Source organism: Allobosea eneae (assembly GCF_042657265.1).
Taxonomy (GTDB): domain Bacteria; phylum Pseudomonadota; class Alphaproteobacteria; order Rhizobiales; family Beijerinckiaceae; genus Allobosea; species Allobosea eneae.
Genome location: NZ_JBHSLW010000039.1, coordinates 55,007 through 106,385, shown reverse-complemented (window position 1 = coordinate 106,385; position 51,379 = coordinate 55,007). Strand labels below are relative to the sequence as shown.

General features: G+C 66.7%; 62 protein-coding genes and 1 tRNA gene (2 of these 63 cut by a window edge). 29 read left to right on the top strand and 34 right to left on the bottom strand.

Going from position 1 to position 51,379, the window contains the following annotated elements; genetic code table 11:
• The 3 genes from ACFPOB_RS23410 to ACFPOB_RS23400 all read left to right on the top strand — a co-directional run.
• Positions 1 to 333: the 3' portion of a PilZ domain-containing protein gene (locus ACFPOB_RS23410; RefSeq protein WP_092158584.1), read on the top strand. The gene continues 282 nt to the left of window position 1, outside the view; the window shows 333 of its 615 coding nt (coding positions 283-615); its start codon lies beyond the left edge, outside the window; its stop codon occupies positions 331 to 333.
• A gap of 543 nt (positions 334 to 876) precedes the next feature.
• On the top strand, positions 877 to 1,509 hold the full coding sequence (locus tag ACFPOB_RS23405; protein ID WP_092158586.1) for a transglutaminase-like cysteine peptidase: 633 nt from the start codon (positions 877 to 879) through the stop codon (positions 1,507 to 1,509).
• Positions 1,510 to 2,083: 574 nt separating this feature from the next.
• A complete protein-coding gene (locus tag ACFPOB_RS23400) occupies positions 2,084 to 2,482 on the top strand; it encodes a DUF1236 domain-containing protein (RefSeq protein WP_377800777.1) in 399 nt (132 codons plus the stop codon).
• Positions 2,483 to 2,774: 292 nt separating this feature from the next.
• Here the strand turns inward: ACFPOB_RS23400 and ACFPOB_RS23395 are convergent, their stop codons facing one another.
• Together ACFPOB_RS23395 and ACFPOB_RS23390 are read right to left on the bottom strand one after the other, a co-directional pair.
• The gene (locus ACFPOB_RS23395; protein ID WP_377800776.1) at positions 2,775 to 3,305 is read right to left on the bottom strand and encodes a gamma carbonic anhydrase family protein; all 531 of its coding nucleotides are present in this window, start codon (positions 3,303 to 3,305) and stop codon (positions 2,775 to 2,777) included.
• Between the two features lie 55 nt (positions 3,306 to 3,360).
• Entirely contained in the window at positions 3,361 to 3,690 is a 330-nt protein-coding gene (locus ACFPOB_RS23390) for a DUF6949 family protein (RefSeq protein WP_377800808.1), read from the bottom strand.
• A gap of 172 nt (positions 3,691 to 3,862) precedes the next feature.
• On the opposite strand from ACFPOB_RS23390, the gene ACFPOB_RS23385 reads away from it, so the two are divergent.
• On the top strand, positions 3,863 to 4,588 hold the full coding sequence (locus ACFPOB_RS23385; protein ID WP_377800775.1) for a hypothetical protein: 726 nt from the start codon (positions 3,863 to 3,865) through the stop codon (positions 4,586 to 4,588).
• Between the two features lie 12 nt (positions 4,589 to 4,600).
• Here ACFPOB_RS23385 and ACFPOB_RS23380 read toward each other — a convergent pair whose 3' ends face one another.
• A complete protein-coding gene (locus ACFPOB_RS23380) occupies positions 4,601 to 4,813 on the bottom strand; it encodes a DUF3126 family protein (protein WP_377800774.1) in 213 nt (70 codons plus the stop codon).
• Between the two features lie 169 nt (positions 4,814 to 4,982).
• On the opposite strand from ACFPOB_RS23380, the gene ACFPOB_RS23375 reads away from it, so the two are divergent.
• Complete coding sequence (locus ACFPOB_RS23375) at positions 4,983 to 6,362, top strand: serine hydrolase domain-containing protein (protein WP_377800773.1); 1,380 nt, start codon at positions 4,983 to 4,985, stop codon at positions 6,360 to 6,362.
• A gap of 97 nt (positions 6,363 to 6,459) precedes the next feature.
• On the opposite strand, the gene ACFPOB_RS23370 is transcribed toward ACFPOB_RS23375, so the two are convergent.
• On the bottom strand, positions 6,460 to 7,785 hold the full coding sequence (locus tag ACFPOB_RS23370) for a serine hydroxymethyltransferase (protein WP_377800772.1): 1,326 nt from the start codon (positions 7,783 to 7,785) through the stop codon (positions 6,460 to 6,462).
• A gap of 119 nt (positions 7,786 to 7,904) precedes the next feature.
• Between ACFPOB_RS23370 and ACFPOB_RS23365 the strand changes: the two genes are divergently transcribed.
• Positions 7,905 to 8,786: a LysR substrate-binding domain-containing protein gene (locus ACFPOB_RS23365; RefSeq protein ID WP_377800771.1), complete on the top strand. Its 882-nt coding sequence runs from the start codon at positions 7,905 to 7,907 to the stop codon at positions 8,784 to 8,786.
• A gap of 64 nt (positions 8,787 to 8,850) precedes the next feature.
• Here the strand turns inward: ACFPOB_RS23365 and rpsI are convergent, their stop codons facing one another.
• Together rpsI and rplM are read right to left on the bottom strand one after the other, a co-directional pair.
• On the bottom strand, positions 8,851 to 9,330 hold the full coding sequence (gene rpsI / locus ACFPOB_RS23360) for a 30S ribosomal protein S9 (RefSeq protein WP_377800770.1): 480 nt from the start codon (positions 9,328 to 9,330) through the stop codon (positions 8,851 to 8,853).
• Positions 9,331 to 9,332: 2 nt separating this feature from the next.
• Positions 9,333 to 9,794, bottom strand: a complete 462-nt coding sequence (gene rplM / locus ACFPOB_RS23355; RefSeq protein WP_377800769.1) for a 50S ribosomal protein L13 — start codon at positions 9,792 to 9,794, stop codon at positions 9,333 to 9,335.
• 238 nt (positions 9,795 to 10,032) lie between these two features.
• Between rplM and ACFPOB_RS23350 the strand changes: the two genes are divergently transcribed.
• On the top strand, positions 10,033 to 10,818 hold the full coding sequence (locus ACFPOB_RS23350; RefSeq protein WP_377800768.1) for a substrate-binding domain-containing protein: 786 nt from the start codon (positions 10,033 to 10,035) through the stop codon (positions 10,816 to 10,818).
• A gap of 6 nt (positions 10,819 to 10,824) precedes the next feature.
• On the opposite strand, the gene ACFPOB_RS23345 is transcribed toward ACFPOB_RS23350, so the two are convergent.
• Positions 10,825 to 11,241, bottom strand: coding sequence for a PaaI family thioesterase (locus ACFPOB_RS23345; protein WP_377800767.1), 417 nt, complete (start codon positions 11,239 to 11,241; stop codon positions 10,825 to 10,827).
• Between the two features lie 106 nt (positions 11,242 to 11,347).
• Between ACFPOB_RS23345 and ACFPOB_RS23340 the strand changes: the two genes are divergently transcribed.
• Entirely contained in the window at positions 11,348 to 12,154 is an 807-nt protein-coding gene (locus ACFPOB_RS23340; protein ID WP_377800766.1) for an enoyl-CoA hydratase, read from the top strand.
• A 68-nt stretch (positions 12,155 to 12,222) separates the two neighbouring features.
• Here the strand turns inward: ACFPOB_RS23340 and ACFPOB_RS23335 are convergent, their stop codons facing one another.
• On the bottom strand, positions 12,223 to 12,663 hold the full coding sequence (locus tag ACFPOB_RS23335; RefSeq protein ID WP_377800765.1) for a hypothetical protein: 441 nt from the start codon (positions 12,661 to 12,663) through the stop codon (positions 12,223 to 12,225).
• Between the two features lie 155 nt (positions 12,664 to 12,818).
• Here ACFPOB_RS23335 and ACFPOB_RS23330 point away from each other — a divergent pair, with 155 nt between their 5' ends.
• From ACFPOB_RS23330 to ACFPOB_RS23320, 3 genes are all read left to right on the top strand, one after another.
• Complete coding sequence (locus tag ACFPOB_RS23330) at positions 12,819 to 13,349, top strand: CoA-binding protein (protein WP_377800764.1); 531 nt, start codon at positions 12,819 to 12,821, stop codon at positions 13,347 to 13,349.
• Positions 13,350 to 13,534: 185 nt separating this feature from the next.
• Positions 13,535 to 14,509, top strand: coding sequence for a Bug family tripartite tricarboxylate transporter substrate binding protein (locus tag ACFPOB_RS23325; protein ID WP_377800763.1), 975 nt, complete (start codon positions 13,535 to 13,537; stop codon positions 14,507 to 14,509).
• Positions 14,510 to 14,586: 77 nt separating this feature from the next.
• Positions 14,587 to 15,864, top strand: coding sequence for an O-acetylhomoserine aminocarboxypropyltransferase (locus tag ACFPOB_RS23320; RefSeq protein ID WP_377800762.1), 1,278 nt, complete (start codon positions 14,587 to 14,589; stop codon positions 15,862 to 15,864).
• Between the two features lie 12 nt (positions 15,865 to 15,876).
• On the opposite strand, the gene ACFPOB_RS23315 is transcribed toward ACFPOB_RS23320, so the two are convergent.
• Both ACFPOB_RS23315 and ACFPOB_RS23310 read right to left on the bottom strand, forming a co-directional pair.
• Positions 15,877 to 16,419: a chlorite dismutase family protein gene (locus ACFPOB_RS23315; protein WP_377800761.1), complete on the bottom strand. Its 543-nt coding sequence runs from the start codon at positions 16,417 to 16,419 to the stop codon at positions 15,877 to 15,879.
• 43 nt (positions 16,420 to 16,462) lie between these two features.
• Complete coding sequence (locus tag ACFPOB_RS23310; protein ID WP_377800760.1) at positions 16,463 to 17,527, bottom strand: COX15/CtaA family protein; 1,065 nt, start codon at positions 17,525 to 17,527, stop codon at positions 16,463 to 16,465.
• Between the two features lie 128 nt (positions 17,528 to 17,655).
• Here ACFPOB_RS23310 and ACFPOB_RS23305 point away from each other — a divergent pair, with 128 nt between their 5' ends.
• A complete protein-coding gene (locus tag ACFPOB_RS23305; protein ID WP_377800759.1) occupies positions 17,656 to 17,865 on the top strand; it encodes a DUF2842 domain-containing protein in 210 nt (69 codons plus the stop codon).
• 40 nt (positions 17,866 to 17,905) lie between these two features.
• On the opposite strand, the gene ACFPOB_RS23300 is transcribed toward ACFPOB_RS23305, so the two are convergent.
• Positions 17,906 to 18,970, bottom strand: coding sequence for a polysaccharide deacetylase family protein (locus ACFPOB_RS23300; protein ID WP_377800758.1), 1,065 nt, complete (start codon positions 18,968 to 18,970; stop codon positions 17,906 to 17,908).
• 107 nt (positions 18,971 to 19,077) lie between these two features.
• Between ACFPOB_RS23300 and ACFPOB_RS23295 the strand changes: the two genes are divergently transcribed.
• Complete coding sequence (locus tag ACFPOB_RS23295) at positions 19,078 to 20,313, top strand: GNAT family N-acetyltransferase (RefSeq protein ID WP_377800757.1); 1,236 nt, start codon at positions 19,078 to 19,080, stop codon at positions 20,311 to 20,313.
• 71 nt (positions 20,314 to 20,384) lie between these two features.
• Entirely contained in the window at positions 20,385 to 20,756 is a 372-nt protein-coding gene (locus ACFPOB_RS23290) for a GFA family protein (protein ID WP_377800756.1), read from the top strand.
• Positions 20,757 to 20,821: 65 nt separating this feature from the next.
• Here the strand turns inward: ACFPOB_RS23290 and ACFPOB_RS23285 are convergent, their stop codons facing one another.
• Positions 20,822 to 23,032, bottom strand: coding sequence for a GumC family protein (locus ACFPOB_RS23285; RefSeq protein ID WP_377800755.1), 2,211 nt, complete (start codon positions 23,030 to 23,032; stop codon positions 20,822 to 20,824).
• A gap of 187 nt (positions 23,033 to 23,219) precedes the next feature.
• Between ACFPOB_RS23285 and ACFPOB_RS23280 the strand changes: the two genes are divergently transcribed.
• From ACFPOB_RS23280 to ACFPOB_RS23265, 4 genes are all read left to right on the top strand, one after another.
• Positions 23,220 to 23,777 carry a polysaccharide biosynthesis/export family protein gene (locus ACFPOB_RS23280; RefSeq protein ID WP_377800807.1) on the top strand — a complete coding sequence of 186 codons (558 nt, stop codon included), beginning with the start codon at positions 23,220 to 23,222 and terminating at the stop codon, positions 23,775 to 23,777.
• Between the two features lie 26 nt (positions 23,778 to 23,803).
• Positions 23,804 to 24,967 (top strand): glycosyltransferase, encoded by a 1,164-nt coding sequence (locus tag ACFPOB_RS23275; protein ID WP_377800754.1) that lies wholly within the window; start codon positions 23,804 to 23,806, stop codon positions 24,965 to 24,967.
• Between the two features lie 122 nt (positions 24,968 to 25,089).
• Positions 25,090 to 26,460 carry a sulfite oxidase gene (locus ACFPOB_RS23270; protein WP_377800753.1) on the top strand — a complete coding sequence of 457 codons (1,371 nt, stop codon included), beginning with the start codon at positions 25,090 to 25,092 and terminating at the stop codon, positions 26,458 to 26,460.
• A gap of 5 nt (positions 26,461 to 26,465) precedes the next feature.
• On the top strand, positions 26,466 to 26,825 hold the full coding sequence (locus ACFPOB_RS23265) for a hypothetical protein (protein WP_377800752.1): 360 nt from the start codon (positions 26,466 to 26,468) through the stop codon (positions 26,823 to 26,825).
• Positions 26,826 to 26,840: 15 nt separating this feature from the next.
• Here ACFPOB_RS23265 and mdtI read toward each other — a convergent pair whose 3' ends face one another.
• Both mdtI and ACFPOB_RS23255 read right to left on the bottom strand, forming a co-directional pair.
• Positions 26,841 to 27,179 (bottom strand): multidrug/spermidine efflux SMR transporter subunit MdtI, encoded by a 339-nt coding sequence (mdtI, locus tag ACFPOB_RS23260; RefSeq protein WP_377800751.1) that lies wholly within the window; start codon positions 27,177 to 27,179, stop codon positions 26,841 to 26,843.
• Entirely contained in the window at positions 27,176 to 27,532 is a 357-nt protein-coding gene (locus ACFPOB_RS23255) for a DMT family transporter (protein WP_377800750.1), read from the bottom strand. Before ACFPOB_RS23255 ends, mdtI begins: the two co-directional genes overlap by 4 nt.
• A 520-nt stretch (positions 27,533 to 28,052) precedes the next feature.
• On the opposite strand from ACFPOB_RS23255, the gene ACFPOB_RS23250 reads away from it, so the two are divergent.
• The 3 genes from ACFPOB_RS23250 to ACFPOB_RS23240 are packed head-to-tail and all read left to right on the top strand — an operon-like array spanning position 28,053 to position 31,980.
• Positions 28,053 to 29,594, top strand: coding sequence for an undecaprenyl-phosphate glucose phosphotransferase (locus ACFPOB_RS23250; RefSeq protein WP_377800806.1), 1,542 nt, complete (start codon positions 28,053 to 28,055; stop codon positions 29,592 to 29,594).
• Positions 29,591 to 30,829 (top strand): O-antigen ligase family protein, encoded by a 1,239-nt coding sequence (locus tag ACFPOB_RS23245; RefSeq protein ID WP_377800749.1) that lies wholly within the window; start codon positions 29,591 to 29,593, stop codon positions 30,827 to 30,829. The genes ACFPOB_RS23250 and ACFPOB_RS23245 overlap by 4 nt, the downstream gene beginning before the upstream one ends.
• Positions 30,826 to 31,980, top strand: coding sequence for an acyltransferase family protein (locus ACFPOB_RS23240; protein ID WP_377800748.1), 1,155 nt, complete (start codon positions 30,826 to 30,828; stop codon positions 31,978 to 31,980). Before ACFPOB_RS23245 ends, ACFPOB_RS23240 begins: the two co-directional genes overlap by 4 nt.
• On the opposite strand, the gene ACFPOB_RS23235 is transcribed toward ACFPOB_RS23240, so the two are convergent.
• A complete protein-coding gene (locus ACFPOB_RS23235) occupies positions 31,953 to 32,759 on the bottom strand; it encodes a class I SAM-dependent methyltransferase (RefSeq protein WP_377800747.1) in 807 nt (268 codons plus the stop codon). The genes ACFPOB_RS23240 and ACFPOB_RS23235 overlap by 28 nt on opposite strands.
• A gap of 148 nt (positions 32,760 to 32,907) precedes the next feature.
• A complete protein-coding gene (locus ACFPOB_RS23230) occupies positions 32,908 to 33,078 on the bottom strand; it encodes a hypothetical protein (protein ID WP_175506841.1) in 171 nt (56 codons plus the stop codon).
• A gap of 152 nt (positions 33,079 to 33,230) precedes the next feature.
• On the opposite strand from ACFPOB_RS23230, the gene ACFPOB_RS23225 reads away from it, so the two are divergent.
• Positions 33,231 to 33,734 carry a YciE/YciF ferroxidase family protein gene (locus tag ACFPOB_RS23225; RefSeq protein ID WP_377800746.1) on the top strand — a complete coding sequence of 168 codons (504 nt, stop codon included), beginning with the start codon at positions 33,231 to 33,233 and terminating at the stop codon, positions 33,732 to 33,734.
• Positions 33,735 to 33,742: 8 nt separating this feature from the next.
• On the opposite strand, the gene ACFPOB_RS23220 is transcribed toward ACFPOB_RS23225, so the two are convergent.
• Positions 33,743 to 34,696, bottom strand: coding sequence for a LysR family transcriptional regulator (locus ACFPOB_RS23220; protein WP_377800745.1), 954 nt, complete (start codon positions 34,694 to 34,696; stop codon positions 33,743 to 33,745).
• Positions 34,697 to 34,791: 95 nt separating this feature from the next.
• Complete coding sequence (locus ACFPOB_RS23215) at positions 34,792 to 35,217, bottom strand: DoxX family protein (RefSeq protein WP_377800744.1); 426 nt, start codon at positions 35,215 to 35,217, stop codon at positions 34,792 to 34,794.
• A 186-nt stretch (positions 35,218 to 35,403) separates the two neighbouring features.
• Here ACFPOB_RS23215 and ACFPOB_RS23210 point away from each other — a divergent pair, with 186 nt between their 5' ends.
• The gene (locus ACFPOB_RS23210) at positions 35,404 to 36,336 is read left to right on the top strand and encodes a ring-cleaving dioxygenase (RefSeq protein WP_377800743.1); all 933 of its coding nucleotides are present in this window, start codon (positions 35,404 to 35,406) and stop codon (positions 36,334 to 36,336) included.
• Positions 36,337 to 36,405: 69 nt separating this feature from the next.
• Complete coding sequence (locus ACFPOB_RS23205) at positions 36,406 to 37,035, top strand: alpha/beta hydrolase (RefSeq protein WP_377800742.1); 630 nt, start codon at positions 36,406 to 36,408, stop codon at positions 37,033 to 37,035.
• Between the two features lie 7 nt (positions 37,036 to 37,042).
• Here ACFPOB_RS23205 and ACFPOB_RS23200 read toward each other — a convergent pair whose 3' ends face one another.
• Both ACFPOB_RS23200 and ACFPOB_RS23195 read right to left on the bottom strand, forming a co-directional pair.
• Positions 37,043 to 37,192, bottom strand: coding sequence for a hypothetical protein (locus ACFPOB_RS23200; protein WP_158673524.1), 150 nt, complete (start codon positions 37,190 to 37,192; stop codon positions 37,043 to 37,045).
• Positions 37,193 to 37,331: 139 nt separating this feature from the next.
• Positions 37,332 to 37,634 carry an SH3 domain-containing protein gene (locus ACFPOB_RS23195; protein ID WP_377800741.1) on the bottom strand — a complete coding sequence of 101 codons (303 nt, stop codon included), beginning with the start codon at positions 37,632 to 37,634 and terminating at the stop codon, positions 37,332 to 37,334.
• Between the two features lie 126 nt (positions 37,635 to 37,760).
• On the opposite strand from ACFPOB_RS23195, the gene ACFPOB_RS23190 reads away from it, so the two are divergent.
• Together ACFPOB_RS23190 and ACFPOB_RS23185 are read left to right on the top strand one after the other, a co-directional pair.
• Positions 37,761 to 38,039, top strand: a complete 279-nt coding sequence (locus ACFPOB_RS23190; RefSeq protein WP_377800740.1) for a hypothetical protein — start codon at positions 37,761 to 37,763, stop codon at positions 38,037 to 38,039.
• 353 nt (positions 38,040 to 38,392) lie between these two features.
• Positions 38,393 to 38,470: transfer RNA gene (locus tag ACFPOB_RS23185), tRNA-Pro, on the top strand.
• Positions 38,471 to 38,747: 277 nt separating this feature from the next.
• On the opposite strand, the gene sugE is transcribed toward ACFPOB_RS23185, so the two are convergent.
• The 7 genes from sugE to ACFPOB_RS23150 all read right to left on the bottom strand — a co-directional run bounded on the left by sugE (position 38,748) and on the right by ACFPOB_RS23150 (position 43,564).
• Entirely contained in the window at positions 38,748 to 39,062 is a 315-nt protein-coding gene (sugE, locus tag ACFPOB_RS23180; RefSeq protein WP_377800739.1) for a quaternary ammonium compound efflux SMR transporter SugE, read from the bottom strand.
• Between the two features lie 134 nt (positions 39,063 to 39,196).
• On the bottom strand, positions 39,197 to 39,757 hold the full coding sequence (locus ACFPOB_RS23175; protein ID WP_377800738.1) for a MerR family transcriptional regulator: 561 nt from the start codon (positions 39,755 to 39,757) through the stop codon (positions 39,197 to 39,199).
• Between the two features lie 35 nt (positions 39,758 to 39,792).
• Complete coding sequence (locus ACFPOB_RS23170; protein ID WP_137883763.1) at positions 39,793 to 40,107, bottom strand: integration host factor subunit alpha; 315 nt, start codon at positions 40,105 to 40,107, stop codon at positions 39,793 to 39,795.
• A 201-nt stretch (positions 40,108 to 40,308) separates the two neighbouring features.
• Complete coding sequence (locus tag ACFPOB_RS23165; protein WP_377800737.1) at positions 40,309 to 41,286, bottom strand: beta-ketoacyl-ACP synthase III; 978 nt, start codon at positions 41,284 to 41,286, stop codon at positions 40,309 to 40,311.
• Positions 41,287 to 41,299: 13 nt separating this feature from the next.
• On the bottom strand, positions 41,300 to 42,367 hold the full coding sequence (gene plsX / locus ACFPOB_RS23160; RefSeq protein ID WP_377800736.1) for a phosphate acyltransferase PlsX: 1,068 nt from the start codon (positions 42,365 to 42,367) through the stop codon (positions 41,300 to 41,302).
• A gap of 115 nt (positions 42,368 to 42,482) precedes the next feature.
• Positions 42,483 to 43,031 carry a YceD family protein gene (locus ACFPOB_RS23155; RefSeq protein ID WP_377800735.1) on the bottom strand — a complete coding sequence of 183 codons (549 nt, stop codon included), beginning with the start codon at positions 43,029 to 43,031 and terminating at the stop codon, positions 42,483 to 42,485.
• Entirely contained in the window at positions 43,028 to 43,564 is a 537-nt protein-coding gene (locus ACFPOB_RS23150) for a ubiquinol-cytochrome C chaperone family protein (RefSeq protein WP_377800734.1), read from the bottom strand. The genes ACFPOB_RS23155 and ACFPOB_RS23150 overlap by 4 nt, the downstream gene beginning before the upstream one ends.
• Before the next feature lie 117 nt (positions 43,565 to 43,681).
• Between ACFPOB_RS23150 and ACFPOB_RS23145 the strand changes: the two genes are divergently transcribed.
• Positions 43,682 to 44,176 carry an outer membrane protein assembly factor BamE gene (locus ACFPOB_RS23145; protein ID WP_377800733.1) on the top strand — a complete coding sequence of 165 codons (495 nt, stop codon included), beginning with the start codon at positions 43,682 to 43,684 and terminating at the stop codon, positions 44,174 to 44,176.
• An 81-nt stretch (positions 44,177 to 44,257) separates the two neighbouring features.
• Here ACFPOB_RS23145 and ACFPOB_RS23140 read toward each other — a convergent pair whose 3' ends face one another.
• The 3 genes from ACFPOB_RS23140 to ACFPOB_RS23130 all read right to left on the bottom strand — a co-directional run bounded on the left by ACFPOB_RS23140 (position 44,258) and on the right by ACFPOB_RS23130 (position 47,817).
• The gene (locus tag ACFPOB_RS23140) at positions 44,258 to 45,178 is read right to left on the bottom strand and encodes a DMT family transporter (protein ID WP_377800732.1); all 921 of its coding nucleotides are present in this window, start codon (positions 45,176 to 45,178) and stop codon (positions 44,258 to 44,260) included.
• Positions 45,179 to 45,280: 102 nt separating this feature from the next.
• Positions 45,281 to 45,520 carry a hypothetical protein gene (locus tag ACFPOB_RS23135; protein ID WP_377800731.1) on the bottom strand — a complete coding sequence of 80 codons (240 nt, stop codon included), beginning with the start codon at positions 45,518 to 45,520 and terminating at the stop codon, positions 45,281 to 45,283.
• A gap of 140 nt (positions 45,521 to 45,660) precedes the next feature.
• On the bottom strand, positions 45,661 to 47,817 hold the full coding sequence (locus ACFPOB_RS23130; protein ID WP_377800730.1) for a sodium-translocating pyrophosphatase: 2,157 nt from the start codon (positions 47,815 to 47,817) through the stop codon (positions 45,661 to 45,663).
• A 272-nt stretch (positions 47,818 to 48,089) separates the two neighbouring features.
• Between ACFPOB_RS23130 and ACFPOB_RS23125 the strand changes: the two genes are divergently transcribed.
• Both ACFPOB_RS23125 and ACFPOB_RS23120 read left to right on the top strand, forming a co-directional pair.
• Positions 48,090 to 48,347, top strand: a complete 258-nt coding sequence (locus ACFPOB_RS23125) for a CopG family ribbon-helix-helix protein (protein ID WP_092158675.1) — start codon at positions 48,090 to 48,092, stop codon at positions 48,345 to 48,347.
• Positions 48,344 to 48,640 carry a type II toxin-antitoxin system RelE/ParE family toxin gene (locus ACFPOB_RS23120; RefSeq protein ID WP_377800729.1) on the top strand — a complete coding sequence of 99 codons (297 nt, stop codon included), beginning with the start codon at positions 48,344 to 48,346 and terminating at the stop codon, positions 48,638 to 48,640. Before ACFPOB_RS23125 ends, ACFPOB_RS23120 begins: the two co-directional genes overlap by 4 nt.
• 3 nt (positions 48,641 to 48,643) lie before the next feature.
• Here ACFPOB_RS23120 and ACFPOB_RS23115 read toward each other — a convergent pair whose 3' ends face one another.
• The 4 genes in view from ACFPOB_RS23115 to ribH are tightly spaced (at most 36 nt apart) and all read right to left on the bottom strand, a layout consistent with a single transcriptional unit that may run on beyond the window.
• Complete coding sequence (locus ACFPOB_RS23115) at positions 48,644 to 49,855, bottom strand: MFS transporter (RefSeq protein ID WP_465248452.1); 1,212 nt, start codon at positions 49,853 to 49,855, stop codon at positions 48,644 to 48,646.
• 36 nt (positions 49,856 to 49,891) lie between these two features.
• Positions 49,892 to 50,887, bottom strand: a complete 996-nt coding sequence (gene thiL / locus ACFPOB_RS23110) for a thiamine-phosphate kinase (RefSeq protein ID WP_377800728.1) — start codon at positions 50,885 to 50,887, stop codon at positions 49,892 to 49,894.
• An 8-nt stretch (positions 50,888 to 50,895) separates the two neighbouring features.
• Positions 50,896 to 51,363, bottom strand: coding sequence for a transcription antitermination factor NusB (gene nusB / locus ACFPOB_RS23105; RefSeq protein WP_377800727.1), 468 nt, complete (start codon positions 51,361 to 51,363; stop codon positions 50,896 to 50,898).
• Positions 51,360 to 51,379, bottom strand: the final stretch of a protein-coding gene (gene ribH / locus ACFPOB_RS23100; RefSeq protein WP_377800726.1) for a 6,7-dimethyl-8-ribityllumazine synthase. The gene runs 478 nt beyond the window's last position; only the last 20 of its 498 coding nucleotides appear in the window; its start codon lies off the right edge, out of view — the gene reads right to left on this strand; its stop codon occupies positions 51,360 to 51,362. Before ribH ends, nusB begins: the two co-directional genes overlap by 4 nt.

The window sequence follows — 51,379 nt, the reverse complement described above, 5'->3', positions numbered from 1 at the left end:
AGCCGCAAGCGCGAGAAATTCACCGCGCAGCTGACCTGGCTCGCCAATCGCGACGAGCTCGGCCTGCCCGAGGATCGGCGCCATGAGCGCATCGTGCCGCGCAATCCGCGTTGCATCATCACCCTCGAGGACGGCAGCGAGCATGCAATCCGGCTGATCGACATCTCGTTGTCGGGCGCGGCCTTCGCCAGCGACCACCAGTTCGAGATGGGCACGTCGGTCCGGCTCGGCGGTACTGCGGCGATGATCGTACGCCGCTTCGACGGCGGCTACGCCGCCCAGTTCCGCATGCCGCTCTCGGCCGACGCGCTCGACGAGAATCTCGAGCTCTGAGGGCGGGCAAGCGCTTCTTCCGTCCGGCTGAGCCTTCAAGGCAGTTCCGAGGCGCCGCGCCCGCCCCCGCAAGGCCGGGCAGCGGCTCGCCATACGTTTTCCGGCCCCAGAAATCTTCGGCCAGAACAGGTATCCTGACAGCCCCCTCCTCGCCTGTGGAAGAACGGTGCGGATGAAGGCCGGCGCCGCGCCATAGGAGGCGCAGCGCCAACGACCTCTCTCTAACGATCAAAGGCGGTCTTTGCCCGCCGTCGTCTCCAACCGTGAAAGGAATGCCCCTGTCTCGCCCGCTCGGCGCGGCAACCCTTAACACGGGATTGCCAACCTCGACCTCATGGTTAAGAGACTGGATGGTTAAGGAGATCCATAGTTAAGAATCTCTCACGCGAGGGCTGAGAATTCTTACCCTCGCTTTTATACCTGATTCTCTACAAGTACTTTGATCATCTATAGGCTCGATTTCAGTAAAATTGTCCGCTTTCATTTCAAGCGATCTCTACAGCCCAAGAGCATGGTCGTTCCCGGGACAGGAAAGGGGACGACATGCTTTCGAGCTTCCGGGGATTTCGCGGTCTTGCCGCTGCTACCATTATCGTTCTGACCGGTGTGACCGGCGCGGAGGCGCAGCAGACCGGCGCTCTGCCGGTCGCCAGCGCCCCGATCGTCGCCGGCGGCGACGCCCGAGCGCCTTACGCCTGGACGGATTTCTGCAAGCGCAGCCCGAGCGAATGCGCCGTCGACACCCGCGAGGCCGAGCAGATCGAGTTGACGCCGAAGCTATGGAAGCTGATCGTCGCGGCCAATCTCAAGGCCAATCGCGAGATCGAGGCGATCACCGACCAGGACCACTGGGGCGTGGTCGACCGCTGGGACATCCCGACCGACGGCAAGGGCGATTGTGAGGACTATGTGCTGCTGAAGCGCCTGCGCCTGGCTGAAGCCGGCGTGCCACGCCGGGCCATGCGCGTCACCGTCGTGATCGATGAGGAGAATGCCGGCCACGCCGTGCTGATGATCCGCACCGACCGCGGCGATTTCATCCTCGACAACAAGCGCAACGCGATCCTGCCGTGGAGCCAGACCGGCTACACCTATGTGAAGCGTGAATCCCAGACCCGCACCGGCTGGGCCTCGCTCGGCGGCCTCTCGACCTCGACAGTGGCCTCGCTGCGCTAACGAGAATTGGGGTGCCGGGCCAGACGGAGCTCGGCGCGCCAGAATGAATGGCAAGGCCTGACAAGCTAGCCATAGGGACGACGCGTCCGGTCACGTCCCCACCCACCCGTCCCCGACCGGGCACGTCCAGGGCCGGCTCCTTCCCCGGGAGCCGGCCCGCTTCTTTAAGTATCTGATTTTCCACATAATCATTTTTCACTCCCTACGCGCTTTTTGCCGCTACTGTCACCACTGCCCTCCGCTCGTCGGGCCGATCGAAGTTTCCACCGGCGGCAGTAGTTGCGGCCGCTCCGCCTGACGCAACGCTGCTGCGGGAGCCATCAAATGGCAGCCGCTGAACTAACCAGCGCATCCGGTATTCGGAACGCATCTCAGATCGAGCTATCCGAAAACCGCCGCATGATTTCTTTCAGGGGGTTTCCTGCGCGTCCAGTCGTTGAAGCAGCTGCCCCATCCTCACTCGCAGTGCATCGCTCGAAAGGTTGGTGGCTGACCGCCGCCAGGCTTGAGCGCGCCGGAACTTCATCGCCGCGTCTTGGTAGCTGTCACAAGCACGCAACTCAGGAGTTTGGTCATGAAGACTATCGCATTTGCGCTGGCGTTAGCGGTTCTGCCTGCGACGGCGTTCGCACAGAACTCGGGAGCAATCGTACGCGATCCGACCGGCGGCTCTACGCGCGATCCGGCGCTCGGCGTCGGCACAGTCGAGCCTTCGATGAAGCGGGACCCGGCTGGCGGCACGATGATCGACGACTCTCCGCGCTTTCGCGCTTACGTCGTTGAGCAGCGCGTCCCGTCCTACACCTATGCCGAGCCGATGGCGGTCGGCACCGTGTTGCCGGCCGAGGGCGGTATCGTCTATCGCCAGGTGCCCAGTGAATACGGCGCGCAGGGTTACAGTTACACGGTCGTGAATGGCCGCACCGTTCTGGTCGAGCCGAGTACCCGGCGCATCGTACAAGTGATCGACTGATCCTGTTCTCGTCGAGGGTCGCATGCTGGCGGGTGTGCGACCCTAACGCTTTGATGCTCCCACTCTAGCTGCCGTCGATAGCGGCCATCGCTACCACGTGGCTCGCCAGCGCTAGGAATGCGCGAGACACTCTGTCCAAGCTCGAATTAGACATTCTATCCACAGCCTGTCATCGCTCTGAGCTCAGGCTTGCCGGCTGCCTTGGTGGCCGCAGCGGTGAGCAGGTTGCCTGCTTCTTCGGGAGCCAGCCCGCTTCTGTTCAGGACTGGTGACTGCACAGCAGGTTAAGCGGTCAGTCGATCCGCTTCATGCCCTTGGCGAACTGCTTCCAGCGCGCGGAATAGCCAGCGGCCGTGCGGGCGATGCCGGCGACGGCGGCCTCGTCGAGGGTGCGGATCGCTCGTGCCGGCGAGCCAACGATCAATGAATTGTCCGGGAATTCCTTGCCCTCGGTCACCAGCGCATTGGCGCCGACCAGGCAGTTGCGGCCAATTTTAACGTGGTTGAGCACGGTCGCGCCCATGCCGATCAGGCTGTTCTCGCCGATGATGCAGCCATGCAGGATGGCGCGGTGGCCGATGGTGCAGCCGGCGCCGACCCTGAGCGGCGCGCCGGGATCGGTATGGAATACGCAGCCTTCCTGGATATTGGTGGCTTCGCCGATCTCGATCCACTCATTGTCGCCGCGCAGCACCGAGCCGAACCAGATCCCGACATCCTTCGCCAGCCGGACGCGGCCGATGAGATGGGCGTCGGGCGCGAGCCACCACTGCCCGTCCGGTGGGGTCTCGGGAGCGGTTCCGTCGAGCGAATAGAGCGGCATGGCGTATCCTCCAGGGCTTTTCAGCCCGAGGATTGCAGGCCGAGCACCCTGGCCGTCAAGCCGCGCCGATCATCATCAGCAGGTCGAGCACGACCCGGCCGCTGATCAGGCTCCAGAGCGAGGCGATCATGCTCGCTGCCATGACGAAAAAGAAGGGCCGACCTTCGAGCTGCCGGCCGCGCACGGTGTTGCGCAGGATCAGGAACGGTGCGCTGAACACCACCACAGGCACGCTCGCCACGGCCCCGACGCCGCCGCTCTGCAGCAATTCGAAGCCAGCGCGCTTGCGCGTGAACAGTTCGAAGGCGCTCGCCAGCAGGCCGGCGAAGGCAAAGCCGAGGATCAGCGATTTCAGCGCCTCGACGGCGGAGGGTTCGAGCGTCACGGGCACGGCTTCCAGCGGCTGCTGGTGGACCATGGCGTACACTCGCTCAACCGGGAAGCAAAGCTTTAACCAATGGTTAACCACGCCGGCCCTGACATGGTTTACGGGGCGTTAAGGCCGGTTTGATTGAGTGTCCTGACTGGGTCGCCCGCCGGCCCCGGGGACGAATCCGATGAGCCTCTACGCCGCGCCCGATCAGACCCAGCCGCTCACCGGCGCCACCGATGTCGCGGCGCTGATCCGCAACCATCTGAAGCGCCGCCCAGCGCCGGCCCTGCCGCGCGGAGACCGCGCGCTGCTGAAGCTTGCGGCCGCGATCGTCGCGCTCGGCCTTGGCGGCACCAGCCTTGCCCTCTTCGCCACCCACCCCGATCCCGATGCCGGGACCGAGCTGCAGGTCTCGCGTGTCGGCGATGTGGTGCTGGCGATCCCGCGGAATCTGACCGGCGCCGACAGCGACGAAGGGCGCCTCGTCGGCATGGCGCGTCTACGGCTCGACTGGCCGAATCTCGGGCCGGTGACGCCCGACACCAAGCATCGCCTGCTGGTGACCTTGAGTCCGCCGGACAAGGTCAACGAGCCGGCGACGCAGCTCTCGACCTATGCCCGCTTCCTGACGCCGACGGTCTGGTCCAATCCGGGCGGGCTGGTGGTGCGCGGCTTCCGCAAGGGCTCGCCCTATGAGGGCGACGAGCTCTATGTCTCGGCGCCGGACGGGCGTGGCTTTGCGGCGCGCTGCCCGCTGGAGACCGCCCAGAGCGGCCTCGACGAGCCTTGCCGCGTGACCTTCCGCCATCGCGGCGTCGATGTGAACATCCGCTTCCCGCGCGCCATCGTCGCCGACTGGCAGATCATGCTCGGCGGCGTGCGCCGCACGCTCGACGGGCTGATGCGCTGAGCGCCTGAACCCTCAATCCTCGAGATCGACGTCGAGGATCGCCATGGTGAAGTTGAACGAGCGGTCACCGTCCTCGTCGTCGACATGGATGATGCCGATGAACTCGTCGGCGAGATAGACCTCGGCCGAGTCGGTCTTCTTCAGCCGCGCACGCACGCTGATGCTGTGGTTCGCGAAGGTGCGACGGAGATAGGCTTCGAGCTTGGCGAGTTCGGTCTTGTCCACGATGACGATCCTTATGTGTGGCGCGGACGGATGCCACGCGTAGCCCGCGAGGGCAAGGACGAAGGCGATCCGGCCAACAACGCATGGCTCATGCGCATTGCAGCACTGACGTTGCGCCATCGGCCGTGCAAAGCTCCCGCTCCCGCCGCACTCGACGATGGATTCCCCGATGAAGCCCTGGTTGCCCGCCGCGCTCGACTATGTCGCCAGCTGGCTCGAATTCCAGCGCCGGTTCCATGACCAGCCCGGTTGCGCGGTCGCGATCGCCAGCGAGGGCGAGATCGTGCTGGAAGCTGCGTTCGGCAGCGCCGATCTTGCAACCGGCGAGGCGCTGACGCCGCGCCACGGCTTCCGCATCGCCTCGCATTCGAAGAGCTTCACCGCTGCGGGTACCTTGCGCCTCGTCGAGCAGGGGCGCCTGCGGCTCGACGACAGGGCCGGCGCCTATGTCGAGGGCCTGCACCCAGACGTTGCGGCGGTGACGCTGACCCAGTTGCTTTCCAACAGCGCCGGTCTCCTGCGGGACGGCGTAGACTCTGGCCAGTTCTTCGATCGCAAGCCCTATCTGCGCAAGGACGAGCTGCTCGCCGATCTCGCGCGGCCGCCGGTTTTCCCGGGCTCGCAGCGCCTGAAATATTCCAATCACGGCTTCGGCCTGCTCGGCCTCGTCATCGAGGCGGTCACGGCTGAGCCCTATGCCGACTGGATCGCCCGCGAGATCGTCGCGCCGGCCGGGCTGACGGAGACCAGGCCCGACATCACCCTCTGGACCGGGCCGATGGCGAAAGGCCATAGCGGCACGCAGCCGCTCGGCCGGCGCGTGGTGATCCCGGCCGACAATCCGGGCAACGCCATGGTGTCGGCCGCCGGCTTCGTCGCGACCGCGGCCGATATCGCCCGCTTCATCGCCCAGCTCTCGCCGACGGCCGAACGCAGCGTGCTGTCGGCGCTGAGCCGCCGCGAGATGACGCGCCGGCTCTGGCCCGATGCCGAAAGCAGCCTCGGCCGGCATTACGGACTCGGCACCATCTCGGGCGGCGGCGATGGCTGGGACTGGGTGGGCCATTCCGGTGGTTTCCAGGGCTTCATCACCCGCACCGCCACCCTCCCGACGCAGGGCCTAACCGTCTCCGTGCTGACCAACGCCATTGACGGCCTCGCCCATCCCTGGCTCGACGGCGTGATCCAGATCTTCAGGACCTTCGCCGAGCACGGCGCGCCGACACCGGCGACCGAGCGTTGGCGCAAGCGCCTCTGGACGATCTGGGGCGCCGGCGACCTCGTCCCGGTCGACGGCAAGGTGCTGATCGCCAATCCTGCGCTGTTCAATCCCTTTTTCGACGCCGGCGAGATCGTCCCGGACAGCGAGGACCAGGGCCGCATCGTCAAGGCCTCGGCCTTCGCCAGCCCGGGCGAGCCGGTGCGCCTGATCCGCAACGCCACGGGCGAGATCGAGCAGGCCTGGCTCGGCGCTGCGCAGGTGATCGGCGAAGAGGCGCTGAAGGCCGAGATGGTGGAACGGTATGATCAGCGCCATGCTCGGGCTTGACCCGAGCATCTCAGGCCGGCGGGCTCTAATGCCGCCTTCTCGTCCCGAGATTCGCCGGTCTTGGCTGCGCTTCGCCCGAGAATGACGCGCTACGCCCTCACCTCACATAATGCAGCCTTCCAAACCTCCTGCGGAAAACTGTGACATCGCGGGCGATCGCCTCGTCCGGGCGGGCGCGCGACAATCCGTCGGCGATGTAGCCGGCGAGCTCGGGCATGTGCTCGGGCTTCATGCCGAAGCGGACGATCTCGGGCGTGCCGAGTCTGAGGCCGTTGACGTCGCCTTCGACCTCCGCGATCGGCAGGCCGATGCCGCAGCTCAGGATGTTGACGGCTCGCAGCCGCTTCGCCGCCGCCTGCCCGCCGCCATAGGGTGCGGCCTCAATTGCGAACTGGTGCGAGGTCGTCATGCCGCGATCGCGGGCGAACACCGGCACCTGCCGCTCGACAAGAGCCTCTGCCAGCGCCTTGGCCGTCGCCGCCATCATCGCGGCGTAGTCGCGGCCGAACTCCTGCCAGTCCATCATGGTGATCGCCAGCGCCGCCGATTTCGCCGCGTCGAAATTGGCGGTCAGGCCTGGATAGGCGATGGCGTCGAGCCTCTCGGCAAGGCCGGCATCATTGGTGACGATCAGGCCGGAGGGCGGGCCGCCTAGGCTCTTATAGGTGCTCATCGTCATCGCATGAGCGCCATCTTCCAGCGGCTGCTGCCAGCCATGGCCCGCGATCATGCCGGAGAGATGGGCCGCGTCGAACAGCACGATCGCGCCGACCTCGTCGGCGATGGCGCGGATCTCGCGGATCGGGTGCGGAAACAAATTGAGGCTGCCGCCGATGCTGATCACCTTGGGACGCACCCGCAACGCATCCGCACGCAGCTTCTCGACATCGACCGTGTAACCGTCGGCATCGATCGGCGCCGGATGGGTGACGACGCCGTAGAGCCCGGCGGCACCGGCGCCGTGATGGGTGACATGGCCGCCGATCGCGGGCGGCGGCGCGATCACGACATCGCCGGGCCTGGCCGCCGCCATGAAGACGTAGAGATTGGCGATCGCACCCGAGGGCACGCGAATCTCGGCATAGGATGCGCCGAAGACCTGCGCCACCAGTTCGGCCGCCATCACCTCGATCTGCTCGATCGCCTCGAGGCCCATCTCGTATTTGTCGCCGGGATATCCGAGCGAGGGCCGCGTCCCAAGCCCCTGCCCCAGCACCGCCTCGGCGCGCGGGTTCATCACATTGGTCGCAGGGTTGAGATTGACGCAGTCGCGCTCGTGGATGGTGCGGTTCTCGGTGACGAGATCGGCAAGCCTCGCCTCGCGCGTGGCGCGGTCCTGGCCAGCGACCTCGCCGGCGATCCGCAGCACATAGTCCTCGCTTGCCTCCGGCACCCAACCGCGCCGCGCCAGTTTCACCGTCATCGCCATCCCCGCAGAGTGTTGTTTTGTGCGCCCATTGCAGCGATTTGCCGGGGCTTATGCAAACCAGTTATCGTCGCCGGCAGGGCTAGAAAATCTAGGCCTGCAACGTCGTTTCGCCCATGCCCGTCAGACCACCGCGTCCACACCTGCCGCCGCTCAATGCGCTGCGTGCCTTCGAGGCAGCTGCGCGGCTCGGCAGCTTCTCGAAGGCGGCCGAGGAGATCGGCGTTACGCAAGGCGCGATCGCCCAGCAAATTCGGCATCTCGAAGCCTTCCTCGGGCTGACCTTGTTCCGGCGGCTGCCGCAGGGCGTCGCGCTGACGGAGGCCGCGCAGGAAGCCCGGCCGCGGCTCAGCGCCGCCTTCGATGCGCTCGCGGTGACGGTGCAAGACCTCAAGGCGAGCCATGCCGGCCGGGCGCTCACCATCGCCGCCCTGCCCTGCATCGCCCAGCTCTGGCTGTCGCCGCGCCTGCCGGCGCTGCAACAGGCCTTTCCGGGCCTGGCCATCTCGATCAGCGCGATGGAAGACCCGCCGACGGGCCGGCACGAGAGCTTCGACCTGGCGCTGTTCTATCTCGCCGCGCCGCCGGCTGACGCACTCGCGCTAGGCGAAGACAGCCTGTTCCCGGTCTGCACCCCGGCGCTCGCCGGCAAGCTGCGGACGCCGGCCGATCTCGCCGCCCAGACCTTGCTGCACGACGCGGTCTGGCGCAGCGACTGGGCGCGCTGGTTGCGCCTTGCCGGCGCAAGCGGGATCGATGCCGGCCGCGGCCCGTCCTATTCGCTCTATGCGCTGGCGCTCGATGCCGCGCTTGGCGGCGCCGGCATCCTGATCGGCCGCCGGAGCCTGGTTGCGCCTTACCTTGCGAAGGGGCGGCTCGTCCGGCCGTTCACCGAAGAACTCCCGACCGGCGACCGGCTATCGCTGCTGTTTCCGCAAGCCGGCAAGCCGCATCCGCGGCGGGCCGAGCTCATTGCCTGGCTGGAAGCCGGCAACTGAACGAAAAAGGGCGGCTCGTGAGAGCCGCCCTCCGGATCGACACCGGCCAAAGCCGATAAAGAAATCAGCGCTTCGAGAACTGGAAGCTGCGGCGGGCCTTGGCCTTGCCGAACTTCTTGCGCTCGACCACGCGCGAATCGCGGGTCAAGAAGCCTTCCTTCTTGAGCGGACCGCGGAGCTCGGGCTCGTAGAAGGTCAGAGCCTTGGAGATGCCGTGACGGACTGCGCCGGCCTGGCCGGAGAGGCCGCCGCCCTTGACCGAGACGATGACGTCGTACTGGGTCATGCGGTCGACCAGCATCAGCGGCTGCTGCAGGATCAGGCGCAGCACCGGACGGGCGAAGTAGACTTCCTGGTCACGGGTGTTGACCGTGATCTTGCCGGAACCCGGCTTGATCCAGACGCGGGCGATGGCGTTCTTGCGCTTGCCAGTGGCATAGGCGCGGCCCTGCGCGTCGACCTTCTTGACGTGGACGGGAGCCTCGGGCTGGACGCCCTTGGCGACCTGACCGAGCTGCTCGAGAGACTGGAGAACCTCAGCCATGGTCAGACCCTCGCGTTCTTGCGGTTGAGCGCCGAGACGTCGAGCGCCTCAGGCGACTGGGCGGCGTGCGGGTGCTCAGAGCCCTTGTAGACGCGCAGATTGCCGAGGATCTGGCGGAAGAGAGGGCCGCGCGGCAGCATGCGCTCGACAGCCTTCTCGACGACGCGCTCGGGGAAGCGGCCTTCGAGCAGGAACTTGGCGGAACGCTCCTTGATGCCACCCGGGAAGCCGGTGTGGTGGTAGTAGACCTTCTGGTCGCGCTTGCGACCGGTCAGCACCACCTTCTCGGCGTTGATGACGATGATGTTGTCGCCGCAGTCGACATGCGGGGTGTAAGCGGCCTTGTGCTTGCCGCGCAGACGCATCGCCACCAGGGAGGCGAGACGACCGACGACGAGCCCGGAGGCGTCGATCACAACCCACTTCTTCTCGACATCGGCGGGCTTGAGCGAGATGGTCTTCATCGCGGCACCCTTCGGCTGCTTGAAAAAAGGACAAGCCGCCGGGAGGCCGGCGGCGGTGTGGTCGGTGGATAGGTGGCTACCCTCCAGATGTCAAGCGAAGATAATGCGCCGCCTTGACGAAAAACGTATTGTTTTCAGAGTAATGCATAAAACGGTATCAGGATACCGCCAAAGAGCGAAAGCTTGCGCGCCCCGCTCCGGCGCGCCAGCATGACTCAACACAATTCGGAGGAACGCCATGCCAGCCCCCGCAACCCGTCATCTCGCCGGCGCCATGCTGCTCGCACTTCCGCTGGTCTTCGCGCAGGCGGCCCTCGCCGAGGTGCATGTGCTCAGCTCCGGCGGCTTTACTGCCGCCTACAGGGACCTTGTCGCCGGGTGCGAGGTGAAGCTCGGCGAGAAAGTCGTGAGCGCCTATGGCGCCTCGATGGGAGCCGCCCCGGACGCGATCCCGAACCGGTTGGCGCGCGGCGAGCCGGCCGATGTGGTGATCCTGGCGGCCGATGCCTTCGACAGGCTGGTCAAGGACGGCAAGGGCGCGGCTGGGACCCGCGTCGACCTCGCGCGCTCGGCGATCGGGCTTTCGGTCAAGGCCGGGGCGCCCAAGCCTGACATCTCGACCGTCGAGGCGCTGAAGAAGACGCTGATGGAGGCCAAGTCGATCGCCTATTCGGCGAGCGCCAGCGGCACCTATCTCTCCGAGGAGCTCTTTCCGAAGCTCGACCCCAGCGGCCAGGTCATGGCCAAGGCGAAGAAGATCTTCTCCGAACGCGTCGGCACGATCGTCGCCCGGGGCGAGGCCGAGCTCGGCTTCCAGCAGGTCAGCGAATTGCTGCCGATCGAGGGCCTCGATTTCGTCGGCACGCTGCCGGAAGAGGTCCAGCGCGTGACGGTCTTCTCGGCCGGCCTCGCGGCCGGCGCCAAGCAGCCGGAGGCGGCGAAGAAGCTGATCGCCTGCCTCGGCTCGGCGGAAGCGGCACCGGCGATACGGAAGACTGGCTTGGAGCCGATTTCGGGGAAATAGCCGGGGCTACCGCTCCGCCGGTATCGAATAGGTCCCCGTCGCATGGCAGACCATCTCGGCCTCGCCCTGCGAATAGAGGCAGACCTCGCCGACGGCGAGGCGCTTGCCGAGCTTGAGCAGCTTCGCTTCCCCGATCAGCGCCGCCTGCCCGGGCTTGCGCAGGAAATTGTAGTTGAGGCTCGTCGTCACCGCGAGCGCGACCGGGCCGATCTGAGCGAGGATCGCGACATAGAGCGCGAGATCGGCCAGCGCCATCATGGTCGGGCCGGAGATAGTGCCGCCCGGGCGCAGATGCTTCTCATGATAGTCGCAGCGCATGCGCGCAGTGAGCGGCCCGACCTCCTCGACGAAATAGGTGCGGCCGCCATAGTGGAGCTGCGGGAAGGCCTGATCGAGAAAGGCCTCGATCTCGGCGGCGCTCATGCGGGTCGTCATCGTGCGGAAAACCGAGGGCTGATCGGACGTCAGTCCCCTTGCAGCACGGGCCCAGCCTCCCGACAATAGGACAAACAGCGAAAGGCCTGTCGCCATGAACGCCCATGCCAAGGCGCAGATCCTGCTGCGCGAGGATGCCGACGGCATCGCGACGCTGACCCTCAACCGGCCCGAGGCACGCAATCCGCTGAGCGAGGCGATGCTGGCGGCGCTGGCGGAGACACTCGCCGCGATCGCGAACGACGACAGCATCCGCGCGGTGGTGCTGGCGGCTGCCGGCCCGGTGTTTTCCGCGGGCCACGACCTCAAGGAGATGAGCGCGCGCCGGGCCGATCCCGATCGTGGCCGTGCCTACTTCGCCGACATCCTCGGACGTTGCTCGGGCGTGATGCAGCAGATCACTGCCCTGCCCCAGCCGGTGATCGCCGCGGTCGAAGGCACGGCGACAGCTGCCGGCTGCCAGCTCGTCGCGAGCTGCGACCTCGCCGTCGCCGGCGAAGGCGCGCGCTTCTGCACGCCCGGCGTCCATATCGGCCTGTTCTGCTCGACGCCGATGGTGGCGCTCTCGCGCAACCTTTCGGCCAAGCATGCGATGGAGATGCTGCTGCTCGGCGAGATGGTCCCGGCGCCAGAGGCGGCCCAGATGGGCCTCGTCAACCGCGTCGTGCCGGCAGGGGAAGCGCTGGCAGAAGCGAAGCGGCTTGCGGCGGTGATCGCCTCGAAATCGGCGGCGACGGTGAAGGTCGGAAAGCGCACCTTCTACGAGCAGCGCGAGATGGGGCTGAAGGCGGCCTATGACCACGCCTCGGCGGTGATGGTCGAGAACATGCTGGCGCGTGACGCCGAGGAAGGCATCAGCGCCTTCATGGAGAAGCGGACGCCGGACTGGCGCCACAGCTGAGCGGGCGGGCTCGCCGCAAGACGAGTCCGCCATCGGGAATGCACGCCTATGCGCCTATGGCCGCATGCTCAGATGCCGAAGAGCGGGATCGGTTCGTTCTGCGTCCGGGCCGGTTCGACTTCAGCGGGCGCCGTGCGCTGCGCATGCTCATCCGCCGGCAATTGTAGCACGGTCGCCATCTGGCCCTCAGAAAGGTTGGTCAGCAGCACGACCTGGCCGTTGGGCAGTTCGATCGCGTCATGATGGGCATAGGGCTTGTCGAGATCGACCTGGCGGAAGCGCGCAACAGTCGCCCTGAGACGGCGACGCGGCAGGAAGCCGATCGCCCTGTCGCATTCGATCTCGGCGGAAAACGCCAGCTCCGTGCCGGGCATCACGCAAACCGCGACGTTCGGCTGAGCCGCGGAACTGAAGCCCCTTGTGCTCGATCCGGGAAAGCTGGTGGTCTTGAGGATGTCGCCGACTTTGGCAGGAGTCGACATAACATGGTGCAGACTGTAGTCGCACATGGCAGGCCCTCCTTGGTGCTGAAGAGCGGGATTTGCCCCGCATTCTTCAAGATGGGGAACCAGCTTGCCGACGCTATGTTCCGGACCTGCGCGCGGCTTCGCGATTGATTCAGGGAAGGCTGGTAATTGGTTCAATTCGCTGGGATTTTGACTCCGTGAATCATGACGCTTACGACGATGCGCTCATTCGCCGCATCCTGCGCGAGGTGAAGACCGTCGCGCTGGTCGGCGCCTCCGCCAACGAGGCGCGGCCGAGCTGGATCGTCACAAAATACCTGCTCGATCGCGGCTATGAGGTGATCCCGGTCAATCCGGGCCTCGCCGGCCAGACGCTGCTGGGCAAGACGGTCTACGGCTCGCTGAAGGAGATCCCGCAGCCGATCGACATGGTCGAGATCTTCCGCAACTCGGAAGCGGCGGGGCCGATCACCGACGAGGCGCTCGGCCTCTCGCCGCTGCCGAAGGTGGTCTGGATGCAGCTTTCGGTGCGCAATGACGAGGCTGCGGTGAAGGCCGAAGCCAAGGGTGTCACCGTGATCATGAACCGCTGCCCGAAGATCGAATATGGCCGACTTTCCGGCGAGATCGGCTGGCAGGGCATCAATTCGCGCATCCTCTCGGCGAAGAAGCCGGTGCTCGCCGGCAAGGGCTTCCAGAAGCTGACGATCGACCGGCCGGGGACGTAAACCGAGCCGCTTGATCACGAGTGTCCCGACCTCCACTCTTCAGGTCGTCCCGGGCGACCGGAGGGAGACCCGGGACCCATGCCTGAGCCTTTCCAATGGAGGTTCAGGCATGGGTCCCGGATCTCCGCTTCGCTTCGTCCGGGACGACTGGCATGGTGTTGCGTGGTCTTAACTGGAGAAGGTCGATGCCCAGCCTCGATCGCCGCAGCTTCCTGCTCGCCGGGCTCGCCAGCGCGTTCGGCGCAGGCAGCGCCCGCGCCGCCTTTCCCGAACGGCCGATCCAGCTCTTCGTGCCCTTTGCCCCGGCCGGCGGCACCGATATCGCGGCACGCCGGCTCGGCGAGACCCTGGCGCGGCAGCTCGGCCAGTCCGTGGTCATCGACAATAGGCCGGGCGCCAACGGCATCGTCGCCGGGCAGGCCGTGGTGAAAGCTCAAGGCGACGGCCACACACTCCTGGTCGCGACGGCGGCGAGCTTCGCCGCCGCTCCGGCGCTCGGCCAGAAGCTGCCCTATGATGTCGCGCATGATTTTGTGCCGGTCGGCATGCTCGGCCTGTTCCCGCTGGTGCTGAACGCCTCGCCGGCCCTGCCGGTCGCGTCGCTCGCCGAGTTCGTCGCCTATGCGAGGCAGAGGCCCGGCCAGCTCAACTTCGCCTCGGCTGGGATTGGCGGCACCAACCACCTGGTCTTCGAGATGATCATGCAGGCGGCCGGGATCAGGCTGGCGCATGTGCCCTATCGCGGCGCGGGGCTCGCCGCGGCAGACCTGATGTCGGGGCAGGTCCATGTCATGATCGATAGCCTCGCCGCCAGCCTGGGCAATATCCAGGGCGGCAAGCTGAAGGCACTCGCCGTCACCACTGACGCCCGCCAGCCGCAGCTTCCCGATCTGCCGACGCTCAGGGAACAGGGCGTCGATCTCGTCTATCCCGGCTGGGCCTCGATCGTCGCGCCGGCCGGCATCGCTCCCGACACGCTGCGCATCCTGAGCAGCGCGATCAATGCGGCGATGGCCGATGCCGAGCTGGTTGCGCGCTATCGCGAGCTGGTGATCGAGCCTGTCGCCTGGAGCCCGCAGGAGACCAGCACCTTCATGGCCCGCGACCGGGCCATCCTGACCGAGCTCGTGGCGAAGACCGGGATCAAGCTAACCGAATAGCCGCCAGATTGACGCTGCGGATGCCGTTCGTTAAACCGAACACCTCTGTTCGAAAAGACCTTCCGAGGGAGCACGCCATGACCGACCGCGCACCGGGTTTCCACACGCTCGCCGTCCATGCCGGCGCCGCTCCCGACGCAGCCACCGGCGCGCGCGCCACGCCGATCTACCAGACGACCTCCTTTGTCTTCGACGATGTCGACCACGCCGCCTCGCTGTTCGGGCTGCAGGCCTTCGGCAACATCTATACCCGCATCGGCAACCCGACGAACGCGGTGCTCGAGGAGCGTGTCGCGGCGCTGGAGGGCGGCACGGCGGCGCTTGCCGTAGCCTCGGGCCACGCCGCCGAGTTCCTCTGCTTCCACGCGCTGCTGCAGCCGGGCGACGAGTTCGTCGCCGCCAAGAAGCTCTATGGCGGCTCGATCAATCAGTTCAACCACTCCTACAAGAACTTCGGCTGGAACGTGATCTGGGCCGATTCCGACGATCTGGAAGCCTTCGCCGCGGCGGTGACGCCGAAGACCAAGGCGATCTTCATCGAATCGATCGCCAATCCCGGCGGCGTCATCGTCGACATCGAGGGCATCTCGAAGATCGCGAAGAAGCACAACATCCCGCTGATCGTCGACAACACGATGGCTAGCCCCTATCTGATCCGTCCGTTCGAGCACGGCGCCGACATCGTTGTGCATTCGGCGACCAAGTTCCTGGGCGGCCATGGCAATTCGATCGGCGGCCTGATCGTCGATGGCGGCTCGTTCAACTGGACCGGCGACGAGCGCTACCCGATGCTGTCCAAGCCACGGCCGGAATATAACGGCATGGTGCTGGGCGAGACCTTCGGCAATTTCGCCTTCGCGATCGCGACCCGCGTGCTCGGCCTGCGCGACATGGGCCCGGCGCTCTCGCCCTTCAACGCCTTCATGATCCTGACCGGCATCGAGACGCTGCCGCTGCGTATGCAGCGCCATTGCGAGAACACCCTCAAGGTGGCGACGCATCTGTCCAAGCACCCGGCGGTCGAATGGGTGAACTATGCCGGCCTGCCGGATAACAAATACCACGCTCTCGCCCAGCGCTATTGCCCCAAGGGCGCCGGCGCGGTCTTCACTTTCGGCCTCAAGGGCGGCTACGACGCCGGCGTCCAGCTGGTCTCGAAGCTGTCGCTATTCTCGCATCTCGCCAATATCGGCGATACGCGCTCGCTGGTGATCCATCCGGCCTCGACCACCCACCGCCAGCTCTCGGACGCGCAGAAAACGGCGTCGGGCGCCGGCCCGGAAGTGGTGCGCCTGTCGATCGGCATCGAGGATGTCGAGGACCTGATCGCGGACCTCGATCAGGCGCTGGCGTAACGGGCGAATGCGTCAGGCCTCCAGCGCCAGACGCAGTTCGACCTCAGCCTCGACATAGTCCCATTCACGCGTGGCCCGCAGCCGTGCGGTCATCGCCCAGAAGTCGGCCTCGTGCTCCGGCGCGAACTCGAACCATGTCAGGAAGTCGAAGCGCTCGTCGAGATCGCGCGAATGGTGCAGGCGGCGGGCCACCGCCGGCAGCGCCGTGAGGCCGATCCGGGTGTGATGCGAGGTTTCCTCGAAGATGGCGCGCCGCTCATCCTGCGCGAGGGCCCACCAGGCCGGCGATTTGCGGATCGGGATCAGGACCGCCTGACTGGCCGATGGCCGCGCCAGAGCCGGTTGGAGTTGCGCGAGCGTCGTCACCTCCGAGCGTGTCGCATAGCGAGCGTTGCTGATCGCGCCCCGCAAGCGCCAGGTCGCGGCCCCCGAAGGCTCGCCCTCGGTCATGAGCAGCCGCCTGACCTCCGGCAACGGCTCGCCGCGGATCGCGCGGATATCAAGCACACGCCATGGCCCGACGTCGCCGCCCGAGAAAACCACGATCCTGCTCATCGATAGGCCTCAGCTCGAAACCGTCTGCGGACGGCCCGAGACGTCAAGCAAGCTGCGTGCCTGCCGAGAGGCGCGTCACGTGCACCACGCCCATCGCCAGCACGGTGAAGCCGAGCGCCTGATGGGCGAGCCCGGCCCAGAGCGGCACCACCAGCAGCAGCGTCACGATGCCGAGCGCGGACTGCGCCAACACCAGACCAGCAATGGCGGTGGCGCGCTTGGCGCCGCCTGAGCCCGGCGCGGCGCGGCGCAAACTCAGCATATGCCAGAGCGCGAAGGCGAGCAGGATGTAGGCGCCGATGCGGTGGTTGAACTGCACCAGCGCGACATTGTCGACGAAGTTCTCCCAGAAAGGAGTGCCGGCGAACAGTGTCGAAGCCGGCGGAACCAGCGCCCCGTCCATCAGCGGCCAGGTATTGAAGGTGAAGCCGGCCTTGGAGCCGGCGACGAGCCCACCGAGCGCGATCTGAACGAAAAGCAAAAAGAGCAGGAACCAGGCGGCACCCCTGCCCCAGGCCGGCTCGATGCGACGCAGCGGGGTGAGCCAGGTGGCGAAGGCGATGACGCTGGCGAAGAAAAAGCCGGCGAAGGTCAGGTGCAGCGTCAGCTTGACCGGAGCGACCGCGACCATGCCGGGCTGCAAGCCCGAAGCGACCATGATCCAGCCGATCGTGCCCTGCAGGCCGAGCAGCAGGCCCATGCCGAACAGGATCGCGGTTTCGCGCCAGGGCATCGAGCGCCGCAGCAGCACGACGAAGAAGCCGGCGAGATAGAGCAGGCCGATGAAGCGGCCGAGCTGGCGGTGGCCCCATTCCCACCAGTAGATGAACTTGAAATCGGCAAGCTCCATGCCGGTATTCAGCAGCTGGTACTGCGGGCTCAGGCGATATTTCTCGAATTCGAGTGCCCAGGCCGCGTCTGACAGCGGCGGGATCGCGCCGGTGACCGGCCGCCATTCGGTGATCGAGAGGCCGGAGCCGGTCAACCGCGTCGCCCCGCCGACCACCACCATGACGAAGACCAGGAAGGCGATGGCCCAGAGCCAGCGGCGGATGCCGGCATGGCCGTTGGCGGCCGGAACGGCTGGCTGATCGAGCGCGATCGTCACGGCGGCGGGACCTCGGGTCGCAGGCGGCAGAGTTGATTGCGCTTCACAAGCGCGGCGGCGGGTGACAGATAGTCCGCCCGCAAGACCTGAACAACGCCCGCAATGCCGCAGCCCGGACCACGATCGCCATGAGGCAGACCCATCGCAAGCTCATCGGCACGGTCGTGATGATCGTCTTCGTCTGCGTCTACGCGCTCGTCGCGATGGCGCTGGCGCAGGGACGGATCACTGAGGCTTCGAAGCCGGTGCAGACCATCGCCTATATCGTGCTCGGGCTGGTCTGGGTGCTGCCGCTGCTGCCGCTGATCAAGTGGATGGAGCGGAAGGACGAGGTTTGAGGCTCAGAACCCCTCTCCTGAAAGGAGAGGGTTCTCCGCGCTAACTGACGCTCAATCTCCGCCCCCGATTCCACAGCAGAAACGGCAACCCAGACAGCAGCGCCTTCAGCGCCGCCTCGCTCTGATGCAGGCCGTTGAGCGAGACGCGCGGCAGCGCGTACAGGTGCTCCGCGTGCTCGGCGAAGAGATGGCCCGGCCTCGTCGTCACGGCGCTCGCGAGTCCCGCCTCTCTCGCGAAAGCGAATTCGCGCGGCCCGGCCGAACCGGGATCGCCGACCGGATAGGCGAAGTGGCGGATGGGTGTGTCCAGTATCTGCTCCAGCCAGGCCCTGCTCTGGACGATCTCGCGGCGCGCGACCTCTTCCGGATGCTTGGCCAGCATCGGATGGCTGAGCGTATGCGCGCCGATGGTGACGCCCGGCGCACCGGCGAGCGAGCGCAGCGTCTCGGCCGGCAGGCATTCGCGCTCGACCAGCGCGACAGGGTCGATGCCGGCCTGCCGACCGAGATCGGAAATCGCCGAGAGCAGAATCGCTTCCGGGCCTTTGCGCAGACGCCAGTAGAGCCGGTCGAACGCCGCCAACTTCTCGGCGTCGGTTCCGGCCGGAGCCGCGAAGCGGCCATCAGGCAGATCGAGCGCGATGCGCGGCAGCGCCCGGATCGCCTCCTCCAGCTCCAGCCACCAGAGCCGCGCCGTTCGCTCGGCAAAGCCGCGCACGACATAGAGCGTCCACGGCACGCTATGTTTCGCCAGCACCGGCCAGGCATGGTCGAGATTGTCGCGGTAGCCGTCGTCGAAGGTCAGCGCGACGAAGAAGCGGCCGGGCTTGGGATCGGCCAGCCGCGCCAGCGCCTCGTCGAGCGAGACGATGTCGTAGCCTTCAGCCTGGATCAGGGTCAGCGCCCGATCGAGGAAGCCCGGTGTCACCTCAAGCAGCCCGTTCGGACGGAAGCCGCCGCCGGCAGCCGCCGGGCGGACATGGTGCAGCGTCAGGATCGCGCCCTTGCCCTGGGCGAGCCCCCTGCCCCAGCGGTCGACGCCGGTCGCCGCGATGGCCGCGAAGGCGGCTGAAAAAGCCTTGTGGCGCAGGCTCATGCCCGGCATCTCCGAGAGATCGATTCAACCCTTCGCTAACGCTGTTTCGCGATGGCGTCATGCAACGTCCGCGACAGTGACAGGTCCGTTCACAATGCCGGGTTAAGGATCAGGCCATGTCCGCCGTCGCCGACCGTGCGCCAAGCTTGTCCAACTCCCCGGCCTTGCCGCGGGAGATGGAGGCACGCCCTTGGGCCAGGGTCGTGGCCGGCAGCGACCTCGCCGCCCTGGAAGCCGATTGGCGCGCGCTGGAAGCGGACGCGCTGGTGACCCCTTACCAGGCCTATGACTGGATCAGGCCCTACACCGAGACGATCGGGCGGGCTGAACGCATGGAGTTCCGCTTCGTCCGGGTCGAGGACGACCAGGGCGGGCTGCTCGCGCTGTTCCCACTGGTGGTGACCCGGCGCCTTGGCACGCGCTTCGGCGAATTCATCGGCGGCAAGCACGCCAATTATCACATGGCGCTCTACCGGCCGGATTTCGCCGAGGCGATCGATGCCGCGGCGACGCAAGCGCTGCTGCGGGAGATTGGCGCGGCGATCGGCGGGATCGACGCGCTGTTCCTGATCAACCAGCCGACCGCCTGGCAGGGCATCGCCAATCCGCCGGCGCGACTCGCCGCTGGGCAAAGCCCAAGCCGCGCCTACAAGCTCGCTCTGGAGCCCGGCGACTGCGAGGGCACGCTTCGGCGCTCGATGAGCAAGCATGCCCGCAAGAAGCTGACGACCAAGCGCAACCGCTTCGCCGAGCTCGGCCTGTCCGAACTGGTCCAGGCACGTAGCGAAGCCGAGATTGAACACGTGCTCGATGCCTTCCTGGCACAAAAGGCCGCACGATTCGCGCAGATGGGCGTGCCGGACCCGTTCGCAGCCCCTGCGATCCGCGCCTTCTTGCGCGAGGGGGCGATCGCTCGGCCGGGCCGGCGGCCGGCGATCGAGCTTTACTCGCTCGACCTCGATGGCCGCTCGGTCGCGACCTATGTCGGCGCCGTGCAGGACAAGCGCTTCTCCGGCATGGCGACCTCCTTCGACCTCGGCTCCGAGGCGGCACGCACCAGCCCCGGCGAGATCCTGCTGGTCGAGCTGATCAAGCGCAAATGCCAGGCGGGCTACACCATGTTCGACCTCGGCGTCGGCGAGGCCCGCTACAAGACGACGATCTGCGACGACAGCGACGAATTGGTCGACACCTTCTTCCCGCTGACCACGAAGGGACGCGCCTATGCCGGCTACAGCCAGGCCAAGCGGGCGCTGAAGCGGCGGATCAAATCCTCGCCTCTCGCGCTGAAGATGGCGCAACGCGTCCTCGGCTTGCTGCGGCGCCGCAAGCCGGCGGAGCCGGACGAGTAGACCGCTCCTGACATAATCCTGACAGGCGGTCGGATTTGATGGCCCCGCGACATCCTCACGGAGCGGGCGAGATGACGACCATCAGCGGCAGCTGCCATTGCGGCGCGACGAAGTTCGAGGTGCTGGAATCGGTGACGGAGGTCACCGCCTGTACTTGCTCGATCTGCTCCAAGCGCGGCGCGCTGTGGAGCTATCACAAGCCGGCCCAGTTCCGCTTGCTGACGCCGCGTGAAAGCCTTGCGACCTATCGCTGGCAGAGCCGGATGGTGGCGCACCATTTCTGTGGCAGCTGCGGCTGCACCACCTTCACGGAAACGCCGGACTGGTCGACCGGAGAGCCCGATTTCGACAATCCGAAGGTGGCCGTGAATGCGCGTGTGCTTGACGATTTCGATCTGGCCGCCGTCCCGGTCACGGTGATCGACGGCAAGACCCTCTGGTAGGCCAGCTACCGCTTTGTCAGAGCGCCGGATATCCGTGACGTGGTTCCCGCTTTTCGGTCCGATGCTCAGGCCGGCACCGGGTCCTTGTCCTGCGAGACCAGGTCGATCGTCTCCGGCGCGTCGAGCATGACGAGCGCGATCGGGGCGCCGGTCAGGTCGGTCAGCCGGTAGGCGGCCTCGACCGCGTGGCCATTGCCGGCGTGGCCGGCCATCACCAGCGCGCCTTGGGCACGCGCCAGCAGCGGCGAGAGCACTTGCGCCTCGTCGGTCGATGCGGTCGCGACCAGCACCCAGTCATAGGTTTCGCAGAGCGCGTCGAGCGCGACATCGACGATGTCGGGGGCCGCCAGCACGGCCTCCCGCCCGGCCCGGCCCGGCGCGATCTCATGCAGACGCGAATCCTCCTCGCGGGTGATGATGTCGGAGAACATCGCCTCGCCGGCGAGCAATTCGGAGAAACCGGGCCGATCGCGGCTCTCGCTGGCGAGATCGATCAGTATGCAGCGGCTGCGCTCGGAGAGGAGCTGAGCCAAAGCGCGCGGAGAAGCGTCGTCCGGCTCAGCGCCGTCGAGCACCAGGACGAGAGGCGCGTGGCCCTCGCTCGCCTTGTTGACGCAAGCGGTGAGGTCAGAGAGGCCGGCCTCGGCATCGGACAGGTCGATGTGGAGCTGGCCGATCCGCCCGCCATGCGTCAGCAGGCCGGCAATGCGCTCGCGGCGGCGCGGCGGCGGCGCGGCGGCCTCGGCGTCGTCCTCTTCGGACTCGGGCTGACCGACGGCGGGCTCGACCCGGCCGCGCGCCTTGCGCTGCGGCCTGTCATCGGCCGGCGCCGGCGAACCGCCGTTGAGGAGCTCGCGGGAGACCACGGTCGCCAGCGCGACCAGGAAGGTCGCCAGCGTCGCGACGAGTATCGTCGGCAGCTTCTTCGGGAAGGAGGGCGTGGTCGGCTCGATGGCACGCGAGATGATCCGCGCATCGGCGGGCGCGGCATTCTGGGCGTCGCGGGCGAGCGCCTCGCGATAACGCAGCATGTATTGCTCGAGCTGCTCGCGCTGGGTGCGTGCCTCGCGCTCGAGCGCACGCAGCTGGACCTCGTCGTCATTGGCGCCGGATGCGGTCTTCTTCTGGCCGTCGAGCGCGGCGGTGACGCTCTCGACGCGCTGGCCGGCGATCTTGGCCTCGTTCTCCAGCGTGCGCACGGCGCGCTCGGCGGCGGCGCGGATCTGGCTTTCGAGATCGGCGAGCTGAGCGTTCAGCTCCTTGATGCGCGGGTGCTCCGAGAGGAGGTTGCGCGATTCCAGAGCGAGCTGCGCCCGCAGATTGACGCGCTGTTCGATCAGCCTGCGGACGAGGTCGTTGTTGGCGACATCGGGAATTTCGAAGGTGCGCCCGGCCTTGATCGCATCGCGGATGATCGACGCCTTGGCCTGCGCCTCAGCCTGCTGACTGCGCGCATTGGAGAGCTGCGTCGAGAGATCGGCGAGCTGCTGGGCGGTGATGGTGGTATTGTTTGTCCCGACGAGCAGGCCGTGGCGGGAACGGAACTCCTCGACCCTGGCCTCCGATTCCGCCAGCTTCTTGCGCAGCGGCTCGATCGTGGTCGAGAGCCAGGAGGAAGCGCTGCGGGCGGTGTCCTGCTTGGCCGCCTCCTGCATCTCCAGATAGACGGCGGCGATCTCGTTGGCGGCCTTGGCGGCGAGCGCCGGATCCTGCGAGGTGAATTCGATCGAGACGATGCGCGAGCGCCCGACCGGATAGACCAGGAGCCGGTCGTAATACTTCTCCAGCACCCGTTCCTCCGGAGAGCGGTCGGCCGGATGCGCGCCGATGCCGAGCAGGACGCCGACCTTCTTCAGCGCGCCGAGCGCGCCGGCGCCCGAGTCGAACTCCGAATTGCCGACCAGCCCGATCCGCTTGATCGCCTCGCGCGCGAGGTCGCGCGACATGATAACTTGGACCTGGCTTTGCACGCCTTCGGCATCGAATTGCTGGCCTGAGGTCTCCGACACCGCCTGGCCCGGCCGGGTATAGAAACTGTCGCGGTTCTCGAGCAGCAGCCGGGCCTCGCCGGTATAGCGAGGCGTGACCATGTTGACCGCAACGAAGGATAGGCCGAGGGCGGCCAGCGTCGGCCCGATGATCCACAGCTTGCGCGCCTTGATCGCCGCCCAAAGAGCCGGCAGGTCGAGCAGGTCGGAGCGGCTTTCGCCGGCGGCCGCAACGGTGTCGTAGCGGCTTTCGCCGGCGGCCGCAACGGTGTCGTAGCGAGCGGTCATGACGCTTCCATTCACGCAGAACTCTCGCGCCCCAGGGAAGAGACGCAGCGTCATCAGAGCGCATTAAGGTTAGTGGCAGGTTAAAGCAGCAACGCCGCCGGCCAAGGCTATGAGGTCGACGATCAGCTTTTGTTAACCATGTCGGGCTAACCCTACGGACAGATTCTGAAGGGTCCCGCCGGTGATGATGAGTAGACATCCCGTCTGTCTGATGCTTGCCGCCGCACTCGCCTTGACCGGCTGCGCGCCACGCATCGTTGCGCCGGAGTTCGCCGTCGAGACCGCGGCGCCCTATCAACTCGCCAGCGGCGACCGGCTGCGCGTCATCGTCTTCGGACAGGACAATCTCTCGAACATCTACGCCGTCGACGGCTCCGGCCGCATCTCCATGCCGCTGATCGGCGCGGTCGAGGTTCAGGGTCGCACCACGCAGCAGCTCGAACGCGCGATCGAGGGACGCCTGCGCGCCGGCTATCTGCGGGAACCGAAGGTCTCGGTCGAGGTCGACGCCTACCGGCCGTTCTTCGTGCTCGGCGAAGTCACCAATTCCGGCCAGTTCCCGTTCGTGAACGGCATGACGGTGCAGACGGCCGTGGCGATCGCCGGCGGCTTCACGCCGCGCGGCCAGCGCGACTATGCCGAGGTCACCCGGCTGATGGACGGCCAGCTCGTCACCGGCACGGTGCCGATCACCTATCCCGTCAGGCCCGGCGACACGATTGTGATCAAGGAACGTTGGTTCTGACCGCACCTGCCCGGGACTTCGCGATCATGCCCGCCGCAGTCAGCTCTGCTCCCTTGAGGATCCTGCACGTCTTCCGGGCGCCGCTCGGCGGGCTCTTCCGCCATGTGCTCGACCTCGCCCGCGGCCAGATCGCCCGCGGCCACGCCGTCGGCATCTTCTGCGACTCGACCACCGGCGGCCCGCGCGCCGACCAGGTCTTTGCCGAACTCGAGCCGCAGCTTTCGCTCGGCGTCACCCGCGTGCCGATGTCGCGCTATCCGAGCGTCACCGACATGCGTGCGCAAGCAGCGGCGGTGTCCACGCGCAAGCGGCTCGCCCCCCAGATCGTGCACGCCCATGGCTCCAAGGGCGGCGTCTATGCCCGCCTGCCCGCCCTGGTGTCGCCCGGGCGCAGCTACGTCACTGCCTATACGCCGCATGGCGGCAGCTTCAACTATAAGCCCGGCAGCGCCGCGCACCGCATCTACATGACGATCGAGCGCCTGCTCGAGCCGGCAACCGACATGTTCCTGTTCGAGAGCGCCTTCATCGCCGGGCGCTTCGAGGCCCATATCGGCCACAAGCCGCGCACCGACCATCGCATCGTGCTAAATGGCATCTCAGAGGCCGAGTTCGAGCCGATCGACCACGCCGAGGCCGCGTTCGATCTCGTCTATCTCGGCGAATTGCGCTCGGCCAAGGGGGTCGACACGCTGATCGAAGCGCTCGCGCTGCTGAAACGCAGGGACGGATTGACGCCGCGCATCCTGATCGTCGGCTCCGGACCGGACGAGGCGCTGCTGCGGCAGATGACGGTCGACGAGGGCGTCGCAGCGCAATGCGTGTTCGAGCCGCCGGGGCCGATCCGCGCCGCGCTCGCCAAGGCGCATGTGATGGTGATCCCGTCACGGGCGGAATCGCTGCCCTATGTGATTCTCGAAGCAGCCGCTGCGGCGCAGCCCCTGATCGCCACCGATGTCGGCGGCATCAAGGAGATCTACGGCCCCGGGCATGCGCGCCGGCTGATCCCGCCGAACGACCCGACCATCCTCGCAGACACCATGCGCGCGACGCTGGCGATCCCGCCGGCGGAACGGCTCGCGCAGGCGGCCGATCTCGCCTTGCACGTGAAGGCCAATTTCCGTCTCGACACCATGGTCGACGGCGTTCTCGACGCCTATCGGGCCGCGCTCGCCAGGCGCGTCGGCTGAAGCGAGCCGAACGGCAGCCACTGATCGCCGGCCCGGAGCGGAACCTTACCGGTAGAATAATATTCTGCGTTCGCGCATCCTGCTCCAGGGTGCAGGATCAACGACGCCCAAGGGAGGACAGCATGGCCAAGCAGGAACGGTCCCTGAGCGAACTTTATGGCGACGACCCGGAGCGGGGTGACGCTCTCGCCTTCGGCCGCCGGACCGGTGCCTCGCGCCGCGGCTTTCTCGGCGGCGCCGGGCTCGCCGCCATGGGCGCTGCGGTGGGCGGCACGATCCCGTTCTCGGACACCATGCCAGGCGGACTGATCCCGGCCGCAATGGCGCAAAGCGCGCCGCCTGCGCCCCCCGCTCCGTCTGCAGGCCCGGCGGCCGCAGCGCCGAAAGGACCGCAACTGCTCGACTTTCCCGGCAAGGCCAAGGGGCTGGTCCTGCTCGGCGACCGCCCGCTCGTCGCCGAGACGCCGGAGCACATGCTCGACGACGACACCACGCCGTTCGAGAAGTTCTACGTCCGCAATAATGGCCAGACGCCGGAGCCCTTCACCGAGGGCGATGCCTGGGAGCTGACCATCGATGGCGAGGTCAACACGCCGCTGAAGATCAAGCTCGGCGAGCTCAAGCAGAAGTTCACGCACAAGACCTTCCGCATGGTGCTGGAATGCGGCGGCAATGGCCGCTCCTTCTTCCAGCCGCAGGCGCGCGGCAACCAGTGGACCAATGGCGGCGCCGGCTGCGCCGAATGGACCGGCGTGCCGCTCGCCGACGTGCTGCAGAGCGCCGGCCTGAAATCGACCGCAGTCCACACCGGCAATTTCGGTGCCGACCAGCACCTCTCGGGCGACTCGACAAAGGACGCGATCTCGCGCGGCGTGCCGATCGCGGCAGCGCTGGAGCCGCATGCGCTCCTGGTCTGGGGGATGAACGGCCAGCCGCTGCCGGCGATCCATGGCGGGCCGCTGCGGGTGATCATCCCGGGCTTCCCGGCCTCGGTCTCGCATAAATGGCTGAAGCGGATCGCCATCCGCGACAAGGTGCATGACGGCCAGGGCATGGGCGGCACCTCCTACTCCGTCGCGATCAAGCCGATGATCCCCGGCGGAAAGACCGACGATGCCAACATGCGCACCATGACCGACATGCCGGTGCGCGGCATCATCACCAATCCCGCCAACGGCACGCGCCTGGCCGCCGGCACCCGCAAGCTCGCGTTGCGCGGAGCCGCCTGGGATGGGCATGAGGGCGTCTCGCGCGTCGATGTCTCGATCGATTTCGGCGCGACCTGGCAGCCGGCCAAGGCAGCCGAGCCGAAGAACCGCTATGACTGGCGACGCTGGACGGCCGAGGTCGAGCTGCCCTCCGACGGCTATTACGAGCTCTGGGTCCGCGCGACCGACAGCAAGGGCCGGGCGCAGCCGCATGTCGCCGGGGGCTGGAACCCGCAGGGCTATGGCGCCAACCCGATGCACCGGGTCGCGGTGCTGGTCGGGTGAGCGTCATGATCGCTGGCATTCGCCGCGCCGGGCTCATGCTCGGCGCGGGAGTTCTCCTCGCCGTGCCCACGGCGTTGGCGCAGGCCCCTGCCCCCGCGGAGGAGACGCCTGAGATGTTCCCGGCCGGGCCGAACCGCGACGAGGCCTTCTATGCCTGCATCGCCTGCCACAACTTCAAGCTGGTCGCGGCGCAGGGCATGAGCCGCGAGAAATGGGGCGAGACGCTCGATTGGATGGTGACCAAGCACAACATGCCGGCCCTCGCCACGGACGAGCGCGGCAAGGTGCTCGACTATCTCGCCGAGGTGTTTCCACCGAAGGCGCCATCCCAGCAGGGCGGGTGGAAGAACCCGTTCCTGAACTGAGGCGCCGCCCTGCGGTCAGAACAGCTTGAGCGCCACGACGCCGGCGACAACCAGCACGATGCCGAGCCAGCCGGCCGGGCGGATGCGCTGGCCGAAGGCGAGCGCGCCGACCACGGCCGTCAGCACGAGGCCGACGCCGCCCCAGACGGCGTAGGCGACCGAGAGGTCCATGCCGCGGATCGCCTGCGCCAGGGCGGCGAAGGCGCCGACGACGCAGAGCACGCCGAGGATGCCGACGAGCCGGCGCTTCAACCCATCGGAGATCTTGAGCAGGCTGGTGCCGATCACCTCGAGGGCGACGGCGAGCGCGAGCCAGGCAAGCGCGAAGGCCTGCGCGGACGCAGCGAAGGTCACACCAGCCTCCGCTCGTCCTCCTCAGAAGCGCCGTGACCGACGCCGCGCTCCAGCAGCACGATACCGCCGATGATCAGGGCCAGTGCGAGGATGCGCGGAACCGTCAGATGCTCGGCGAAGAAGGCATGGCCGATCAGGGCGATGCCGACGATGCCGAGGCCTTCCCAGACCGCATAGGCGACGGCCATGGGGATGACCCGCAGGGCGACGCTGAGCAGGGCGAAGGACAATCCGATCAACACGAGCGGCAGGACCGCAACGAGGACCGGGCCCGCGACGAAGGCCTTCAGCGCCGACGTCGCAAGCAGCTCCACGGCGATGGCCGCGAGCAGGATCAACCAATGAAAAGACATAAGTCACACAAGGGCGCTGGCCCGGGGCGCAGACGGCGCGGGTGCGGCGACTGCGGGGTGCGCATCGTTAGCGTTTAAGAGACGATGTTCGAGATGAAAGGAGCGCTCAGGCTTTCGCCGGAGGCCAGCACACACCTACGCCCAAATCACCGGAAATACCCGGGGGCAAGGTCAACGAAATATGTGCTTCTCAGACACTCATCGCCGTCTCAGATGCCCGAACCTATGCTTTTTGTCAACTCAAACACGACTTTAGGGGTATTCACCACCCATTTTCCGACCTTCGAAACCCTGCGCTAATACCTTGAAGGCCCGAGCGAAAATCGACCTTTCTCAGCCCGAGAAAAAAGATGCTTTCACGATGTGGTTTCGAGGCGCCCCGCCGGGCTGAATTCGCTTCAAATCCCGATCGCTTCCGCAGAGTCCGATTAAGTCTTCCGTGAGCAATTTGCGCTAGGTCGAGATGGCTTTTGGCGTGGCGCGCGTATCGATCGCCATGCGCGAGCGGGGACTGGACCACATGGGCGCTTTCGACGTTCGCGACCTGATCAAGGCGGATTCCGCCGGCTCCGCGCCGATGAGCGGAGACTCCAGCGGCACCCGGGCCTTCCACCCGCTGGCCGAGCGCATCGCCGCCATGCCGGTCAAGCAGACATTGTCGCCGGTCTTGATCGAAGGCCTCGTACGCCTCGCCGATGTCGTGGTGATCCTCGGCGTCGGCGGGCTGATCTTCGCCCTCTACGTCGCCGGCGTGGTCGATTACACCCTGCCTTATCAACTCACCGTGCCGCTGCTGGCGCTCGGCGCGCTCGCCGTGTTCCAGGCGCTGCACCTCTACCATGTCGGTGCGCTGCGCAATTTCATCAGCATGGCGGTGCGGATCACCGCCGGCTGGACCGTGCTGTTCCTGCTGGCGCTGGCCGGGTTCTTCTTCCTCAAGGTCGGCGACCAGGTCTCGCGCGTCTGGCTCGCGGGCTTCTACGGCGTCGGTCTCGTGCTCCTGCTCGCCGAACGTGCCGCGGTCACGCTGATCGTGCTGCGTCTCACCCGGATGGGGCGGCTGGAGCGGCGCACCGCGATCGTCGGCGGCGGCCCCGCCGGCGAAGAGCTGATCAAGGCGCTGGAGGCGCAGCGTGATACCGGCCTGCGCATCTGCGGCATCTTCGACGACCGCAACGACGACCGCTCGCCCGATCTCGTCGCCGGCTATCCCAAGCTCGGCACGATCGACGACCTCGTCGAGTTCGCCCGCCGCACCAAGCTCGACCTGGTGATCTTCACCCTGCCGATCTCGGCCGAGGCGCGCCTGCTCGCCATGCTGCGCAAGCTCTGGGTGCTGCCGATCGACATCCGCCTCTCGGCCCATATGTCGAAGCTCAGGTTCCGGCCGCGCTCCTATTCCTATATCGGCGCGGTGCCGGTTCTCGACGTGTTCGACCGGCCGATCGCCGACTGGGACATCGTCGTCAAATGGCTGTTCGACAAGATCGTCGGCACGCTGGCGCTGATCGCGCTCTCGCCGCTGATGATCGCGACCGCAATCGCCGTCAGGCTCGACTCGAAGGGGCCGATCCTGTTCCGGCAGAAGCGCTACGGCTTCAACAACGAGTTGATCGAAGTGCTGAAATTCCGCTCGCTCTATCATGAGATGAGCGATTTCTCCGCCGCCAAGCAGGTGACCAAGGGCGACCCTCGCGTCACCCGCGTCGGCCGCTTCATCCGCAAGACCTCGATCGACGAATTGCCGCAGCTGCTCAACGTGGTGTTCAAGGGCAACCTCTCGCTGGTCGGCCCGCGGCCGCACGCGATCCACGCCACCGCTTCGAACCGGGCCTATGAGCAGGTGGTCGACGGCTATTTCGCCCGCCATAAGGTCAAGCCCGGCATCACCGGCTGGGCCCAGATCCATGGCTGGCGCGGCGAGACCGACACGGAGGACAAGATCCAGCGCCGCGTCGAGCATGATCTCTACTACATCGAGAACTGGTCGGTGCTGCTCGATCTCTACATCCTGATCAAGACGCCGTTCTCGCTGATGACCAAGAACGAGAACGCCTATTGAGCACGCTGGCGCCAAGCCCCGGTCTCGGCAGGCGGTCTCGCCCGCGCCTGACGCAGGCAGGTCTGCAGCGCGGATCGCTCTGGCTGCTGACCGCCAGCAGCTGGGTCGCGATCATCGAGCCCTCCCCTTATGAGATCGCGTTCCTGCTGGTGCTGGCTGTGTTCGCGCTCACCGGCATCCGCCTGTCGCGCGCGCTGCTGCCGCTTGCGCTGCTGTTGCTTGCCTTCAATCTCGGCGGGGCGATCTCGCTCGTGCCCTGGATGCATGATCCCGACGCGGTGCGCTTCATCGCCGTCTCGTTCTACATGATGGTCACCGCCATCGTGCTCGCCGCAGTGATGGCGGATGACACGCAAGCGCGGCTCGAGGCATTGAAGCGCGGCTATCTCTTCGCGACCTGGTGCACCGGCATCCTCGCCATCATCGGCTATTTCGACATCGCCGGCCTCGGCGAAAGCCTGACCCTCAACGGACGCGCCTCGGCGACCTTCAAGGACCCGAACGTGCTCGGGCCCTTCCTCGTGCTGCCGATCGTCTTCGTGCTGCAGGACATCCTGCTGGGACGGCGCAGCCTGCTCGGCGGCCTCGCCATGGTCAGCGTTCCGCTCGCGGCGCTGTTCCTCACCTTCTCGCGCGGCGCCTGGGGCAATCTGGTCGCCGCCGTGCTGATGATGCAGCTCCTGACCTTCCTGATGGCAGAGAGCTCCAGGATGCGGGCGCGGATCGTAGTGCTGACGCTGACCAGCCTGCTCCTGGCTGTGGTCACGCTCCTGATCGCGTTGTCGTTCGACGTGATCAGCGAGATGTTCGAGGTCCGCGCCAGCCTCAGCCAGGACTACGACCAGGGCGTCACCGGCCGCTTCGGCAGCCAGCTCCGCTCGATTCCGATGCTTCTGTCGGAGCCCAACGGCTTCGGGCCGTTACGCTTCCGCTGGCTGTTCCTCCAACAGGACCCGCACAATGTCTACATCAACGCCTTCGCCTCCTATGGGTGGCTGGGCGGCTTCTCATGGCTGGCCCTGACCGCGGCCACCTGCTGGGCCGGCTGGTGGCTCGTCTTCCGGCGCGGCCCGCTGCAAAGCCATGCGATCGTGCTGTGGTCGGTGCTGTTCGTCACGATCCTGCAGGGCATCCAGATCGACACCGACCATTGGCGCCATTTCTACCTGCTGCTCGGACTGATCTGGGGGCTGGCTGCGATCGCCCGCCGCCGTCCGGCCGAGGTGACGGCATGACCGCCATCGCCGGAGACACCCGCCAGAATCGCGCCATCCAGGTCCTGCGCGGGCTTGCGGCGCTGCTCGTCGTGATCGGCCATGCGATCCACGAGACGCAGGTCATGGGGACGGTGCTCGCTCGCCCACCGATCGACGGCTCCTTCCTGCGCTGGGGCAGCGGCGTCGACATCTTCTTCGTCATCTCCGGCTTCATCATGGTCTACAGCTCGACGCAGCTGTTCCAGCGCCCCGGCGGATGGCGCAGCTTCCTGTGGCGCCGCTTCGTCCGCATCGTGCCGCTCTACTGGCTCCTGACGACGCTCTTGCTGCTGGGCGCGCTGGTCGCCCCGCAGCTGCTCAATGTGCCGATCGGCGACTGGCAGCATGTGCTGTCGTCCTATCTGTTCATCCCGTCCCTGCGGGCGCCGGGCGAGATCCGCCCGGTGATGGCGCTGGGCTGGACGCTGAACCTGGAGATGTTCTTCTATGCGCTGTTCGCCTGCACGCTCGTCCTGCCGATGCGCCGGGCCGTGCTGGCACTGACGGCCGGCCTTGCCGTGCTGGCCGGCATCGGATTGGCGTACGAGCCGTCGCAGGTCCAGCTCGCCTTCTGGACCCAGTCGATCATCCTGGAATTCGCCTTCGGCTGTCTGCTCGCGCTCGGTTATCTCGCGGGATGGCGGCTCGGCGCGATGCCGGCGCTGCTGCTGGCGCTCATCGGCTTCGCCGGCCTGCTGGATTGGCCGGGCTTGCTGGACTGGCCTGTCCCGGATGCGCTGCGCTGGGGCGTGCCCGCCCTGATGATCGTCGCGGCTGCGGCGCTCTATCGCAATCCGGCCGATGCACAGGGATCAGCGTCGCGGCTGGCGGGCATGGCAGTGCTCCTGGGCAACGCCTCGTACAGCCTCTATCTGGTGCATCCCTTCGTGCTGCGCCCGCTGCGCAATCTCTGGACGCAGCTCATCGGCGGCGCACTGCCGCTCACGGTCTATGTTGCGGTGGCGACAGCGACTTCCTGCCTCGTCGCCCTCATGGTCTATCGCTATGTCGAGCAGCCGCTGCTGCGCTCGATGCAGGGGCGGCGCCGGCAGGGCGGGTCCAGCCTTGCGCCGGACCGGCGCTCCGCCTCCCCTCTCCCGGCTCAGCGCTCCTTGCGTACGACCACATAGGCGTAGGTCGTCACGAAGCGCCACTCGGCCTTGGCCGCCAGCCGGTTGAACGCGGCATCCAGTCCGCGCAGGCCCGGCATCCGGTCAAAATAGCCATGGCCCCAGAAGGGCTGGATGTGGATGTCGTTGAACCCGGCGCGCCGCAGCATCGGCTCAAGCGTGCTGCGGCTGCCGCGGCACCAGTCGTAGAAGGCCGGGAATTTCGGATCGCCGCCGCCCTCTCGCCGCGCCGGAAAAAGCGCGTGCACGATGGCGCGCGAGGCCTTCTCAGGCAGGACGTGGTTGAGCGCGAAGACCGGCGCCCACAAGGTCGGCACGAAGGCCAGCCCGATGCCGCCCGGCGCCAGCAGAGCGTGGATGTTGCTCCAGGCGCGCTCGACGTCATGGACATGCTCGAACACCATGCGCGAGACCATCATGTCATAGCCGTTGCGGGCGATGTCCGGCTCGCCGAGGTCTCCGGCAATGTCGAAGCGGGCGGTGCGCAAGCCCTCCGGCGTCAGGGCGAGCTCGCCCGCGTCAATGTCGTTGACGACGAGGTCGAGCCCATAGCGACGGGCTTCCTGCGCGGTGAAGAGCGGATCGCGGCCGCCGCCGATCTCGCAGAGCCGCTTGAGACCGAACTGGTGCATCAGCGCCAGGATCGTCGCCTCGTAGTGGTCCCAAGCCCAGCTGGAATGCCAGTCGGGCTGGAGCCCGGCGAAGAAGCTCTCCAGCGAGCCCTTGCCGGTCACGACAGCGCCCTGCGGCCGCAGCGGCCGATGATCAGCCAACGCCATCGACATCACGATATGTCCCGCTTTCCTGACAAGAGGCGGCGACCCTGCGCCTAAGGCGAAGGGGGCGCAATCAGAGCCTTAAGGGACGGTTAACGAGCGCCCAGCCGCACCGCCTCGAAAAGAGACAACCACAGGCAGGCGACGCAGCTCAGCGCCGCCGGAACGCCTCGGGCCAGAGGTCGTTGCGCTCCAGCAAGAGGATCACGACGATGACCGCCAGCGTGACGACGACGGTCATCAGCTTGGCGTTCCAGGGGACGCCGCGGCCGATCAGCCAGATCAGCGCCAGGCCCGCGATGAGGGGAATGAGCAGTTCCATGGCGCCAGCCTAGCTCAGATGCCGGCAGGCCGCATCCGCCATCGCATATCTCGGAACCGTTCACGCCGGCGGACGTTGCAGCGACAGGGAAGCATGTCGTCTGCAAGCGGCATCGGTTTCAGCAATCCGCATCATGCGAGCAGGAGGAAGGCATGGGCCTGTTTTCCAAGGATATCAAGACGATGGACGATCTCTTCGTGCATCAGCTCCAGGACATCTACTACGCCGAGAAGCAGATCAGGAAAGCTCTGCCCACGATGATCGAGAAGGCCACGGATACGCAGCTGCGTAACGGTCTGCAGGCGCATCTCGGCGAGACCGAAGGCCATATCCGCCGGCTCGAGCAGGTCTTCCAGCAGCATGGGGTCGAGGCCAAGGGCACTGATTGCCCGGCGATCGACGGCATCCTCGAGGAGGCCGACGACGTGACCGGCGAGGTCGAGGACAAGCAGGTGCTGGATGCGGCCATCATCGCCGCGGCGCAGGCTGTCGAGCACTATGAGATCACCCGCTACGGCACGCTGACCGCCTGGGCCAAACAGCTCGGCCGCGAGGACTGCGCCGCCCTGCTGCAGCAGAATCTCGACGAGGAGTATGCCGCCGACAGCAAGCTCACCAAGCTGGCGGAATCCGGCATCAACCGGAAGGCAGCCTGACGCCTCGCTTAAGCTTCGGCCGGTGAGGGCGCCTCGGTGTCCTCCCGGCCTGCCGGGCTGCCTTCCATCAACGGCCGCAGCTTGGCCAGTTCTTGGGCCATGAAATCGAGGAAGAGCCGCACCCGCGGCGAGTGGCGCAGATCCGGATGGGTCAGGAGCCAGAGATCGGCGGCATAGCCCGCCTGCGGCGGCCCGAGCCGGTGTAGCGCCGGCCGCTTGTCGGCGATGAAGCAGGGCAGGTAACCAATCCCGATCCCGGCCTCTACGGCTTCCGTCAGCCCGAGCACGGTGTTGATCTTGTAGACCACCCGCTCGGCCGGGACGATCTTCTGCACGTGCTGAACCACCTTGAACGCGCCGAACTGGTCGCCAAGCGAGATCCAGGGTCGATCGCGCAAGCTCTCCTCGGCCTGCGGTGTTGAATCGGGGAAATCGACGCTTCGGCCATAAAGCGCCCAGCCGATCTGGGCAGCGCGCCGACCGATCAGGTTTTCGGGCGGATTGTCAGTGGCACGGATCGCGACATCGGCGTCGCGCTTGCTGAGGTTGAGCGCCTGGTTGCCGAGCAGGACGTCGAGCTTGATCTCCGGGCATTGCCGCATGAAGGTGGCAAAGAGCGGCGTCAGCAGCTCGACCAGCAGCGTGTCGTTGGTGGTGACGCGCAATTCACCCGCCGGCAGGATCTCGCGGCCGGCAAGGCGCCGGGTGAAGCCGGCGATGTCGGTCTCGAGCCGCTCGGCCAGGACCGCCATCTCCTCGCCGGCCGGCGTCGGCACATAGCCGGAGCGATGCCGCTCAAACAGGCGCGTGCCCAGGCTTTCCTCGATCTGGCCGAGGCGGCGGAAGACGGTCGAATGGTTGAGCCCGATCAGCTCGGCGGCCGCCGGCAAGCTCCGCGCCTCGGCGATGGCCTTGATCAGCCGGAAATCGTCCCAGGCGACGGAGGAGGTGGTGGTCGGCAAGCGGGCGGCTCCGGGCGAGTCGGCTTCCCCGATACATGGTACGGGCGACAGGCTGCAGCAACCTGTCGCCCGTTCGTTTGTCAGCGAGATCGCGCTCAGGCCAGGGCCGGCTTGGCTGTCGCCGAAACGCCGGCCGGGCGCAGCGCCAGCGCGCCGTCGCCGATCAGGGCATGGGCTAACGCCGTCAGTGCCAGGAAGGCGGGATATTCCCAGCCGCCGTTCGGAGCATTGAAGACCCAGCCGTTCGGGGCATGGATGACGAGCGCGCCGAGCAGGATCGGCAGCAGCAGGACCGAAACGTAGCGGCCATAGAAGCCGACGAGGATGGCAAGGCCGCCGATCACTTCCGCTAGTATAATCGGCCAGGCGAGGAAACCGGGTAGGCCGACCTGGCCGAGGAAGCCGGCGAAGCCGGGAACCGAGAAAACGGCGAGCTTCAGATAGGCGTGGGCAATGAACATGACGCCGAGGGCGACTCGCAGTGTCAGGGCGCCATAAGGGGCGAAACGGGTGTCGATCATGGTCTTTCTCCGAAGGACCGGTGTTGGTCTGGCTCGCAAAATGACCATCTCGATCATGCAATTCAAATTGACATTTCACGATCATTAGATTGCTTTTATGCAATTATTTGGATCTGGCAATTTGGCGAGCCGCAATCATCTTGGCGTCAACGAGGGCCGCTTCTCGCAGCCCGGAGGACTAGCGTCATGCAAATCAACGGCATCCACCACGTCACCGCCATCGCCGGGCCGGCGCGCCGGAATCTCGACTTCTACAGCCGCGTCCTCGGCCTGCGCCTGGTCAAGAAGACGGTGAACTTCGACGACCCGACCACCTGGCATCTCTATTTCGGCGATGCCGGCGGCAATCCGGGCACGATCCTGACCTTCTTCCCCTGGGAGCATGTCGCGCCCGGCCGGCTCGGCGTCGGCGAGACGGAAGTGACCGCCTTCCGCATCCCTGCAGCGGCGGTCGGCTACTGGACCCATCGTCTCATCGCCAACGGCGTCGCCCATGATGCCCCGCAGAAGCGCTTCGGCGAGACCGTGCTGAGCTTCCGCGATCCGGACGGGATGCGGCTTGCGCTGGTTGCGGTGCCCGGCTCCGAGAGCGAGCCGGCATTCGACAATGGCGAGGTGCCGCCTGAATCCGCCATTCGCGGCTTCCACGGCGTCACCCTGCTGCTCGACAAGACGCAGACGACCGCCGCGATCCTGCGCGACGTCTTCGGCTTCGTCGAGGCCGGCCGCGAGGGCAACACCGTCCGCATGCGGGCGGAGGGCACCGCTCATGGCGGCGTTGTCGACCTGCGCGCGGCCGGTGGCTTCCTGCCGGCGAGGATGGGCGCGGGCTCGGTGCATCACATCGCCTTCCGCGCCGGCGGCGACGCGGAGCAGGCCCGCATGGTGAAGACGCTGACCGATATCTTCGGCCTGCACCCCACCGAGCAGAGGGATCGGAACTATTTCCGTTCCGTCTACTTCCGCGAGCCCGGCGGTGTGCTGTTCGAGATCGCGACCGATGCACCCGGCTTCGCCATCGACGAGCCGGCCGACGACCTCGGCGGCGCCCTCAAGCTGCCGGCGCAGTATGAGACGCGCCGCGCCGAGATCGAGGCCGTCCTGCCGGCTCTGGTCTGATCAATGAATGCGCTCCGCCTTCGGGCGGGGCGCCCCTCGCTGGATATTCACTGTGAAAGGAGGGATGACATGAGTGCGTCCGAAACCTTCATCCACCGCTTCGAGCCGGCGACTGCGCCTGGCCCGGCGCCGCTCCTGCTGCTGCACGGCACCGGCGGTGACGAGAACGACCTGTTGCCGCTCGGGCGCACCGTCGCGCCGGGCGCGGCGCTGCTCTCGCCGCGCGGACGGACGCTGGAGGCCGGCATGCCGCGCTTCTTCCGTCGTCTGGCCGAGGGTGTCTTCGACGAGGACGACCTCATCCGGCGGACGCATGAGCTCGCCGATTTCGTCGAGCAGGCGCGCGCGGAATATGGGCTGCCGGCGCCGATCGCGCTTGGCTTCTCGAACGGCGCCAACATCGCCGCAGCGATGCTGCTGCTGCGGCCAGAGGTGCTGGCGGGAGCGGTGCTGCTGCGGGCGATGTCGCCCTTCGTCAAGCCGCCTGCGGTGACGCTGGCGGCCAAGCCGGTGCTGATCGTCTCCGGCAGCTTCGACCCGATCATCCCGCAGGAGAGTGCGGCGCGGCTGGCAGCGACATTGGCCGAGGCGGGGGCTGTGGTCGAGCACCGCAGCCTGCCGACCGGTCACGGCCTGTCGCAGGCGGATTTGGGGCTGGTGCGGGACTGGTTGGCTCAGCGCCTCGCGTTCGCGGCGTGAGACGGGCTCAGGCTCCGGGCCTGGCGTGCTTGGTGAGATAGCACGTCAGGCCGAGCCCGCCGAGCATAACCGAGATCATATAGGGGCCGAACAGGCAGGTGACGAACACGGCCGCGATGAAGCCGAGCATCAGGCTGTTGCGCCAGTCCAGGGTCATGGCGGGGCCTCCATGAATTGGTGCCAGTATCATGAAGATAACCTTCACTCTGTGAACTGGATTTGAACAGAATTCGTTAATGAAATATTACTGTTGACAGCTCTTGTTCACCCGGGCCGGGCTGCGCGGCCTCGCTGGATCACCCGCAATCCCTGAGGAAGCGGCGCGCGGCATAGCCTTCGGTGAAGCCGTCATAGCCCTTCGCCAACCGGGCATCGCTGGGCCAATACCTGACCTTGCTCCAGCCGCCGCGTCCGCCTTCGACGATCTGGACCTCGTCGCCTCCTTTCATGCGCAGGATCAGCGGGCTCTTCGCACCGGGGGCAGCGCGCAGCGCGACAAAGCCATCCCCCGTTTCGGGCACGATGCAAAACAGCGACGCCCTCGCGTCACCGCCGAAAAGCAAGAGGCCAAGCAGAACCGGCAGAGCTGTGCGGATCATGGCGTCATTCCCCAGTCGGACAGGTCACCATGCCGCGAAACATCTCGGCCGTCGCGGGCCGTGGCACCCGAAGCAATCTCACGCGTTGTTCTCGCAACGCCGCGATGCGGCCAGGAGACGAAAGCCATGATGTTCCAGCTTTTCAAGGTGATCGCCGAGAGAGTGCGCGAGCAGGCCGCCGACTATGCCGATGCACAGGCGCGCATCGGCCAGCGGACCGTCACCAGCGCGTTCGATCCATTCGGGCTTACGGCCATAATGACCGAACAATCGCCAGTTTCAACGCCGCCCGTCGGTACCGAGTTGTGTCCGCCCAAGCTGAAGAGCGAGCGGCGCGTGGCACGCAACGCGCGCCCGGCCGAGAAGCGACGATTGCGCCAGCGCCCTGCCCTGAACTTCGCTTGACGATGGCCCTCTGCACCGGGACAGTCGGTGCACGGTTGATCGCCGGGACGCCGGCTTGGCCGCCGCAGCGGGGTGGTGGCGGCCATGACCACCTCCTCCTTGGCTTCGCCGCCATCGCGACGCTGTCAGCGTCACTCTGGCTTGCTTTCTAGAACAATGTCGTCATGGCTCTGCCGCTGGCGATCGTGTTCGCCGGCCTCGTCCGCACCCTGGTTCGCCGAACCACCCGCAGAGGCATCACCCTGCCGAAGTCGCGCCGCCGACGCATGACGATCGGCAGATGTGAATCCCATGCGCATAGCGGCAATTGCCGCGTTGCATCGCGGCGGCCGGCCCTCTATAAGCCGTCGCGTCGGAGCGTAGCGCAGCCCGGTTAGCGCACTTGTCTGGGGGACAAGGGGTCGGAGGTTCGAATCCTCTCGCTCCGACCATTTTTCTCTTAAGTATCGATATCTTACGGACTAGCCCGCGAAGGCTGGCAGCCGCTCGGCGAAACAAGCCCGGCGCAAATTGCGGCATCCGGGACAAAAGGTGCCGACGAAGTCCCGACAGAAGCTCGCATCGCGCCTTTCGAACAGGGCCCACCGGCCGTGATCAGCAGTCGTAACCGACACGCTCGTCCGGTCGCGCCCGGTTTGACCAGCGGGGCAATCGATAACGACCAACCGAATACGCTGAATAAGCGAGCCGATTACCCGGTCGAGAATCTCAAGAAACGAGCTTGAGCCCGACGATACCGGCGACGATCAGGCCGATGCAGGCAAGGCGCAGCACCGTCGCCGGCTCGCCGAACAGGATGATGCCGAGGGTGGCGGTGCCGATCGTACCGATGCCGGTCCAGAGCGCATAGGCCGTCCCGAGCGGCAGGGTCTTCAACGCAAGGCCGAGCAGGCCAAGGCTCACCACCATGCTGCCGACTGTCAGCAGCGTCGGGATGAGGCGGGTGAAGCCCTGCGTGTATTTCAGCCCGATGGCCCAGCCGACTTCGAACAGACCGGCGAAGAGAAGATAAATCCAGGCCATGGCGGCCCTCCATTGAGAAGGGCGGGGTCGTCCACGCCTAGGGGGAAACGCGGGCGAAAGGCCAGCGGAGGTCGTCCTCGCCGGCTGATCTAGCGATCCGGACGCGAAGGTTCAAGTCGCTGGCGCTGCCGAACTCAGCCGTCTTCGCCGGCGTTCGCGGTCGCTAGGGCGCCGTGCAGGAGGCGACGACACTCGATCAGCTCGGACAGCGTCGCCTTCAGAAAAGCGAGGTCGTCGGCGCCGACCAGCGGCTGGGCCGAGCGCGGCAGGGACGAAAGCAGCGCCTTGGCTGCGAAGCCCGGCTCGGCGATCGCTGCAGCGCGGGTGGGCTGAACCGGCGGCATCGGCTCTGCGCGCGGATCAGCCATCCGGGCCGCCGCCGCCGGCGAAGGAGCAGGCGGACGGCCGCCCACGATCTCGCCGCCGCGGCCGATCGCTTGGACATGGCGCGGCCCCTGCTCCTTCAGGATGCGCTGCAGGCCTTTGATGGTGTAGCCCTCGCCATAGAGCAGGCGGCGGATGCCCTTGAGCAGCGCGACATCGTCGGGCCGGTAATAGCGCCGGCCGCCGCCGCGCTTCAGCGGCTTGATCTGGGAGAAGCGCGTTTCCCAGAAACGCAGGACATGCTGGGGAATGTCGAGGTCTTCGGCGACCTCGCTGATGGTTCTGAATGCGTCTGGGCTCTTGTTATCCAATTCGGCCTCGTATCCGCCGCCGTGGAACTCCAGAGTCACTCCTCCTCACCTGCGCCGTTCAGTCCGTTGATCCGCGCCTTCATCACGTTGGACGGCTTGAACACCATCACGCGACGCGGCTCGATCGGAACCTCGACGCCGGTTTTCGGATTACGCCCGATTCGCTCGCCTTTGTCGCGCACCACGAACGAGCCGAACGAGGACAACTTGACGTTTTCCCCGCGCGCGACAGCATCGCAGATCTCGTCCAGCACCGCCTCGACCAGCTTCGAAGACTCCGTCCGCGACAGGCCGATCTTCTGATAGACCGCCTCGCACAAATCGGCCCGCGTAATCGTTTGCCCCGCCATCAATTCCTCCAAGGCGTTTCTTTCAGCAGCGGCGTCCCCGTTAACCCTAGCCCCACCGGAGCCGGACGCTAGGCGGCGAGGCGACTGCGGTCAATCCTCGAAACACCCGCATAGGTTGAAAACGCGGAAAATCCGCGCTGACGACCGCTAAGAAAATGTCATAAATCAAAAGCGTTTAGCTTAGGCTGACAATCCGGACGCCTACCAGCGGATCAGCGCCGAGCCCCAGGTGAAGCCGCCGCCCATCGCCTCGATCAGCACAAGCTGGCCCGGTTTGATCCGGCCGTCGGCATGGGCCTCGGCGAGCGCCAGCGGAATCGAGGCGGCCGAGGTGTTGCCATGCCTGTCGACGGTGACGACGACCCGGTCCTCGCCGATGCCGAGCTTGTGCGCCGTGGCGTCGATGATGCGGCGATTGGCCTGGTGCGGCACGAACCAGTCGATGTCGTCGCCGGAGAGCCCGGTCTCCTCGAAGGTATGCCGTACCGTCTCGGCCAAGTTGATCACCGCGTGCTTGAAGACCTCGCGGCCCTCCATGCGCAGGAAGCCCACGGTCTTTGTCGAGCCCGGCCCGCCATCGACATAGAGCTTGTTGGCATAGCGGCCATCGGAGCGGACATGGGTCGTCAGCACGCCGCGATCGGCGAGCGTGCCGGTGCCCTCCTCCGCCCGCAGCACCACGGCGCCGGCGCCGTCGCCGAACAGCACGCAGGTGGCCCGGTCCTCCCAGTCGAGAATGCGCGAAAAGGTCTCGGCGCCGATGACGAGCGCGGTCTTGGCGGCGCCGCTGGTCAGGAACTTGTCGGCGGTGGCGAGCGCGAAGACGAAGCCGGAGCAGACGGCCTGCAGATCGAAGGCGGCGCCTTGGGTGATGCCGAGCTCGGCCTGGATATAGGTCGCCGTGGCGGGAAAGGTGTGGTCGGGCGTCGCGGTCGCGACGATGATGAGGTCGACCTCGCTTGCCAGAATGCCGGCATCGGCGAGCGCAGCCTCAGCTGCCTTCAGGCCCACCATGCCAGTGGTCTCACCGTCCGCCGCGATGTGGCGGGCGCGGATGCCGGTGCGCTGGACGATCCACTCGTCGCTGGTATCGACCATCGCCGCCAATTCGGCGTTGGTCATGATGCGCGCCGGCAGATAGGAGCCGCAGCCGCGCAGGACGGATCGCATTCTGGACAAGGACGTGTCTTCCCTACTCGCCGCTGGCGACCTGTTGTGGCTCTGCCGGTGCCGCACCGGGCCGCGCCGTCGCGGCGACCATCTCGCGCACCTTCGCCATCAGATTCTCGCGCGCCATTTCGTAGCCGAGTTCGGTCGCGCTGGCGAACCCGACGGCGTCCGTGCCGCCATGGCTCTTGATCACGATGCCTTCCAGGCCCAGGAAAACGCCGCCATTGACCTTACGCGGATCCATCTTCTCCTTCAGCGCTGAGAAGGCGCCGCGGGCGAGAAGATAGCCGATTTTCGACATCAGCGAACGCCCCATCGCAGCCCGCAGATATTCGCCGATCTGCTTGGCCGTGCCCTCGGCCGTCTTGAGCGCGATGTTGCCGGTGAAACCTTCGGTGACGACGACGTCGACCGTGCCCTTGCCGAGATCGTCACCTTCGACGAAGCCGTGATAGTCGAGATGCGGCAGGCCGCTCTCGCGCAGGATGCGGCCGGCCTCCTTGACCGCCTCGACGCCCTTGATCTCCTCGACCCCGACATTGAGCAGGCCGACACTCGGCCTGTCGATGTCGAAAACGACGCGGGCCATGGCCGCGCCCATCACCGCAAGATCGACCAGATGCTGGGCGTCGGCGCCGATGGTGGCCCCAACATCGAGCACGACACTCTCGCCGCGAACCGTAGGCCACAAGCAGGCGATCGCCGGCCGGTCGACCTGCGGCATCGACTTCAGGCAGAATTTCGACATCGCCATCAGCGCGCCGGTGTTGCCGGCCGAGACGGTGACGTCGGCCTCGCCGGTCTTGGTCGCGTCGATGGCGCGCCACATCGACGATTTGTAGCGGCCATAGCGCAGAGCCTGGCTCGGCTTGTCGTCCATCTTCACCGAGACCTCGGTGTGATGGAAGGCGGTGACCGCCTTGAGCTTCGGATGCGCATCCAGCTGCGGCGCGACCTCGCGCTCATCGCCGAAGATCACGAAGCGCGCGTCGGGACGGCGTTCCAGCGTGAGGGCGGCGCCCGGGATGACCACGGACGGGCCGTGATCACCGCCCATGGCGTCGAGCGCGATTGTAACCGGTCGTGTCATGCGGTGGTGATCGATTCCAGGGGCTGCGCCCCCTGCCGGGGCGGCCGGGTGGGCGGCGGACAATAGCGGGTTGGACGCTCGCCGCAAGGGAAAGCACGGAGGATTTCGCCGATCATCACTCGCGCTTCAGCTGCAGGAGCGCAGCGAAGGGCGATTCGGCCGGCGTCTCGGGCGCCGGCTCGCTGAACGCCACTCCGGGCTTGCGCGGATAGGGATCGAGCGACAGCGCCAGGAATTCGAGGGTGACCGCCCCAAGATCGATCACGCCATCGACGATCGATTCTGGCGGCTCCTCCTCGTTGAGCAGCACCTCGATATCGATCTCGTCATCCTCGGACGGCTTCGCCATGGCGGCGATCTCGGCCTCAGGCGCGAAGTCGAGCTTGATCGGCACGTTGAGCTCGACCGGGAAGGGATCGAGCGTGACGACGCAGCTCTGGTGCAGGCTCGCCTTGATCATGCCCTCGAGCTTCACGCGCTCGCCATTTCGGGAGAGCGAATAACTCGCCTCCAGCGCCTCGACCGAGGCGACGCCGAGAAAGGCCGCGATCGCGGGCAGATCGGCCTGCTCCGGCACGACCTCGGCCGCGACCGGCCGCAGGGTGATGCTCTCGACGCGGATCGGGCGCCGTAGCGGCAACTGGTCTTGCTGGGACATGGTCATGTGGTGATGCTGTCGGCGAAAGGCGGAAACAACGGATCCATGCTGAGGATATCGTCGAGCGAGCGCGTGGCCAAGGCGGAGGCAGCCGCATCGACATGGCGCGCGAGCGCTGGCGCGTCGATGCCCGGGGCGATGTTGCGTTTCAAGGCTTTCTCGAAGGCGCCGGGCTCCTGTGCTGCCAGCGCCTCTTCATAGCCGCTGAGGCGACCGTAGAAGCTGCGGCCGATCTTCTTCATCCGCTTCGGCACGGCGATGTCGCTGATTCCACCTTGGCGGAAGCCGAGTTCCAGATAAGCGAAGCTGGCGTCGATCAGGTCCTGCGCCATATCCGCCGCCGGGGCCGGCAGGTCGCGCAGGCGGCGCAGCACCAGAAAAAGATGCAGCGTCAACGCCTCGAAGCGTCCCTCGAACTCGTCGGGAACCCCTCCTTGCAGATAAAGAGCAGGCTCGCGCGAGGCATCGATGATGCGCCCCAGCAACGCATTGGCGGGCGCCATCCGCGCACGCTTCCTGCCGAACAGGCCGAAGATCACAGCCTTACCTCGCTTTTCCCGACTTGCCTTGCCAAAGCCATGCTCGGGCGTTACGCCAAGCGCACCCACCCTGACAAGCGCGGTCGCTCCGCGCGCCTTCCCTCGGATCCGCCACGAATGACTGCTCCGACCCGCCGTACCGTCCTGATCGGCTCGCTGGCCGCCGCGTTGCCGCTGGCCGGCTGTGGCACCGCCACCAATCTCGGCTTCCGCACGCCGACCTCGGCCGGCCTCAACGAGGAGTTCACCCGCGGCTTCGTCATGGACGAGGAATTGATCGCCAAGGTGAAGGTCGGCATGGACGTTCAAACGGTGCTGACCACGCTCGGCACGCCGTCGACGACCTCGACCGTCGGCAACCGCACCTTCTATTACATCAGCCAGACCGTGCGCCGCCGCTTCCAGTTCCAGGACTTCCAGGTGATCGATCAAAAGGTGCTGGTGATCTATTTCAACAAGGGCTTCAAGGTCGAGCGCATCGCTAATTACGGCCTGCAGGACGGGGTGATCTTCGACTTCATCAGCCGCACCACCCCGACCGGTGGCGAGGAGCAGAGCTTCCTGCGCAACCTGTTCCGCGGCGTCACCAAGTTCACCCCGTTCGGCTCCTGACGGGCGTTGTTTCTCGCCAGATGCGAAAGCCCCGCGGCGCCGCCGCGGGGTTTTTTTTTGCTTTGGGATAGCGCCGGCTCTTCAGGCCCGCTCGGACTTTCGCTCCGGCAGCGTCATCGCGAACACGCCGACGATCACCAAAGCGAGGCCGGCCCAGGCGGTCGGGCTCAGGCGCTCGCCGAGGACGAGAACGCCAATGGCGACGCCGGTGGGCACGCGCAGATAGGCGACCGCGGTCGTCCCGACCGTGCCGAGACGGTCGATCAGCCGGAAATAGAGGATGAAGGCGAGCGCGGTCGAGAATACCGACAGCGCCAGAAGGGCCTGGATCGATGCGTCCGAGGGCGAGAGCGTCCACGGCCGGTCGATGACCAGGCTGAACGGGATCAGGGTGATGGCGCCGCAGATCAGCGAGCCGGCGGCCGGCATGATCGGGTCGAGCCCCTTGAAATTGCGCCCGAACAGCGCGGCGCCGCCATAGCAGGCCGCCGCGACCACGAGGGCGAGCTGGGCCCAGAGCTCGCGGCCGAAGCCCGACAGCGCCTCGACGCCGATGATCAGGCAGATCCCGAGCATGCCGGCGGCGACGCCGAGGAGCTTGCGGCCGGCCGCTGCCTCGGATCGGAAGAGCAGCATGCTGAGCAGGAAGGCGAAGATCGGCGAGCCGGCGTTGAGGATCGTGGCCAGGCCGGCATCGACGCTCGTCTCGGCCCAGGCGATCAGCGTGAACGGCACGGCGCTGTTGAGGCAGGCCTGGATCAGGAAGCGCCGCCAGATGACGGGATCGCGCGGCAGGGAGAGCCCGCGCAGGCGGATGACGACGAGCAGGAGCGCGCCGGCGATGAGCGTGCGGGCCGCGATCAGCGTCAGCGGCGGGATCGTCTCGACCCCGAGCTTGATGAAGCTGTAGGAGGCGCCCCAGAGCGTCGCCAGCAGGAGCAGACAGGCAAGGTCGGTCAGGTGCCCCGATCGTGCGGTGGCGGAAGCGGCTGGGGTGGTCATCTGGTCCTCCTGGAGACGGGCGGACCATGACAGGCGGCGGCGGGCTCGTCGTTCGGGAACGCTACGGTCACGGCCGAAGGCTCCTAAAGCCTCGGCAATCGTTCAGCGAAGCAAGGCCAGCACGGCGATCACCACCGCGATCCAGAAGAACAAGCCATACCAGCCGGCCATGATCGCCTCGAGCTGGCGGGAACCGTCGGGGTTGCGCGAAAAACCGAACCAGTTATGCCGTCGCGGCTCGGCTCGAAGAGGCTGCACGCGAATGCACCCGAAGGTCAGAAGTGGAACGAGCAGGCGCGCGGTCGTATAGCCGAGCGCATCCAGAAGGATGCCTCCGATCAAATCTATCACGTCGATGCTCCGAATTTGATTCAAGCGGCTGAGAACTTGAATCTCGTTCGCCTTCCAAGCCGTTCACAACACAATGAAAAACCCCGCGGATCACTCCGCGGGGCCGTGCTTCGGCAGATCGCCTTTCGTTCTCAGCTATGCGCCAGGATGGCGAGCAGGAGCAGCGCGATGATGTTGGTGATCTTGATCGCCGGGTTCACGGCGGGGCCTGCCGTGTCCTTGTAGGGGTCGCCGACGGTGTCGCCGGTGACCGAGGCCTTGTGCGCCTCCGAGCCCTTGAGATGGCGCACGCCGTCCTTGTCGACGAAGCCGTCCTCGAAGCTCTTCTTGGCGTTATCCCAGGCGCCGCCGCCCGACGTCATCGAGATCGCGACGAAGATGCCGGTGACGATCACGCCCATCAGCATGGCGCCGACGGCGGCGAAGGCCTGGTTCTTGCCGGCGATGGCGTTGATGACGAAGAAGGTCACGACCGGCGCGAGCACCGGCAGTAGCGAGGGAACGATCATTTCCTTGATCGCCGCCCGGGTCAGCATGTCGACGGCGCGGCCGTAATCGGGCCGGTCCGTGCCTTCCATGATGCCGGGCTTTTCCTTGAACTGCCGGCGGACTTCCTCGACCACCGACCCCGCCGCCTTGCCGACCGCGGTCATGCTCATGCCGCCGAAGAGGAACGGGATCAGGCCGCCGAGCAGCAGGCCGACGACGACGTAAGGGTTCGACAAAGTGAAGTCGACGGTGACGCCCTTGAAGTACTGGAAGGTCGTCGAGCCCGCCTTGTTGGCCTCCGCCACGAAGAAGTTGAGGTCCGAGGTGTAGGCGGCGAACAGCACCAGCGCGCCGAGGCCGGCGGAACCGATCGCATAGCCCTTGGTGATCGCTTTGGTGGTGTTGCCGACCGCGTCGAGCGCGTCGGTGGAGTGGCGGACCTCCTTGGGCAGGCCGGCCATCTCGGCGATGCCGCCGGCATTGTCGGTGACCGGCCCGAATGCGTCGAGCGCGACGACGACGCCGGCCAGCGCCAGCATGGCGGTGGTGGCGATGGCGATGCCGAACAGGCCGGCGAGGCCATAGGCGACGATAATGCCGGCGATGATCACGATGGTCGGCAGCGCCGTCGATTCCAAGGAGACCGCGAGGCCCTGGATGACATTGGTGCCGTGGCCGGTGACCGAGGCCTGGGCGATCGAGACGACCGGGCGCTTGCCGGTGCCGGTGTAGTATTCGGTGATCACGACGATCAGCAGCGTGACCGCAAGGCCGACCAGCGCGCAGCCGAAGAGGGCGCCCGAGGTGAAGGTCGCGCCCTGCCCCGTGGTGAAGGAGGCCGAGAAGCCACCGAACATCAGGTAGTTGACCGCGGCGATGGCGCCGACCGAGAGCACGCCCGCGGCGATGAAGCCCTTGTAGAGCGCGCCCATGATCGACTGGTTGGCGCCGAGCTTGACGAAGAAGGTGCCGATGATCGAGGTGACGACGCAGGCCGCGCCGATGGCCATCGGGTAGAGCATCATCGTGCCCAGCGCGGGCTGGCCGGCGAAGAAGATCGCGGCGAGCACCATGGTGGCGACCAGCGTCACCGCATAGGTCTCGAACAGGTCGGCCGCCATGCCGGCGCAGTCACCGACATTGTCGCCGACATTGTCGGCGATTGTCGCCGGATTGCGCGGATCGTCCTCGGGAATGCCGGCCTCGACCTTGCCGACCAGGTCGGCGCCGACATCGGCGCCCTTGGTGAAGATGCCGCCGCCGAGCCGGGCGAAGATCGAGATCAGCGAGGCGCCGAAGCCGAGCGCCACGAGCGAGTCGATGACGACGCGGCTTGAGGGCGCGAAGCCCTGCATCCCCGTCAGGAAACCGTAATAGCCGGCGACGCCGAGCAGAGCGAGGCCGGCGACCAGCATGCCGGTGACCGCGCCGGCCTTGAAGGCGACGTCGAGGCCCTCGCCGAGCGACTGCATCGCGGCTTGCGCAGTGCGGACATTGGCGCGGACGGAGACGTTCATGCCGATGAAGCCGGCGACGCCCGAAAGCACCGCGCCGATCAGGAAGCCGATGCCGACATAGGCGCCGAGCAGCCAGGTCAGCCCGAGGAAGAGCACGACGCCGACCATGCCGATCGTCAGATACTGGCGCTTGAGGTAAGCCTGCGCGCCTTCCGCCACCGCGCCGGAAATCTCCTGCATGCGCTGGCTGCCGGCATCGCGTTTCATCACGTCGCCATAGGCCCATAAGCCGTAGACGATCGATAACGCACTCAAGACGATGATGATGAGCAAGGCCGACATCGAATTTCCTATCCCTGAGATTTCGTCATCCGGGGCAGGACACCCCGACGGAGCCGGTTTTCCGGTTCTTCAAACGCAAGGAACGGCGCTGTCGGCCTGACAAAGAATCAGGCCTGCAGCGCCGATCACGAGTGTCGGGCGGGATTGTTGCCCAGTTTCCGCCGGAATCGCAAACGGATCGGCTGACAATTTTGAAGGGATGTCAGGGCCCTTCACTTGCGCGGGTACAATCGCTTATAATGTGTACGTCGTGCACATTCGCCGAGGCTACTATGACAACGACCACCATGACGATCCGCCTGCCGGAAGAGGTCAAGGACAAGCTCGGCCGGCTGGCACAGGCGACGCGGCGTACGCCCTCTTTCCTCGCTGGCGAGGCGATCGCCGCCTATGTCGCCCGCGAAGCGGCGATCGTCGAAGGGATCGAGCAGGGTATCGACGATCTGAAAGCCGGGCGCCTCGTCGAGCATGAGACAGCGATGGCGAGGATCTCGGGCAGCATCGACAAGGCCGGCAACGGCAAGCGTTGATGCGCTCCCTCCTGTGGTCGGCCGCGGCGCTCGACGATTTCGAGAATGCCATCGCGCGGATTGCAGCCGACGATCGGGAAGCCGCCCGGCGGGTAGCCGCAGCGATCGACCGCGCCGCACGCCTGCTGGCGGAGCGCCCGATCGGCCGGCCGGGGCGCGTCACCGGCACCTATGAGAAGACGGTGTCCGGGCTGCCGTGGATCATCGCCTATACCCTCGACGGTGACAGGCTCGTCGTGCTGCGCGTGATCCACAGTGCCCGCGACTGGCCGAAGGAGGGCTGGCCCGGTTGAGTCTCAGCCGGCACCGGCGGCCGGCCGCTTGCCCAGCGCCTGCCACGCGACCAGCGCCAAAGCGACCGCGACCGGCGGGAAGACCAGCCAGTTGACGCTGTCCCAGCCGCCGGCGCTGAGCAGGCCGCCGGAGGAGAAGGAGGCGATCGCGACCGAGCCGAAGACGAGGAAGTCGTTGGCCGCCTGGACCTTGACCCGTTCCTCGGGGCGGTAGCAGTCGGTCACCAAAGCGGTCGCGCCGATGAAGCCGAAATTCCAGCCGACGCCGAGCAGGACGAGCGCGATCCAGAAATGCGCCACGCTGAGGCCAGACAGGCCGACCACCGCCGCGAGTGCGGTCAGAACCAGGCCGGCGGTGGTGAGCTTCTCCTTGCCGAAGCGGGCGATCAGGCGGCCGGTGAAGAAGCTCGGCGCGAACATGGCGAGCACATGCCACTGGATGCCGAGCGCTGCTTCTCCCACCGAATGACCGCACGCGACCATGGCGAGCGGCGCCGCGGTCATGACGAAGCTCATCAGCCCATAAGTGACGAGCGCGGCGATCACCGAGGCGATGAACTTCGGCTGGCGCATGATCTCAGGCAGCGGCCGGCCGCCGCTGGACTTCGCCTGCGTCACCGGCGGAGCACGCAGCGCCAGAACGACGCCGATGGCGATGAGCGCAAGTACACCCTGCGCCAGGAAGCTCGCGGCGAAGGGCGCGGTCGGCGTCAGGTCGCGCGTCCAGTAGACCGATTGCGGCCCGATCACCGCCGCCGCCAGACCGCCGATCATCACCCAGGAGATGGCGCGCGGCTTGAAGGTGTCGCTCGCCGTGTCGGCAGCGGCGAAGCGGTAGCTCTGGACATAGGAACCGTAGAGCCCGCACAGGAAGGTGCCGAGGCAGAACAGCCAGAACAGGCGCTCGGCCACCCCGGTCGCGGCGATGGCAGCGCCGAACGCGCCGATCAGCGCGCCGATCACATAGCCGCTGCGACGGCCGAGCCGGCGCATCATGAACGCGGCGGGGATGACGCCGGCGGCGAGGCCGAGCTGCATCAGGCTGACCGGGACGGTGGCGAAGGCCTGATTCTTGACCAGTTGCGAGCCGACGATGCCGCCGAGCGAGATCACGATCGCCGGGCTCGCGCCGCCAAGCGCCTGGGCGCCGGCAAGCACCAGCGCATTGCGCTTGGCGAGCGCATCGCCGTCCATCACCGGAACATGCTGGTTCATCGCAGCCGCCGCCCTTCGCGGCCGTGCGGCCGCCTTCTAAAAATGAGCGAAGGAGCCGCGCTGGAATTCTCTCGGCCGGCCCGCTTCGGTATAGCGCACGCTGCCCACATCGGCGGTGACGCGCCCGATGCGCGCCAAGCCGAGCCCCACCGCCTCGGCAGCGGCAGCCAGAGAAGGAAATTCTCCTTCGGGGATCGTACAGAGAATTTCGTAGTCGTCGCCGCCAGTCCAGGCCAGTTCCGCGAGCGCAGGATCGGCCATGACGGCAGCGCGGGCCGCAGGCGAGAGCGGCAGCGCGTCGAGATCGATCTCGGCACCCGCCTTCGAGGCCGCCAGCAGCTTGGCGAGATCGCCGACCAGGCCGTCCGAAATATCCATCGCGGCCGAGGCATGGGCCTGCAGGGCGGCGGCGAGCGCGGTGCGCGGCTGCGGATGCAGATAGCGGTCGGCCAGGAAGGCGCGGTCAGCTTCCGAGAGCCTGCCGACCCAGGCAGGCCGATCCGGCCCATGCGCCTTCAGCCCGAGCGCGCCGTCGCCGACCGTACCGGTGACGGCGACGACATCACCCGGTTTCGCGCCGGAGCGCAGCACCATGCGGCCGGCCGGAACGCTGCCGAAGGCGGTGATCGAGAGCGTCAGCGGGCCGGTCGTCGAGACGGTGTCGCCGCCGATCAGCGGGCAGGAGCCCTCGCCCGCCATGGCGGCGAGCCCCTGGGCGAAGCCTGCTAGCCACTCTTCCGTCCAGCCCCTCGGCAAAGCGAGCGTCAATACGAAGCCGTCGGGCCTGGCGCCCTTGGCGGCGAGATCCGACAGGTTGACGGCGAGCGCCTTGCGTCCGATCGAAGCCGGCGGATCGTCGGCGAAGAAGTGCACGCCGGCGACGAGCGCGTCCGCCGTGACCACGACCTCATAGCCGCGGGCCGGGCGCAGCAGGGCGGCATCATCGACGAGCCCAAGCCCGGCACGCCCAGCGATCGGCGCGAAATAGCGGGCTATCAGCTCGAATTCGCCGGGAGACTGAGGTCCGGCCACGGCGCCGCTCACGCTGCCGGCGCGTCGAATTCCTCGGCGCGGACGTCGCGGGCCATTCTATCGAGCACCGCATTGACCATGCCGACCTCCTCGCCCTCGTAGAAGGAGCGGGCGACCGCGACATATTCCGAGATCACGGCGCGGGCCGGCACGTCCTTGCGGAAGGCGAGCTCATAGGCGCCGGCGCGCAGGATGGCGCGCACCACCGCCTCGACGCGCTTCAGCGGCCAGCCGGAGGCGAGGAGATCGTCGACCGAGCGGTCGACCAGGCGCTGCTCGCGCACGACGCCACCGAGCAAATCGCGAAAGAAGGCGATCTCGGCCTTGGGGAGCTCGATGTCTTCGACCTCCTTGCCGATCCAGAAGGCCTCGAACTCGGCCATGGCCTCGACCACGCCGCGCCCGCCGACCTCCATCTCGTAGAGCGCCTGCACGGCCGAGAGCCGCGCGCCGCGGCGCATCTCGGATCGGCTCATTTCGACTCCTCCGCCA

What these genes read in the sequence shown, in the direction of transcription:
- ACFPOB_RS23405 (WP_092158586.1), top strand. Translation starts at nt 877, where the DNA reads ATGCTTTCGAGCTTCCGGGGATTTCGCGGTCTTGCCGCTGCTACCATT.
- ACFPOB_RS23400 (WP_377800777.1), top strand. Translation starts at nt 2,084, where the DNA reads ATGAAGACTATCGCATTTGCGCTGGCGTTAGCGGTTCTGCCTGCGACG.
- ACFPOB_RS23395 (WP_377800776.1), bottom strand. Translation starts at nt 3,305, where the DNA reads ATGCCGCTCTATTCGCTCGACGGAACCGCTCCCGAGACCCCACCGGAC.
- ACFPOB_RS23385 (WP_377800775.1), top strand. Translation starts at nt 3,863, where the DNA reads ATGAGCCTCTACGCCGCGCCCGATCAGACCCAGCCGCTCACCGGCGCC.
- ACFPOB_RS23375 (WP_377800773.1), top strand. Translation starts at nt 4,983, where the DNA reads ATGAAGCCCTGGTTGCCCGCCGCGCTCGACTATGTCGCCAGCTGGCTC.
- ACFPOB_RS23370 (WP_377800772.1), bottom strand. Translation starts at nt 7,785, where the DNA reads ATGACGGTGAAACTGGCGCGGCGCGGTTGGGTGCCGGAGGCAAGCGAG.
- ACFPOB_RS23365 (WP_377800771.1), top strand. Translation starts at nt 7,905, where the DNA reads ATGCCCGTCAGACCACCGCGTCCACACCTGCCGCCGCTCAATGCGCTG.
- rpsI (WP_377800770.1), bottom strand. Translation starts at nt 9,330, where the DNA reads ATGGCTGAGGTTCTCCAGTCTCTCGAGCAGCTCGGTCAGGTCGCCAAG.
- rplM (WP_377800769.1), bottom strand. Translation starts at nt 9,794, where the DNA reads ATGAAGACCATCTCGCTCAAGCCCGCCGATGTCGAGAAGAAGTGGGTT.
- ACFPOB_RS23350 (WP_377800768.1), top strand. Translation starts at nt 10,033, where the DNA reads ATGCCAGCCCCCGCAACCCGTCATCTCGCCGGCGCCATGCTGCTCGCA.
- ACFPOB_RS23345 (WP_377800767.1), bottom strand. Translation starts at nt 11,241, where the DNA reads ATGAGCGCCGCCGAGATCGAGGCCTTTCTCGATCAGGCCTTCCCGCAG.
- ACFPOB_RS23340 (WP_377800766.1), top strand. Translation starts at nt 11,348, where the DNA reads ATGAACGCCCATGCCAAGGCGCAGATCCTGCTGCGCGAGGATGCCGAC.
- ACFPOB_RS23335 (WP_377800765.1), bottom strand. Translation starts at nt 12,663, where the DNA reads ATGTGCGACTACAGTCTGCACCATGTTATGTCGACTCCTGCCAAAGTC.
- ACFPOB_RS23325 (WP_377800763.1), top strand. Translation starts at nt 13,535, where the DNA reads ATGCCCAGCCTCGATCGCCGCAGCTTCCTGCTCGCCGGGCTCGCCAGC.
- ACFPOB_RS23320 (WP_377800762.1), top strand. Translation starts at nt 14,587, where the DNA reads ATGACCGACCGCGCACCGGGTTTCCACACGCTCGCCGTCCATGCCGGC.
- ACFPOB_RS23315 (WP_377800761.1), bottom strand. Translation starts at nt 16,419, where the DNA reads ATGAGCAGGATCGTGGTTTTCTCGGGCGGCGACGTCGGGCCATGGCGT.
- ACFPOB_RS23305 (WP_377800759.1), top strand. Translation starts at nt 17,656, where the DNA reads ATGAGGCAGACCCATCGCAAGCTCATCGGCACGGTCGTGATGATCGTC.
- ACFPOB_RS23300 (WP_377800758.1), bottom strand. Translation starts at nt 18,970, where the DNA reads ATGCCGGGCATGAGCCTGCGCCACAAGGCTTTTTCAGCCGCCTTCGCG.
- ACFPOB_RS23295 (WP_377800757.1), top strand. Translation starts at nt 19,078, where the DNA reads ATGTCCGCCGTCGCCGACCGTGCGCCAAGCTTGTCCAACTCCCCGGCC.
- ACFPOB_RS23290 (WP_377800756.1), top strand. Translation starts at nt 20,385, where the DNA reads ATGACGACCATCAGCGGCAGCTGCCATTGCGGCGCGACGAAGTTCGAG.
- ACFPOB_RS23285 (WP_377800755.1), bottom strand. Translation starts at nt 23,032, where the DNA reads ATGACCGCTCGCTACGACACCGTTGCGGCCGCCGGCGAAAGCCGCTAC.
- ACFPOB_RS23280 (WP_377800807.1), top strand. Translation starts at nt 23,220, where the DNA reads ATGAGTAGACATCCCGTCTGTCTGATGCTTGCCGCCGCACTCGCCTTG.
- ACFPOB_RS23275 (WP_377800754.1), top strand. Translation starts at nt 23,804, where the DNA reads ATGCCCGCCGCAGTCAGCTCTGCTCCCTTGAGGATCCTGCACGTCTTC.
- ACFPOB_RS23270 (WP_377800753.1), top strand. Translation starts at nt 25,090, where the DNA reads ATGGCCAAGCAGGAACGGTCCCTGAGCGAACTTTATGGCGACGACCCG.
- ACFPOB_RS23265 (WP_377800752.1), top strand. Translation starts at nt 26,466, where the DNA reads ATGATCGCTGGCATTCGCCGCGCCGGGCTCATGCTCGGCGCGGGAGTT.
- ACFPOB_RS23255 (WP_377800750.1), bottom strand. Translation starts at nt 27,532, where the DNA reads ATGTCTTTTCATTGGTTGATCCTGCTCGCGGCCATCGCCGTGGAGCTG.
- ACFPOB_RS23250 (WP_377800806.1), top strand. Translation starts at nt 28,053, where the DNA reads ATGGGCGCTTTCGACGTTCGCGACCTGATCAAGGCGGATTCCGCCGGC.
- ACFPOB_RS23240 (WP_377800748.1), top strand. Translation starts at nt 30,826, where the DNA reads ATGACCGCCATCGCCGGAGACACCCGCCAGAATCGCGCCATCCAGGTC.
- ACFPOB_RS23235 (WP_377800747.1), bottom strand. Translation starts at nt 32,759, where the DNA reads ATGGCGTTGGCTGATCATCGGCCGCTGCGGCCGCAGGGCGCTGTCGTG.
- ACFPOB_RS23230 (WP_175506841.1), bottom strand. Translation starts at nt 33,078, where the DNA reads ATGGAACTGCTCATTCCCCTCATCGCGGGCCTGGCGCTGATCTGGCTG.
- ACFPOB_RS23225 (WP_377800746.1), top strand. Translation starts at nt 33,231, where the DNA reads ATGGGCCTGTTTTCCAAGGATATCAAGACGATGGACGATCTCTTCGTG.
- ACFPOB_RS23215 (WP_377800744.1), bottom strand. Translation starts at nt 35,217, where the DNA reads ATGATCGACACCCGTTTCGCCCCTTATGGCGCCCTGACACTGCGAGTC.
- ACFPOB_RS23210 (WP_377800743.1), top strand. Translation starts at nt 35,404, where the DNA reads ATGCAAATCAACGGCATCCACCACGTCACCGCCATCGCCGGGCCGGCG.
- ACFPOB_RS23205 (WP_377800742.1), top strand. Translation starts at nt 36,406, where the DNA reads ATGAGTGCGTCCGAAACCTTCATCCACCGCTTCGAGCCGGCGACTGCG.
- ACFPOB_RS23200 (WP_158673524.1), bottom strand. Translation starts at nt 37,192, where the DNA reads ATGACCCTGGACTGGCGCAACAGCCTGATGCTCGGCTTCATCGCGGCC.
- ACFPOB_RS23195 (WP_377800741.1), bottom strand. Translation starts at nt 37,634, where the DNA reads ATGATCCGCACAGCTCTGCCGGTTCTGCTTGGCCTCTTGCTTTTCGGC.
- ACFPOB_RS23190 (WP_377800740.1), top strand. Translation starts at nt 37,761, where the DNA reads ATGATGTTCCAGCTTTTCAAGGTGATCGCCGAGAGAGTGCGCGAGCAG.
- sugE (WP_377800739.1), bottom strand. Translation starts at nt 39,062, where the DNA reads ATGGCCTGGATTTATCTTCTCTTCGCCGGTCTGTTCGAAGTCGGCTGG.
- ACFPOB_RS23170 (WP_137883763.1), bottom strand. Translation starts at nt 40,107, where the DNA reads ATGGCGGGGCAAACGATTACGCGGGCCGATTTGTGCGAGGCGGTCTAT.
- plsX (WP_377800736.1), bottom strand. Translation starts at nt 42,367, where the DNA reads ATGACACGACCGGTTACAATCGCGCTCGACGCCATGGGCGGTGATCAC.
- ACFPOB_RS23155 (WP_377800735.1), bottom strand. Translation starts at nt 43,031, where the DNA reads ATGACCATGTCCCAGCAAGACCAGTTGCCGCTACGGCGCCCGATCCGC.
- ACFPOB_RS23145 (WP_377800733.1), top strand. Translation starts at nt 43,682, where the DNA reads ATGACTGCTCCGACCCGCCGTACCGTCCTGATCGGCTCGCTGGCCGCC.
- ACFPOB_RS23140 (WP_377800732.1), bottom strand. Translation starts at nt 45,178, where the DNA reads ATGACCACCCCAGCCGCTTCCGCCACCGCACGATCGGGGCACCTGACC.
- ACFPOB_RS23130 (WP_377800730.1), bottom strand. Translation starts at nt 47,817, where the DNA reads ATGTCGGCCTTGCTCATCATCATCGTCTTGAGTGCGTTATCGATCGTC.
- ACFPOB_RS23125 (WP_092158675.1), top strand. Translation starts at nt 48,090, where the DNA reads ATGACAACGACCACCATGACGATCCGCCTGCCGGAAGAGGTCAAGGAC.
- ACFPOB_RS23115 (WP_465248452.1), bottom strand. Translation starts at nt 49,855, where the DNA reads ATGAACCAGCATGTTCCGGTGATGGACGGCGATGCGCTCGCCAAGCGC.
- nusB (WP_377800727.1), bottom strand. Translation starts at nt 51,363, where the DNA reads ATGAGCCGATCCGAGATGCGCCGCGGCGCGCGGCTCTCGGCCGTGCAG.